15 protein-coding genes and 1 pseudogene (2 of these 16 cut by a window edge) are annotated in these 57,671 nt (G+C 68.3%); 9 read left to right on the top strand and 7 right to left on the bottom strand.

What is annotated here, in order from left to right; translation table 11 throughout:
- A protein-coding gene (gene dszC, locus K883_RS23460) for a dibenzothiophene monooxygenase (protein WP_015388811.1) crosses the window boundary here: on the top strand, positions 1-421 show its final stretch. The gene continues 827 nt to the left of window position 1, outside the view; the window shows 421 of its 1,248 coding nt (coding positions 828-1,248); its start codon lies off the left edge, out of view; the stop codon is at positions 419-421.
- Positions 422-488: 67 nt separating this feature from the next.
- Here dszC and K883_RS23455 read toward each other — a convergent pair whose 3' ends face one another.
- A complete protein-coding gene (locus K883_RS23455; RefSeq protein ID WP_015388812.1) occupies positions 489-1,832 on the bottom strand; it encodes an IS256 family transposase in 1,344 nt (447 codons plus the stop codon).
- A gap of 66 nt (positions 1,833-1,898) precedes the next feature.
- Here K883_RS23455 and K883_RS23450 point away from each other — a divergent pair.
- The 4 genes and pseudogenes from K883_RS23450 to K883_RS23435 form a co-directional block, all read left to right on the top strand.
- A pseudogene (locus K883_RS23450) lies at positions 1,899-2,315 on the top strand (GDP-mannose 4,6-dehydratase); the annotation flags it as partial.
- Positions 2,316-2,322: 7 nt separating this feature from the next.
- On the top strand, positions 2,323-3,285 hold the full coding sequence (locus K883_RS23445; RefSeq protein ID WP_036455990.1) for a GDP-L-fucose synthase family protein: 963 nt from the start codon (positions 2,323-2,325) through the stop codon (positions 3,283-3,285).
- An 86-nt stretch (positions 3,286-3,371) separates the two neighbouring features.
- Positions 3,372-4,103 (top strand): FkbM family methyltransferase, encoded by a 732-nt coding sequence (locus K883_RS23440; RefSeq protein WP_014380400.1) that lies wholly within the window; start codon positions 3,372-3,374, stop codon positions 4,101-4,103.
- A gap of 107 nt (positions 4,104-4,210) precedes the next feature.
- A complete protein-coding gene (locus K883_RS23435) occupies positions 4,211-4,996 on the top strand; it encodes a glycosyltransferase family 2 protein (RefSeq protein ID WP_269153945.1) in 786 nt (261 codons plus the stop codon).
- A 54-nt stretch (positions 4,997-5,050) separates the two neighbouring features.
- On the opposite strand, the gene K883_RS23430 is transcribed toward K883_RS23435, so the two are convergent.
- The 6 genes from K883_RS23430 to K883_RS23405 form a co-directional block, all read right to left on the bottom strand.
- On the bottom strand, positions 5,051-5,842 hold the full coding sequence (locus tag K883_RS23430) for an ABC transporter permease (protein WP_080588026.1): 792 nt from the start codon (positions 5,840-5,842) through the stop codon (positions 5,051-5,053).
- A complete protein-coding gene (locus K883_RS23425; protein WP_014385158.1) occupies positions 5,842-6,582 on the bottom strand; it encodes an ABC transporter permease in 741 nt (246 codons plus the stop codon). Before K883_RS23425 ends, K883_RS23430 begins: the two co-directional genes overlap by 1 nt.
- Entirely contained in the window at positions 6,579-7,526 is a 948-nt protein-coding gene (locus K883_RS23420) for a daunorubicin resistance protein DrrA family ABC transporter ATP-binding protein (RefSeq protein WP_026071342.1), read from the bottom strand. The genes K883_RS23425 and K883_RS23420 overlap by 4 nt, the downstream gene beginning before the upstream one ends.
- Positions 7,527-7,699: 173 nt before the next feature.
- Complete coding sequence (locus K883_RS23415) at positions 7,700-10,615, bottom strand: MMPL/RND family transporter (RefSeq protein ID WP_009953331.1); 2,916 nt, start codon at positions 10,613-10,615, stop codon at positions 7,700-7,702.
- A gap of 89 nt (positions 10,616-10,704) precedes the next feature.
- Positions 10,705-13,599, bottom strand: coding sequence for an MMPL/RND family transporter (locus K883_RS23410; RefSeq protein WP_009953332.1), 2,895 nt, complete (start codon positions 13,597-13,599; stop codon positions 10,705-10,707).
- Entirely contained in the window at positions 13,596-14,015 is a 420-nt protein-coding gene (locus K883_RS23405) for an MmpS family transport accessory protein (protein WP_036390192.1), read from the bottom strand. The genes K883_RS23410 and K883_RS23405 overlap by 4 nt, the downstream gene beginning before the upstream one ends.
- Positions 14,016-14,882: 867 nt before the next feature.
- Between K883_RS23405 and K883_RS23400 the strand changes: the two genes are divergently transcribed.
- The 4 genes from K883_RS23400 to K883_RS23385 all read left to right on the top strand — a co-directional run.
- Positions 14,883-15,113 carry an MbtH family protein gene (locus tag K883_RS23400; protein WP_003877688.1) on the top strand — a complete coding sequence of 77 codons (231 nt, stop codon included), beginning with the start codon at positions 14,883-14,885 and terminating at the stop codon, positions 15,111-15,113.
- Positions 15,114-15,157: 44 nt separating this feature from the next.
- Positions 15,158-25,423, top strand: coding sequence for a non-ribosomal peptide synthetase (locus K883_RS23395; protein WP_036456159.1), 10,266 nt, complete (start codon positions 15,158-15,160; stop codon positions 25,421-25,423).
- The gene (locus tag K883_RS23390) at positions 25,420-33,078 is read left to right on the top strand and encodes a non-ribosomal peptide synthetase (protein WP_036455988.1); all 7,659 of its coding nucleotides are present in this window, start codon (positions 25,420-25,422) and stop codon (positions 33,076-33,078) included. The genes K883_RS23395 and K883_RS23390 overlap by 4 nt, the downstream gene beginning before the upstream one ends.
- A 501-nt stretch (positions 33,079-33,579) precedes the next feature.
- Positions 33,580-57,671: the 5' portion of a non-ribosomal peptide synthase/polyketide synthase gene (locus tag K883_RS23385; protein ID WP_036455987.1), read on the top strand. The gene runs 682 nt beyond the window's last position; the window shows 24,092 of its 24,774 coding nt (coding positions 1-24,092); its start codon is at positions 33,580-33,582; the stop codon falls past the right edge of the window.

Genomic DNA, 57,671 nt, shown 5'->3' with positions numbered 1-57,671 from the left:
AACCCAAGCCCGCCCGTGGACACCAGCCGGTGTCACCCAGGCGGTCGAGGATCCCTACGTCGTGCGCGCCTACGGCGAAATGGGCATTGCCTACCAAGGCGCGGACGCCGCCGCGCGAGACGCCGCGCGACTGTTGCAAACCGTCTGGGACAAAGGCCGACAACTGACCGCCGAGGATCGCGGTGAGCTCATGGTCCGCGTGTCCGGCGTTAAGGCGTTGACCTCACAGGTCGCCCTCGACATCACCAGCCGCATCTTCGAGGTCATCGGAGCCCGCGGCACACACCCCCGGTACGGATTCGACCGATTCTGGAGAAACATCCGCACCCATACCCTGCACGACCCGGTCTCCTACAAGATCGCCGAAGTCGGCAACTACATACTCAACGGCCGCTACCCGGTGCCCGGCTTCACGTCATAGCCACGTTCGGGTGGGGAGAAGGCTCGCTCCCCACCTGAAACGAATAGTCGGCCTGTGACAATCGATTCTATGCGGTGGCAGCTGAATCGGTTGGCGCCACGCCGGTTTCGGCGTGAACTCCCGAATTCCGTTGCGGGAGTTCGGAAAGTGGGTCATGCAGCGACCTGCGCAGGTTGGCCAGCAGCCGCAGCCCGGCCGGTGTCATGGTGAACCCTCGCCACCCGGCCGAGGCGCGATCGAGCACCGCCCACACCAGCTTCAGACAGGAAACCTCGCCGGGCAGCCGACCGATGACCTTGACCCGGCGGCGGGTCTCACCGAACGTCCGCTCGATGAAATTGGAGTGCCGCACCCGGGTCCAGTGCTCACGCGGGAACCGCAGGTAGGCCGTCAGCGAGTCACGGTCGCTGAGCAGACACCGCACCGCTGCCGGATAGGAGTCGCGCCAACGCCTTTCGAACACGTCGAGCCGCTTCTGCACATACCCGACCGCGTCGGGGCCGGGCTCGATCGTGTCGGGCACCTCGAAGATCGACCAGTAGTCGGCCTTGACCTCCGCTTGGGCGTTCTTGGGCACCTTGGCCAACACGTTTCTGGCGCGATGCACCAGACACCGCTGCCGCAGCGCCGCGCCCATGGTGCGCTCGACCGCGCCGATCAACCCGGCCGCACCGTCGCTGACCACCAGCAGCGGACACGCCAACCCACGCTCACCGAGCCCGGTCAAAAACCCCTCCCACGCGTCACCGGACTCGCTTGAAGCGGCCTCCAGCCCGACGAACACCGGGTTGCCGTCGGTGTCGATACCCCACGCGGCCAGCACCGGGTCGGCCGACGCGTTGGCGTGGTATTTGAAGTGGCTGCCGTCGAGGAACAGGTAATCCAGCTCGATGTCGTCGAGCCGGCGAGCGCTCCAGGCCTCGAACTGGTCGCGGATGTCTTCGCAGATGCGCGACACCGTCGATTTCGACACCGCGGCGGTCTCGCCGAGCGCCTCGGTCAAGGTGGCCTGCACATCGCGTGTCGACAGTCCGCGCACGAACCCGGCGATCACCAGCGACTCCAGCGCGTTGGTCTTGGTCACCCCCTTACCGAACAACTGGGAGGCGAAGCGCTCGGCGGTGCCGCGCACCTTCGGCCGCTCCAGCGTCACCGGGCCGGCGGTGGTTTTCACCGTGGTCGGGCAGTACCCGTTGCGCATCCCGGCGCGGGCGCCCGCACTGCCTGCGGCCCGCTCATAGCGGTCCCGGCCCAAAAACGCGGTCACCTCGGCCTCGATCGCGGCCTGCAACAGCAACCGGGCGCCGAGCACCGCGACCTGCTCGATCGCACCCGCCAGGTCCTCGCCGCCGGCGAACACCTCATCAATTTCTGCCTGCAACCGCTGCGCAGGCGATATCCTCTTCGACACGGACGTGGGTTCCTTCCTTCAGACTTGCTGGTCTTCGAGGGAACCTACGTCCGAACCCTTTTACACCGCTGGAGGGACACAACCCAGTCAGATGTCTATCTAGGCAACCTCGATGCCGTTCGTGACTGGGGGTACGCGCCCGAATATGTCGAGGGTATGTGGCGGATGCTGCAGGCTCCTGAGCCCGACGACTTTGTCCTGGCGACAGGTCGTGGTTACAGCGTGCGCGAGTTTGCCCAGACCGCATTCGAACATGCCGGCCTCGACTGGCAAAAGTATGTGAAGTTTGACGACCGCTATCTGCGTCCCACCGAAGTCGATTCACTGATCGGCGATGCCACCAAAGCCGCCCAGTCGCTCGGATGGAAGGCTTCCGTGCACAGTGGCGAATTGGCGCGGATCATGGTCGAGGCGGACATCGCCGCTTTGGAATGCGACGGAAAGCCATGGATCGACAAGCCGGTCCTCGCTGGCTGGAAATGACCCGAGTATGAACTCTGCAGTCGGCGTCCTTGACCGCACTTCGCCGGTATACATCGCAGGGCACCGCGGCCTGGTCGGCTCCGCCTTGGTGCGCAGGTTTCAGTCCGAAGGGTTCACGAATCTTCTTGTGCGGTCGCACAGCGATCTCGACTTGATGGACCGGGCCGCAACATTTGACTTCGTTCTCGAGTCAAGGCCGCAGATCGTCATCGATGCCGCGGCCAGGGTCGGTGGCATCATGGCCAATGACACCTATCCCGCCGATTTCCTGTCCGAAAACCTGCAGATCCAGGTCAACCTGCTCGATGCCGCGGTGGCGGCGAGGGTGCCACGGTTGCTGTTCCTCGGCTCCTCCTGCATCTACCCGAAATTCGCTCCTCAGCCGATCCCGGAGAGCGCGCTGCTCACCGGCCCGCTGGAGCCGACAAACGACGCCTATGCGATTGCAAAGATCGCGGGAATCCTTCAGGTGCAAGCGGTTCGGCGTCAATATGGCTTGTCGTGGATTTCGGCGATGCCAACCAATCTCTACGGACCCGACGACAATTTTTCTCCTTCGGGTTCGCACCTGCTGCCGGCGCTCATCCGCAGATACGAGGAGGCGAAGGCAAGCGGAGCCCCAAGCGTGACGAACTGGGGCACCGGCACCCCACAGCGAGAGTTGTTGCATGTCGATGACTTAGCCAACGCGTGCCTGTACCTTCTCGAACATTTTGACGGCCCAGATCACGTCAACGTGGGTACCGGTGTCGATCACAGCATCAGCGAGATTGCCGAGATGGTTGCCACCGCGGTTGGCTATGTGGGCGAAACGCGCTGGGACCAAACGAAACCGGACGGAACGCCGCGCAAGCTGCTGGACGTCTCAGCGTTACGAGGCCTGGGATGGCAGCCCAAAATCTCCCTGCGCGACGGCATTGAGGCAACGGTGGCGTGGTACCGTGCGAACGCAGCTGCGGCCCGGCAATAGAGCAGAGCGCGTACTAGACGCATATCTGGACGTCGGTTCCCCCGAAGGGGCATTCTCCTCGGCCATTCGCATGTTAGTGTTATGCGATGCAATTGCTGGATCAGGTTCGTTTGATCGCGCGTGCCGCGCCTTCCGAATTGTTGCGCTACTTCTCCGAACGCAATTGGAAACGCAAGTTCGTCAAACAGCTCGAATCGCTTAATGTGAATGTAGTTTTCGACATAGGCTCAAACACGGGGCAATACGCTGCCGGCCTCCGCAAAGCGGGCTACCAGGGTCGCATGATCTCGTTCGAACCCCTCTCGCAGCCTTTTGCGACGTTGGAAAGAAGGGCGTCAAAGGACCCACTTTGGGATTGCCGGAGGCACGCACTGGGGGACGCCGACGGCACGGTGTCGGTGAACATCGCAGGCAATGCTGCTCAGAGTAGTTCCGTGTTGCCGATGCTGAAAAGCCATCAAGATGCCTTTCCGCCAGCGAATTACGTTGGCGTCGAAGACGTCGCCGTGTATCGGCTTGACTCTGTGGCGTCAGAAATTTTGCGGCCAACCGATGTGACTTTCCTGAAGATCGACGTCCAAGGTTTCGAGAAGCAAGTGCTCGCCGGTAGTGAAACGACGCTCGCCAACAGTTGTGTGGGCATGCAACTCGAACTTTCTTTTCTGCCCTTGTATGAAGGGAGCATGCTTATCCCGGAAGCGCTCGAGTGGGCCTATTCCATGGGTTTTACGCTAACCGGATTACTACCCTGTTTTATCGATCCGCGGGACGGCCGGATGCTGCAGGCAGACGGTGTATTCTTGCGTGAGAAGGATTGACTTGACAATGCATTTGTTCTGTCGCCTGAATCGAATCCAGATAAAGTGTCTATGGCTCCGACCGACGGCCAATTCGAAAGCCGTGAAGTAGCGTCATGAGTGCACCAATGTTTTCGATCATCGTCCCCACGTTCAACTCGGCCGCGACTCTACAGGCGTGCATCGAAAGCATTGCCCGCCAGACGTACACCGACTACGAACTGGTACTCGTAGACGGCGCTTCGACAGATGGAACCGTCGACATCGCGAATGGTTTTGGCGCTGACCTTGGTGAACGCCTGGTCATCCACAGCGGCCCAGACCAAGGCCCCTACGACGCCATGAATCGTGGCGTCGGAATGGCCACCGGGGAATGGGTGCTCTTCCTGGGATCCGATGACACCCTGCTGGAGTCGGCCACTCTGGAGCTTGTGGCCGCCTTCATTCGCAGGCATGAGCCCAGCGACCTGGTCTATGGCGATGTCGTCATGCGCTCAACCGGAGCCCGACACGCCGGCGCCTTCGATCTCGATCGTCTGCTGTTTGAGACGAACCTGTGCCACCAGTCAATCTTTTACCGCCGCAAGCTCTTTGACGGCATCGGTCCCTACAACTTGCGCTATCCGGTTTGGGCTGATTGGGATTTCAACATCCGCTGCTTCTCCAACCCGGCGCTGGTGACCCGATACATGGACATCGTCATCGCGGAATACAACGACATGACCGGGCTCAGTATGAGGCAGAGCACCGATAGGGAATTTAGAAAGAGGCTGCCGATGTATTTTTGGGTGGCCGCCTGGGAGACGTGCGGCCGGATGCTGGTCTTCTTCCGGAAAAAAGAGAACCGTCGACTGGCGTTGCGCGCCTTGCTGATCAGGTCCAGAGCCGCATCGAAGGCGCGGGCACAGCAGTAGCGCACGCTTGTTGCCATGCCCGTTCGTCGGGCGGCGATCGTGTGTCCCGGACGTCTAAGCGCTGGCTTCGGCGGCCAGCCGATAGCCGCGCACGGCTACCGGAATGAACACCGCGAGCAGCACGACTGCCCAGGCAACGGTTATCGCGAACGGCAACGCGATCGGCCCCCCGTAAGCCAAGGCTCGCATCGTCTCAATGGGTGGCGAGATTGGTTGCATGCGGATCAAAGGACGGACCCAGCCCGGGAATGTGCTGATTGGAGTCGCGCCCGGGTTGACGAACGCCATGGTGAATGTGAGTCCCAACAACCACGTCATTGCGGTCCGACCGTTGTTGCGGACAGCCAGTGCCATCACCAACGCAGTGAACCCGCTCACCACGACCGACGGGATCAGAATAAAAAGCAGTGCCGCATGCCAGCCCTGATTAAAGCGGAGCCCTAACCCGAGCCCGATCACGGTAATGAGGATCGTGCCGATGAATGCCCGCACGACCTCGGCGGTTAACCACCCGATGAGCGCGCTCGCCCGATGTATCGGCAGAATCCACATCCGGCTGATCAGCCGCGACTGGCGGTCCATGGTGATGCCGACGGAATTGCCAAGCGAGCCGAACAAAGCGGATATCACCGCGCACATGGGGACCACGCCGTAAACGCTGTCGACGCCGGTGACTTTGTGCACCTGCTCGCCTAGCACGATTTGGTAGCAGAACAAGAGGAAGACTGGGAGCAACAGCGACCCCATTAGGACCGCTTGGTCGCGCCGCCACCTGAGAAGGAGCCGAGCGGCCTGCACCCAACTCTCGGTCACCAACGACCCCTGGGTCTCGAGTCGATGCGTCACTAGCCACGCCTCTGCATCCGCAACGTAAGCGTCCCAAAGACCAGCACCATGCCCAAACACCACGCCAGAGTGGCTGCCATATTGCTAAATATCACATGCCCGCTCGCCAGGCCACGCAATGTTTCGGCGAACTGTGACACCGGCTGGTTGCGAACATAGGGGCGCAACCAGCCGGGGAAGGTTTTCTCGGGGGCGATCCCGGTGGACAGCATGAACAACAACAGTTGGGGCACGAAGAGGAGGTGACTGGCGCCTTGGACAGTTTGTGCGCGCGATCCCAGCGCGTCGGCGCCGAGCGTTACGGCTAAGCACAGCAGCAGCGCAATGATCAGGAAAGCTATCGCGTTGCCCAATCCACCGGTTAAGCGGAAACCGAACGCATAGCCGGCCACCATCGCCACTACGAGGCAGAGCGTGCCCCGCATCAGAGTGGCTGCTACGCGGGCGGTCACCGTGGCTGCCGCTGCGACCGGCAGGGTCCGTATTCGCTCACCGAGCCCATACAGACGGTCACGCGCAGCACGATCCGCCGTCATCAACCCTACGAAAATCATCGACTGGGCGACCACCGCGGGCAGAAAGTACTGCGTATAACTGACGGGCCCAGTGTCGATCAGGCCGTGTAGCGCCACACTGAACCCCGCCAAATACGCTGCGGGGGAAAGGACTTCAAAGATCATCTCACCGTCGCGTGCCGCCGACATCAGCGACCGTTCGGTGAGGGCGGCAAGGGCGCTCATGGCCGGATTGCGGTCTGCTCGGTGAGGTGCAGGAATGCTTCGTCGAGCGAGGGCTTACGCAGCGAGATATCCGCGAGTTCGAGCCCGAGCGCGTCGACCCGACGGAATACTTCGACCAGCGTCGCCACGCCGTCGGGCGCGAACACCGACACCGAACTCGAGTCGGTGTCGATATCGACGCCGTCGAGGCCGGTAAGCGCTTCGGCGACGCGGGGCAGATCGGCGGGATTGGCTGGCGTCACCTGGCAGTAGCTGGCACCCACTGCGCGCTTGAGTTCCTCGGCGGTGCCGCTGGCGATCACCTGCCCGTGGTCGATGACGACGATCGAGTCGCTCAACACGTCGGCCTCTTCCAGGTACTGCGTGGTCAGCAGCACCGTGATGCCCTCCACAGTCAGCGAACTCACCAAGGCCCATACATCACGGCGGCTGCGTGGGTCCAGCCCGGTGGTCGGTTCGTCCAGGAAGAGCACCTGCGGCGGCACCACCAACGCACTGGCCAAATCGACGCGCCGAAACATGCCGCCGGAGTAGGTCGACATCCGACGGTCGGCGGCGGCAGTCAGGTCGAACTGCTCAAGCAGTTCGTCGGCGCGCGCCTTCGCCTGTCGCCGATTCAATCCGCGCAGCCGGCCAAACAACACCAGGTTCTCCCGGCCCGTCAGCATGGGATCCATTCCGGTGAACTGTCCAGCCATTCCGATGCTGGCCCGCACCTCGGCGGGCTGGCGCGCGAGGTCATACCCGGCAACGCTGGCGCGACCCGAACTGGGGCGAATCAACGTGGACAGGATGTTGATCGTGGTGGTCTTGCCGGCGCCATTATGGCCCAGCAGCCCGCATACCGTCCCGGCCTGAACCGAGAAGTCCACGCCATTGAGCGCGATCGTGTCTCGCCCGAATGTCTTTGTGAGGCCTACAACCTCAATAGCAAGTGGGCTCACGGTAGGAGTATTTCACGGTGCGTAACGGCGTGCTGACGGTATCGACAGATGACGATGTGGGGGAGGGGATGGGCTTGAAGCAAACTCATTGGCGTCCAATCTTTCTCGCCGCGCTATTGCGCGGAGGACATCGACCGCCTCGCTATCCGGGACAGCGAAACGACTAGGAACACCTAGACGGTCGGCCTGGCAATCGGGATCTCGGCCGTGGGGGCGTCCGCGTCGTCGTCCTCGCGCAGCAGGGTGCGCACGGAGGGGCGCGTGCCCACCGAGCGAAGCAGCAGGCTTGCCGGCCGCGGCCGAACCAACAGCGGCCACCAGAACCACCGCCCGAGCAGCGCCGCGATGGTGGGCGTCATGAACGAGCGCACGATTAAGGTGTCGAACATCAGGCCCAGGCCGATCGTGGTACCCACCTGACCGATGATGCGCAAGTCGCTGACCACCATCGATGCCATGGTGAATGCGAACACCAGGCCCGCGTTCGTCACGACCTTTCCGGTGCCGCCCATCGCCCGAATGATGCCCGTGTTGATGCCGGCGGCTATTTCCTCTTTCATGCGGGACACCAGCAGCAGGTTGTAGTCCGAGCCGACCGCCAGCAAGACGATGACCGACATCGGCAGCACCATCCAATACAGCTCGATGCCGAAGATGTACTGCCAGATCAGCACCGACAACCCGAACGAGGCGCCCAACGAAAGGGTCACCGTGCCCACGATGACAAGGGCGGCGATAAAACTTCGGGTGATGATGAGCATGATGATGAAGATCAGACACAGCGCGCCAACGCCGGCGATCAAGAGGTCGTAGGTCGAACCGTCCCGGAAGTCCTTGAAGGTCGACGCGGTGCCCGCGATATTGATCTTGGCGTTTTCCAGCGGCGTGTTCTTGAGCGCCTCTTCGGCCGCCTGCCTGATCTTGTCGATGCGGGCCACGCTCTCGGACGTTGCCGGGTCGCCGCGGTGGGAAATGATGAAGCGGGCGGCCTTTCCATCGGGCGACAAGAATTGGCTCATCGCTTTCTTGAAGTCCGCATTCTCGAAGATGTCCGGCGGCAGGTAGAACGAGTCATCATTCTTGGAGGCGTCGAACGCCTCGCCCATGGCAACGGCGTCCTTGTTATTGCTGTCCATCTGGCCGATGATCCCGGACATGGTGCTGTGATTGGTCAGCATCATCTGTCGCATGTCCTCCGACATGGCGATCATCGGCGGGTACTGCTCGAGCAGCTGCGGCATCAGCTTGTCCATATTGTCGAGATCTTTGAGAAGATCCGTCAGTTTGTCGCTGAGTGTATCGATGCCGTCGAGCGTGTCGAATATGCTTCTCAATGACCAGCATATCGGGATGTCATAGCAATGCTTTTCCCAATAGAAGTAGTTGCGCAGCGGCCGGAAAAAATCCTCGAAGTCGGACACATGGCCTCGTAGGTCATAAATGACTTCGGCCATTTCCTTGGTCTTCTCGATGGTATCGTGCGTGATGTCGGTCATGCGCGATTGCAATTCGTAGATGCGCTTCATGATCTCGATTTGTTTCGCCATCATGTCCGCCTGGACGAGCATGTCATCCATACGCAGCTGCATGTACTTGATGTCCTGGCTCATCATCGCCTGTTGCATGCTGAGCAAAAACGGAATCGACGTGTGCTGGATCGGCGTTCCCTCCGGCCGCGTGATGCCCTGCACCCGAGAAATACCGTGAACCCCGAAGACTGCCTTGGCAAGCCTGTGCAGCACCAGGAAGTCCGCCGAATTCCGCATGTCGTGATCGGCCTCGATCATCACGATTTCGGGCATCATCCGCGATTGATTGAAATGACGATCGGCGGCCGCGTACCCGACGTTGGCGGGAACGCTGTTGGGCATGTACAACCGGTTGTTGTAGCTCGTCTTGTATCCGGGCAAAGTGGCCAGGCCGACAATGGCGATCGCTATCGTCGCGCACAGGATAGGTGCGGGCCAGCGGACGATTGCCGTGCCGATGCGGCGCCAGCGGCCGAACCCGATCGTGCGCTTCGGGTCGAATAACCCGACACCACCGCCGACGGTCAGAACCGCCGGAACCAGCGTCAAAGCGATCAGGACCGAAATCAGCATGCCCAAAGAGCAAGGCAGACCCATGGTTTGGAAGATGGGCATGCGGGTGAAGCTCAGGCACAACATCGCCCCGGCGATCGTCAGACCCGAACCCAGGACCACGGGGGAGACGCTGCGATAGGTGGTGAAAAACGCGGTTTCCCGGTCCTCGCCGGCCTGGCGCGCCTCTTGATAGCGGCCGAAGAAGAAAATGGCGTAGTCGGTCCCGGCGGCCATCGCCAGCGCGACCAGCAAGTTCACGGCAAACGTCGACAGGGCAATGAAGTTGTGATCGGCGATAAAGGCGATGACACCCCGCGCGGCAAAAACTTCGATGCCCACCGTCAGCAACAAAAGAATGACGGTAATGACCGAGCGGTACACGAAAAGCAGCACGATGAAAATGATCAAGGCGCCGATCATCGTCATTTTCAGAATGGATCGGTCACCGGCGAGCTGCATATCGGAAAAAAGCGCCGCCGGGCCGGTGACATAGGCCTGAATGCCGGGAGGCGGTGGCGTCCGCGCGATGATGTCGCGGATCGCCGCCACGGATTCCTGACCCTGCGTGGTGCCTTGATTACCCGCCAGGTTCAACTGCACATAGACGGCCTTGCCGTCGGGACTCTGGGCACCCGCCGCGGTGAGGCGGTCTCCCCACAAATCCTGCACGTGCTCGATGTGCTTGGTGTCGCTCTTGAGTTCGCGAACCAACTTGTCGTAGTAGGCGTGTGCCGAGTCGCCGAGCTGCTGCTGCCCCTCGATCACCAGCATCGCGAAGCTGTCGGAGTCCGATTCCTTGAAGTCCCGGCCCATGCGCTGCATGGCCTGGACGGCCGGGGCGTCCTGTGGGGCCAGCGGCACCGAATGCTGTTGGCCCACGATCTCGAGCCGCGGGACGCCGAAGGTCACCAGCAGGGTCAGCGCTACCCACCCGATGATGATGAGCGCCGAAAAGCGACGGATGTTCCGCGCGATGCGGGGAGGCCGAGTTCCTTGGGTCGTCATGCGGCCCCCAGCGTGTCTGCGGCGCTATCGCCCTGCGTCACGATGTTCCCCACGGTTGCTGTTCCCATCCTGAAGTGGAAAGCCGCCACTTACTGCGACTGCTTCAGCAGCAACGAACGCACCAACGGACGAGGCCCCGTGGGCCGCAGCATCGTGCTGGCGGGGCGGGGACGCACCAGCTGTGGCCACCAGAACCAACGCCCCAGCAACGCAGCCACAGAGGGCGTCATGAACGCACGCACCACCAACGTGTCGAACAACAGTCCCAAACCGATCGTGGTGCCCAATTGGGCGATGCTGCGCAGGTCGCTGACCACCATTGAGGCCATGGTGAACGCGAACACCAGGCCGGCGTTCGTCACGACCTTGCCGGTGCCGCCCATGGCGCGAATGATGCCGGTGTGGATCCCGGCGGACAATTCCTCCTTCATACGGGAGACCAGTAGCAGGTTGTAGTCGGAGCCGACCGCCAACAGCACGATCACCGAGGTGGACAGCACCGTCCAGTGCAACTGCATGCCCAGGAGGTACTGCCAGACCAATACGGATAGCCCGAAGGACGCGCCGAGGGACAGCAAAACCGTGCCGACGATCACCATGGCGGCGATAAAACTTCGCGTCATGATCAGCATGATGATGAAAATGAGGCAGAGCGCGGAGACGCCGGCGATCAGGAGGTCGAACTTGGACCCGTCCACCAAATCTTTGGTGATCGCCGCCGTGCCGGTGAGGTAGATCTTGGCGTTTTCGAGGGGGGTCCCCTTGAGCGATTCTTCGGCCGCCGTCTTGATCTGTTCCACCCGCGAGAGGCCCTCGGGTGTCGCCGGGTCACCCCGCTGCGAGATGAGCAGACGGAAGTCCTTCCCGTCCGGCGACATGAACACCTTCTCGACCCGTTTGAAGGCGTCGGAGCCGTTGATGATCCCCGGCGGGAGGTAGAAGGAATCGTCGTTTCTGGAGGCATCGAATGCCTGGCCCATGACACTCGGATCCTTGGCGCTCGAATCCATCTGACCCATGACCCCGGACATGGTGCTGTGCATGGTCAGCATCATGCTGCGCATGCCGGACATGGTTTCGATCATCGGCGGGATCTGCATGACCAGCTGCGGCAGGATCGCGTCGAGCTGATCGAGGTTTTTCACCATCTCCTGCAGCTTGTCGCTGATCAAGTCCACGCCGTCGAGCGTGTCGAAAATCGACCTCAGCGAGAAGCAGATCGGAATGTCGTAGCAGTGTTTTTCCCAATAGAAGTAGTTGCGTAGGGGCCGCCAGAAATCCTCGAAATCCGAAATATGATCGCGTAGCTCCGACGTGATGTCCTGCATTTCATGCGTCGTCTGGACCATGTGGTGAGTGGTGGCGACGAGCTCTTTCATCAGACCCAGCATGTGCTGCATGATGCCGATCATTTTTCCCAGCTCGTTGGCCTGGACGAGCATGTCGTTCATGCGGTCTTTTTGAAAGGCCATGTTCTGCATCTGGCTGGCCTGACCCATGCTGATGATCCACGGAATCGTGGTGTGTTGCAGGGGCACACCTTCGGGGCGGGTGACGGTCTGCACTGTGGCAATACCCGGGACAGCAAGCACGGCCTTGGCGAGTTTGTTGATCACCAACATATCGGTCGGATTGCGCAAATCGTGATCGGTCTCGACCAACAGAATCTCGGGCATCTGCATTCGCTGGCCCGGAAAGTGCCGCGCCGCCGCGGCGTACCCCACATTGGCGGGAATGCTTTGCGGAATGAATTTCTGGTCGTCGTAGCTCGGGTGGTAATTCGGCAAGGCCAACAGGCCGATCAGCGCAACGGCCAACGACGCAACCAGAATGGGCGCCGGCCACCGGACGATGGCCGTGCCGATCCGTCGCCACCGGCGGGCCGAGACCGCCCGCCGAGGCTCGAACAGGCCGAACCGGGCTCCGGCGGCCAGCAGCGCCGGCCCCAGCGTCAGCGCAATTAGCACCGCAACCGCTATGCCGACCGCGCACGGTATACCGAGCGGTTGGAAAAAGGGCAGACGGGTGAAGCTGAGGCAGAGCACCGCGCCGGCGATGGTCAAGCCGGAGGCCAACACAACCTTCGCGACCCCGGCGAATGTGGTGTAGAAGGCGTCTTCGCGACTTTCGCCGGCCTGCCGAGCCTCTTGATATCGGCCGACGAAGAAAATGCCGTAGTCGGTTCCCGTCGCGATGACCGCCGCGACCAGCAAGTTGACGGCAAAGGTGGTAAGGCCGACCAGCCCGAGATGGCCGAGAAGCGCGACCATACCGCGCGCGATCTGCAATTCCAGGCCGACGATGAGCAACAGAAGGATGACGGTGACAATCGATCGATAAACGATCAGCAACGTCAGGAAAATCACGCAAAGGCTGGCCAAAGTCACCAGCGCGACCGTCTTCGCGCCGGCGGCGTTCATGTCCGCGACGATGGCCGCGGGACCGGTGACATAGACCTTGAGCCCGGGCGGGGGAGAAGCCTCCTGCACGATCTTTCTGACTGCGGCCACAGATTCGTCGCCCGCGGCCGCGCCCGCGTTGCCGTTCAGGTTCACCTGAACGTATGCGGCCTTGCCGTCCTGGCTTTGCGCGGCGCCGCGGGTAAGCGGGTCGCCCCAGAAATCCTGGACATGCTGCACGTGCGTGTGATCGGCCTCTAACTGGCGAACCAAACGCGTGTAATACGTGTGCGCGTCGTCGCCCAGTTGCTGTTGACCCTCCAACAGGACCATGGCCATGGCGCCGGTATTGGTCTCCTTGAAATCCTCGCCCAGCCGCTCCATCGCCTTGAACGACGGTGCGCCCAAAGGACTTAGCGATACCGCATGCTCAGCCGAAACCTGCTCCAGTGAGGGGACGGCGACGCTGATGAGGACCGCGATGCCAAGCCAACCCAAGATGATGGGCACCGACAACCGGTGGATGATCCGCGCCACCCGTGATCGCGCGGCGGGCTGCTGGGTCTCCAATTGCTCGGTACTCATGTGGCAGTCAACACGCAGTAGGTGAATGCGTTCAATTGGTGCGAGATCCTCTCGGTCTTGACAACGCCGTCCACCACGATGCGGCAGCCAAGAGTGTCGCTATTGCCCTGCGCCACTACGTTTCCCACGATTGACGGCAACGTGGTCGAGATGTCGAACGTCCACGGCAGCACGATGCCGGTGATGTGGTTCGGCTCGCCGTTGGCGTCAAAGTAGCTGATGTCGGCCATCGTCCCCGCCGGGCCGAAGACCTCGTATTTCACGTGCTTGGGGTTGAACGGTTTAGTGTCCTGCTGCCGCGATTCGGCGTACGACGGGCGGTGCTCGGAACCGAATACGCCGTGCAACCGCGAAACGGTCATGCCCCCGGCAATAACCACCGCCACGATCACCAACGGGATCCACAGCCGCTTCAGCAGGCTGAGAACTGCGGCACTCTTTTGGGATCGATTCGTTTGACGGCCAGTTTGCTGTGTGGGTTCAGGCGAAGATCGGCGAGCAAAGCCCAAGAAACCGCGTCTCCGGCCAGACGGTTGGCTAATTTCTCGTCCTTCCGCGATGGTGTTGTCGGGCCGGGCCCGCACGTCGGATTCGACCACTGCACCCCCTTCAGCCGTCTTCATGTCCGCGCGGGCTCCGCCACCCGAACATGCAACTACAGACCGGTAGCAACACGCCAGACTGCGGCGCCTTGATGCGGTGTACGTCGCCGACCAGTCGTGTCTCCGTTACCTCATGCGAGCCCCGCCCCCGGGGAACGCGACCAGGTCTTGATGAGTAAACCACGCCCGTCGCTTCCGTATCAGTGCTTTGGCAACGCGATACGGGATCGTGACCGATTCCACCTGCGTAAACGGCGTTTTGCTGACCCCTCCGCCCCGGGCAGCGGTCGCCAACGCCGCGCAACCACCTAAGCACAGCAGTCGTCACGTGTCACCGGCCGGGAGGGTTCAACATGCCCTGCCGGGAGGCGGCAGCTTCGCCTCCGGGTGATTTTCGCGGCCGTCACGCGTTCGGCTAGGATGTGTGTCGACGAGCACAAAAACTTCATCGGCCTGAAGGACGTGCCTGCCCCAATAGCGATATTTCGCATCAACCGCCATTGATGCAGGTCACTGGAGCGAATTCAGGGGCATCGGGGCCCCTTCGCACACCAATCATTCGGTGGCGCCAAGACCTTCTCGGCCACACCAGGAACTTTCCCCAAACCGCCGACGGGCAGTGTTGCCCTCCACTATGGTTTGGACCTGTTCCACTCATGTCCACTATCTATCTGGAGAATTGTGAGCATCAATCCATTCGACGACGACAACGGCAGCTTTTTCGTCCTGGTGAACGACGAGGAGCAACACAGCTTGTGGCCGGCCTTCGCCGATGTTCCAGCGGGTTGGCGAGTGGTACACGGGGAAGCCGACCGAGCTGCGTGTTTGGAGTACATCGAGCAACATTGGCCCGACATCAGGCCGAAGAGCCTGCGGGACAAGCTCGCAACGGGTCGGGGTTTTGACCAGTAACCAGCCGGGGTACGGGGCGGGTGGGTGGAGACTTGGGGGAGTCGATGGCGAGGGATGATCGAACGCTGCCACTGACACGGGGTCAGCTCGACATCTGGCTATCCCAAGAAGCCGGCTTCGCCGGCACCCAGTGGCAGCTCGGCCTCCTGGTCAAAATCGACGGCCCGGTCCATCGCGATCAGTTTCAGCAGGCACTCACCCAGACGGTCGGCGAGGCCGAATCGGGCCGGGTCTCGTTCTTCGAGGTCGACGGCCAGGTGGTCCAGAAGCCGATCGACTACCCCCACGTCGAGCTCGAGTTCCATGACCTGAGGGGCGCGGCGGATCCGGTGCAGGAAGCCCGCGAGATGTCATCCGCCATTCAGCGCACGCCGATGCCGTTGAACGGCCAGATGTTCAAATTCGTGCTCTTTCAAACGGGGCACGAGGAATTCTATTTGTTTGGTTGCTGCCACCACATTGCGATCGACGGTTTGGGCATGGCCCTGGTCTGCCGCCGGGTCGCAACCATTTATTCCGCGATGGTGGCGGGAAAGCCAATTCCCGACGCCTATTTCGGTTCGGCGCAGGACCTGGTCGACCTCGAGTCCGAGTACGAGGCTTCCGAGGATTACCTCGAAGACAAGGCCTATTGGAGCGAGCACCTTCCGCCGGAGAGCGGACCGGTCGACCGGCTGCCCGATGCGGGCACCGAGCAAGACCATTACTCGCCGTCCGCGTCGGTCCAGTTGGACCCCTCGGTCGTCAACCGGATCAAGGAGTTGTCCAAGAAGCTGGCCATCCGCCGGTTTTCGGTCACCACCGCCGCGTGCGCGCTGTTGGTGCGCGGATGGTCGGGCAGCGGCTCCGAGGTGGCGCTGGACTTCCCGGTCAGCAGGCGGGTGACTCCCGAGTCGAAGACGCTCCCGGCAATGCTGGCCGGTGTCGTGCCGCTGGTCCTGTCGACGGAACCGCAGACGACGGTTGCCGACTTCTGCAAGCACGTCGACAAGCGGATCCGCGAACTGCTGAAGCATCAACGTTTTCCCGCGCACACCCTCGAGGGCGACGGCCTGCGGCAGGCGCCGAACCGGGTGGGCATCAATTTCCTACCGATGAGGCTGACCCTGGACCTGGCCGGCTCGCCGGCGACGGCGTCGTACACCAACCACGGGCCGGTCGGGCACTTCGGGTTGTTCTTCCTCGGCGCCGGTGACCAGCTCTTCCTCAGCACCGCGGGCCCGGGCCAACCGTTCGCCGGCTTCGGCGTCGCCGACCTGGCGGGACGGCTGCAGCAGATCCTGGCGGCCATGACCGCCGACCCCGAGCGGCCGCTGTCGTCGATCGAGCTGCTGACCCCCGACGAGCCCGCACTCATCGACCGGTGGAGCAACCGGCCGGCATTGGCCGAGCCCGCACCGGCCCCGGTGTCGATTCCGGCCGCGTTCGCCGAGCACGTGCAGCGCACCCCGGAGGCGCCGGCCGTGACATTCGGCGACCATTCGCTGACCTACGCCGAGCTCGACGAGGCGTCGAACCGCTTGGGGCACCTGCTCGCCGGCCACGGCGTCGGACCGGGTGACTGCGTGGCGGTGCTGTTCCCCCGCTGCGCGGACGCCATCGTTTCGATGCTGGCGGTGCTCAAGACCGGGGCGGCCTACGTGCCGATCGACCCCGCGCACGCGTCGTCGCGGATGGACTTCGTGCTCTCCGATGCCGCGCCCAGCGCGGTGATCACCACGGCGGAACTGCGCCCGCGGCTGGAGGGGCATGACGTTTTCGTCGTCGATGTGCACGACCCCGCCGTCGACAGCCAGCCCAGCACCGCGCTGCCGAACCCGGCGCCCGAGAACGTCGCCTACATCATCTATACGTCCGGAACGACCGGGACCCCCAAAGGCGTCGCCATCCCTCATCTCAACGTCACGTGGCTGACCGAGTCGCTCGACGCCGCCCTGCCGCCGGGCAATGTCTGGACGCAAAGCCATTCCTCGTCCTTCGACTTCTCGGTGTGGGAAATCTTCGGTGCGCTGCTCCGCGGCAGGCGGCTGCTGGTGGTGCCCGAATCGGTGGCGTCCTCCCCGCAGGATTTCCACGACCTGCTGGTCGCGGAGAAAGTCAGCGTGCTGACCCAGACGCCATCCGCGGTCGCGATGCTGCCTGCCGAGGGCCTGGAGTCCACGGCGCTGGTGGTGGCCGGCGAGGCCTGCCCGACCGACGTCGTCGACCGGTGGGCGGCCCCCGGCCGGGTCATGATTGATGCCTACGGCCCGACCGAGACCACGGTCTGCGCGTCGATCAGCACGCCGCTGACGCCCGGCTCGCCGGTGGTGCCGATCGGCTCCCCCATAGCCGGGGCGGCGATGTTCGTGCTCGACAAGTGGCTGCAGCCGGTGCCCGCCGGTGTGGTCGGCGAGTTGTACCTGGCGGGTCGCGGCGTCGGGCACGGCTACGTGCGCCGGCCAGGGCTGACCGCGTCGCGGTTCGTGGCCAACCCCTTCGGCGGCCCCGGGGCACGCATGTACCGCACCGGGGACCTGGTGTGCTGGGGTCCCGACGGGCAGCTGCAGTACCTGGGCCGCGCCGACGAGCAGGTCAAGATTCGCGGCTACCGCATCGAACTCGGCGAAATCCAGGCGGTCTTGGCCGGGCTCGACGGCGTGGACCAGGCGGCGGTGATCGCCCGCGAGGACCGCCCCGGCGACAAGCGCCTCGTCGGCTACGTCACCGGCACCGCCGACCCCGCGGCGCTGCGCGCCCAACTGGCCGAAAAGCTTCCGCCGTACATGGTGCCGACCGCGGTGATGGTGCTCGACGCGCTGCCGCTGACCGGCAACGGCAAGCTCGACAAGCGCGCCCTGCCCTCGCCGGAATACACCGCGAGCGAATACCGGGCCCCGGCCGACGCGATCGAGGAGATCCTGGCCGACATCTACGCCCAGGTGCTGGGCGTGGAGCGCGTCGGCGTGGACGACTCGTTCTTCGACCTGGGCGGCGACAGCATCCTGTCGATGCAGGTGGTGTCCCGCGCGCGGGCGGCCGGCGTCATCTGCCGCCCCCGGGACGTCTTCGTCGAGCAGACCGTGGCGCGGCTGGCGCGGGTGTCCGAGGTGGCGGTCGACGGCGACCTCGGTGCGGCCGACGAGGGGATCGGCCCCGTGGTGGCCACCCCCATCATGCGGTGGCTGCAGACCATCGACGGTCCGATCGACGAGTTCAACCAGGCCATGGTGCTGGCGGCGCCCGCGGGTGTGAGCGCCGACGACGTGGCGGTGGTGCTGCAGGCCGTGCTGGATCGCCATCCCATGCTGCGGCTGCGCGTGCAGGACGACGGCGCCGGGGGCTGGTCGCTCGAGGCGCCCGAGGCCGGCTCGGTGCAGGCCGGCGACTGCCTGCGCACGGTCGAGGCGCTCTCCGACGCGGACCTGGTCGAGGCCCGTTCCCGGCTCAACGTGGCCGACGGGGTCATGGTGAGCGCGGTATGGGCAAGTGCGACAAGCCAATTGGCGTTGATCATCCACCACCTGGCGGTCGACGGTGTGTCGTGGCGGACCCTGATCGAGGACCTCAACATCGCCTGGGTCCAGCACCACAACGCCCAACCGGTGGCGTTGCAGGCGCCCGGCACCTCGTTCGCCCGGTGGTCGTCGCTGCTGGCCGAGCACGCGAAGGACCCGGCCGTCCTCGAACAGGCCGGCGCGTGGCAGGAGGTGGTCGCCACCCCGCCGGCGCTGCCGGCCGCCGGGCCGGAGGACACCTACGCGAACGCCGGACAGTTGTCGGCGTCGCTGGACGTCGAGACGACCCGCCTGTTGCTGGGGGAGGTGCCTGCGGCGTTTCACGCCGGCGTGCAGGACATCCTGTTGATCGCGTTCGGGTTGGCGTTCACCGAGTTCCTGGGGTCCGTGGGGACCGCGACGCCGATCGGCATCGACATCGAGGGCCACGGACGCAACGAAGAGATCGCCTCCCGCATCGATCTGTCCCGCACGGTCGGCTGGTTCACCACCAAATACCCTGCGGCGCTGTCGATTCGCGGCGGGCTGAACTGGTCCAAGGTGACCGCGGGGGACGCCGCGCTGGGCGCGGTGATCAAGGACGCCAAGGAACAACTGCGCGCCCTGCCCGACGGCCTCACCTATGGGCTGTTGCGCTACCTGAACAGCGAGGTCGGCCTGCAGGGGCCGGACCCCGTGATCGGATTCAACTACCTGGGCCGGCTGGCCGCGGGGGCCGACCTCTCCGAGGACTTGTGGCGCGTCAGCGAGGACAGCCTGTCGTCGGCCGCGGTCGCGACGGCGGTGGCGATGCCGTTGGCGCACACCGTGGAACTCAACGCCGGCACCATGGACACCGAGGACGGCCCGCTGCTGCACGCCAACTGGCGGTGGGCGACCTCGGCGCTGACCGACGAACAAGTAAACCGGTTGAGCCAGTTGTGGTTTGAGGCCCTGGCCGGCATCTGCGCGCACGTGCGCGCCGGCGGCGGGGGGCTGACCCCGTCGGACATCGCGCCGGCCCGCCTGGACCAGCAGCAGATCGACGAGCTGTGCCGGCAGCACCAGATCGCCGACGTGCTGCCGCTGAGCCCCGTGCAGCAGGGTTTGTTGTTCCACACCAGCTTTGCGGCCGAGCTCGAAGACCTCTACGCGGTGCAGCTGGGCATCACCGTGAGCGGCAGCCTCGATCAGCACCGGCTGCGCGAGGCCGTGCAGACCGCCGTCAACCGCCACCCCAACCTGGTGGCGCGCTTCTTCGATGAATTCGGCGAGCCGGTGCAGATCATCCCCGCCGAGCCGGTAATGGCTTGGCGCTACGTCGAATTGGACGGCGGCTCGGACCCAGTGGACCAACAGCTCGAGCAGTTGGCCGCCGACGAACGCACCGCCGTGTGCGACCTGGCGGGCCAACCCGCCTTCCGGACCGCGCTGATCCGCATCGCCGACGACCGGCATCGGCTGCTGTTCACCATCCACCACATCGTGATCGACGGCTGGTCGCTGCCGGTCCTGCTGCGGGAGGTCTTCGCCGGCTACTACGGACAGCGGCTGCCCGCGCCGCCGTCGTACCGCAGCTACCTGATGTGGCTGGCCGCCCAGGACCACGCCGCCGCCCAAGCGGCCTGGCGTGAGGCGCTCGACGGGTTCGAGGCCCCCACCCTGGTGGCCCCGCCCGGCAAGATCGGGCGGCGCGCCGTTGCCACCTATGCGGTTTCGGCCGACACGACGCGGGCGCTCGGCGAGCTGGCCCGCTCCAGCCGCACCACCATCAGCACCGTGCTGCAGGGCGCCTGGGCGCAGCTGCTGACGTGGCTGACCGGCCAGCACGACGTCGCCTTCGGCACCGCGGTCTCGGGCCGGCCCACCGAGCTGGCCGGCGCCGACGCCATGGTCGGGCTGCTGATCAACACCGTGCCGGTTCGGGCCAACATCGCCGCCGCGACCACCGTCGTCGACCTGCTCGAGCAGCTGCAACGCGCCCACGCCGAGACCCTCGAGCATGAACACTTGGCGCTGGGCGAGATTCACCGCGTCACCGGGCACGACCAGCTGTTCGACACCCTGTTCCTCTACGAGAACTACCCGATCGACGCCGGCGCGATGATGGGCGCCCAAGAGCTGGCCGTCACCGAATTCAGCAGCCGCGAATTCAACCACTACCCGCTGTCGGTCGTGGCCACGCCGGGCCACGAACTGAGCCTGCGCGTCGAGTACGACACCGAGGTCTTCGACGCGGCCGCCATCGAAACGCTGATCGAGCGGCTGCGCCAGGTGATGGCGGCCATGACCGCCGATCCCGCGCAACGGCTTTCATCGATCGATCTGCTCGACCCCGCCGAACACGAACGGCTGGACGAGTGGGGCAACCGCGCCGTGCTGGCCCAGCGGCCCACCGGGCAGGAGTCGATCCCGGCGTTGTTCGCTGCGCAGGTCGCCCGCGCCGCCGACGCCGTCGCGATCACCTGCGGCGAGCGGTCGTTCACCTACCGCGAGGTCGAGGAGTCGGCAAACCGGTTGGCGCACTTGCTGGTTGGGCAGGGCGCGGGCCCGGGGCAGCGGGTGGCCGTGGTGATCCCGCGGTCGGCCGAAGCGGTGATCGCGATCTTCGCCGTCCTCAAGACCGGGGCCGCCTACGTGCCGATCGACCCGAGCGTGCCCGCGGCGCGCCTCGAGTTCGTGCTCGGCGATTCCGCCCCGATCGCGGCGGTGACCACCGCCGAGGTGCGGCCGCAGCTGGGCGGGTACGCCGGACAGATCATCGACATCGACGACGCCGCGGTGGCCGACCAGCCCACGACCGGCCTGCCCGCGCCGGCGCCGGACAACATCGCCTACATCATCTACACCTCGGGCACGACGGGAACGCCCAAGGGCGTGGCGATCCCGCACCGCAACGTCACGTTGCTGCTGGAGACACTGGATGCTCAGCTGGGGTTGGGCCAGGTGTGGACGCAATGTCATTCGCTGGCGTTTGACTTCTCGGTGTGGGAGGTCTTCGGGTCACTGCTGTACGGCGGGCGCCTGGTGATGGTGCCCGACGCGGTGGTGCGCTCGGCAGAAGACTTGCACGCCTTGCTGGTTCGCGAGCAGGTCAGCGTGCTGAGTCAGACCCCGTCGGCGTTCTATGCGTTGCAGAGTGCCGACGCGTTGGCCCCGGAGCTGGGTGAGCAGCTGAAGTTGCAGACGGTCGTGTTCGGCGGGGAGGCGTTGGAGCCACACCGGCTGTCGACGTGGCTGCATCACCACCCCGGCCTGCCGCGCATGATCAACATGTACGGCATCACCGAGACCACGGTGCATGCGTCGTTCCGCGAGATCCTCCGCGGCGACGTCGACAACAACGTCAGCCCGATCGGGGTGCCGCTGGGCAACCTCGCCTTCTTCGTGCTCGACGGGTGGCTGCGCCCGGTGCCCGTCGGGGTGGTCGGCGAGTTGTACGTCGCCGGTGGGGGATTGGCCACCGGCTACGTGGGCCGCCCGGGGCTGTCGGCCACCCGATTCGTGGCCTGCCCGTACGGGGCCCCCGGTGCGCGGATGTATCGCACCGGCGACCTCGTCCGCTGGAGTGCCGACGGGCAGCTGCAGTACATGGGCCGCGCCGACGAGCAGGTCAAGATCCGCGGCTACCGCATCGAACTCGGCGAGATCCAGGCCGCCCTCGCCTCGCTGGACGGCGTCGAGCACGCCGCCGTCATCGCCCGCGAGGACCGCCCCGGCGACAAGCGTCTGGTCGGCTACGTGACGGGCACCGCCGACCCGGCCGAGGCCCGCGCGCAACTCACCGAGCGGCTCCCGTCCTACATGGTGCCCTCGGCGGTGGTGGTGCTCGACGCGCTGCCGCTGACGGTCAACGGCAAGCTCGACACCCGCGCCCTGCCGGCGCCGGAATATCAAGCCGTCGACCGCTACCGGGCGCCGGCGAGCGCCATCGAGGAGATCCTGGCCGGCATCTACGCCCAGGTGCTGGGCGTCGAACGGGTCGGCGTGGACGATTCGTTCTTCGACCTGGGCGGCGACAGCATCCTGTCCATGCAGGTGGTGGCCCGCGCCCGCGCCGCCGGCGTGGTGTGCCGCCCGCGGGACGTCTTCACCGAACAGACGGTCGCGCGCCTGGCGCGGGTCGCCACGATCGCCGACCCCGACGACGACGTCGTCGACGAGGGCATCGGGCCGGTGGTGGCCACCCCGATCATGCGCTGGCTGCAGAACATGGACGGCCCCGTCGAGCAGTTCAACCAGACGATGGTGCTGGCGGTCCCCGCCGACGTCACCGCCGACGACGTGCCGGTGGTGCTGCAGGCGCTGCTGGACCGGCACGCGATGCTGCGGGTCCGCGTCGAGGACGACGGCGTGGGCGGCTGGTCGTTCGACGTGCCCGAGCCGGGCTCGGTGCAGGCCGGCGACGTGCTGGAGACCGTCGACGAGTTGTCCGAGGCGGCCCTGGTCGACGCCCGGTCGCGGCTGAACCTGGCCGACGGCCTGATGCTGAACGCCGTATGGGCAAGCGCGACAAGCCAATTGGCGTTGGTCATCCATCACCTGGCGGTCGACGGTGTGTCGTGGCGGACCCTGATCGAGGACCTCAACATCGCCTGGGCGCAGCACCACAGCGGCCAGCCGGTGGCCCTGCCGGCCGGCGGGACCTCGTTCGCCCGGTGGTCGTCGCTGCTGGACGAGCACGCGCGCCGCCCCGAGGTCGTCGAGCGGGCCGAGGAGTGGCGGCAGGTGGCCGCGATCCCGGCGGTGTTGCCGGCCGCGCGGCCCGAGGACACCTACGCGACGGCCGGGCAGCTGTCGGCGTCGCTGGACGTCGAGACGACCCGCCTGTTGCTGGGGGAGGTGCCCGCGGCGTTTCACGCTGGGGTGCAAGACATTTTGCTGATCGCGTTCGGGTTGGCGTGGACGCAGTTCATGGGCACCGGAGCGCCGATCGCCATCGACGTGGAGGGCCACGGGCGCAGCGAGGAGCTGGGCCCGCAGGTGGACCTGTCGCGCACGGTCGGGTGGTTCACCGCCAAGTACCCGGTGTCGCTGCGCGTCGGTGGCCTGTCGTGGGGTCAGGTGGTCGGCGGCGACGCGGCGCTGGGCCCGGTGATCAAGGACGCCAAGGAGCAGCTGCGGGGCCTGCCCGACGGCCTCACCTATGGGTTGCTGCGGTACCTGAATCCCGATGTGGACCTTGGTGATTCGGATCCCGCCATCAGCTTCAACTACCTGGGCCGGCTGGGCGGCGGGGCCGCCGACCTGTCGCCCGACCTGTGGCAGCTCAGCGAGGACAGCTTCGCGTTGGCCGGTGCGGCCGGGGCGGTGGCCCTGCCGCTGCCGCACACGGTGGAGCTCAACGCCGGCACCATGGACACCGCCGACGGCCCCCACCTGCAGGCCAACTGGACGTGGGCGCGCTCGGCGCTGGACGAAAAGCAGATCGGCAAGCTCAGCGAGTTGTGGTTCGACGCGCTGGCCGGGATCTGCGCGCACGTCCGCGACGGCGGCGGCGGGTTGACCCCGTCCGACATCGCGCCCGCCCGGCTGACCCAGCGGGACCTCGACGAACTGCAGGGGCAGTACCGCGTCGCCGACGTGCTGCCGCTGACCCCGCTGCAGCAGGGGCTGCTGTTCCACACCGGCACCGCGCAGGGCGCCCAAGGCTCCGAGGACCTCTACGCCGTGCAGCTCGACATCTCGGTCAGCGGCGCCATCGACCCGGAGCGGCTGCGCGACGCCGTGCAGACCGTCGTCACCCGCCACCCCAACGTGGTGGCCCACTTCAGCGAGGACTTCGGCGAGCCGGTGCAGGTCTTGTCCGCCGATCCGGAACTGGCCTGGCAGTACGTCGAGCTGCACGCCGGCGGCGACCAAGACCACCAGATCGAGGAGCTGTCGGCCGCCGAACGCGTCGCCGTCTGCGACCTGGCGGGCAAGCCGCCGTTCCGGGGCACGCTGATCCGCACCGGGGACGACACCTACCGGTTCGTGCTCACCAACCACCACATCGTGCTCGACGGCTGGTCCAAGCCCGTCCTGCTGCAGGAGATCTTCGCCAGCTACTTCGGGGTGCGGCTGCCCGCGCCGGTGCCCTACCGCAGCTTCATCACCTGGCTCTCCGAGCAGGACCGCGCCGCCGCGCAGGCGGCGTGGCGCGAGGTGCTCGCCGGATTCGACACCCCCACGCTGGTGGGGCCGTCGGGCCGGATGGGGCTGGGCCCGCGCGGCGTCGCCGAATTCCACGTGTCCGCGGAGACCAGCCGCCTGCTCGGCGAATTGGCCCGCTCGTGCCGCACCACCGTCAGCACCGTGCTGCAGGCGGCCTGGGCGCAGCTGCTGATGTGGCTGACCGGCCAGCACGATGTGGTGTTCGGCACAGCGGTTTCGGGCCGGCCGACCGATTTGGCCGGTTCGGAGTCCATGGTGGGCCTGCTGATCAACACCGTGCCGGTGCGGGCGACCATTGGCGCCGAAACCACCATCGCCGACCTGCTTGACCAGCTACAACAGGCCTACACCAGGACCTTGGACCACCAGCACCTGGCGCTGAACGAAATTCATCGTGTAACGGGGCACGACCAAATTTTCGACACAATGTTCGTGTATGAGAACTATCCCCTCGATACCGCCGCGCTATCGGCCGTGGACGAGTTAACTATTAGGGGATTCACGAATCGGGAATACAACCATTACCCGCTTTCGGTGCAAGCCGTGCCGGGCCAGGAAATTGGCCTTCGCGTCGAGTTCGATACCGACGTGTTCGGCGAGGCGAGGATCGAGAAGCTGGTCGAGCGTTTCAAGCGGGTGCTGGAAGCCATGACCGTGGACTTGGAGGAGCAGTCATGACCGTCGGTGCGGGACGGCGATTGTTATCGATCGATCTACTGGATGGCGGCGAGCACGACCGACTCGACGAGTGGGGCAACCGGGCGATATTGACCAAGCCGGTCAAAGTCCCGACGTCCATTCCCGAAATGTTCGCGACCCAGGTGGCGCGCGCGCCGCAGGCGACCGCGCTCAGTTTCGAGGGCCGCTCGCTGACCTATTTGGAGCTCGACGAGGCCGCCAACCGGCTGGCGCACCTACTGGCCGAGCAGGGCGCCGCCCCGGGCGAATGCGTCGCGCTGCTGTTCTCCCGCTCGGCCGAAGCCATCATCTCGATCCTCGCGGTCTTGAAGACCGGCGCGGCCTACCTGCCGATCGACCCCGCGCTGCCCGCCGCCCGCATGGAGTTCATGCTCGGCGACGCCACTCCGATCGCCGCGGTCACCACCGCCAGCCTGCGCACCCGGCTGGACGGCTTCGACCTGCCCGTCATCGACGTCGACGAGGCCGCCGCCGACAGCCAGCCCAGCAGCGCGCTGCCCGGACCGGCGCCCGACGACATCGCCTACATGATCTACACCTCGGGGACCACCGGCGTCCCCAAGGGTGTCGCGGTCACGCACCGCAACGTGACCGAATTCCTGAAGACCCTGCACGCCAAGCTGCCGTCCGGTGCGGGCCAGGTGTGGTCGCAGTGGCACTCCCTGGTGTTCGACGTCTCGGTGTGGGAGATCTGGGGTGCGCTGCTGCACGGCGGGCGCCTGGTCGTGGTCCCCGAATCGGTCGCGGGCTCGCCCGACGATCTGCACGACCTGCTGGTCGCCGAGAAGGTCAACGTGCTCAGCCAGACCCCGTCCGCGGTGGGGATGCTCTCGCCCGAGGGCCTGGAGTCCACGGCGCTGGTGGTGGCCGGCGAGGCCTGCCCCGCCGAGGTCGTCGACCGGTGGGCGCCCGGACGCGTGATGATCAACGCCTACGGCCCGACCGAGGCCACCGTCTACGCCGCGATGAGCGCGCCGCTGACGGGGGACTCGGGCGCGCCGCCGATCGGCTCGCCGGTGCCCGGCGCGGCGCTGTTCGTCTTGGACAAGTGGTTGCGGCCCGCGCCCGAGGGCGTGGTCGGTGAGCTGTACGTGGCCGGCCGCGGCGTGGCCACCGGGTACGCGCGGCGGTCCGGCCTGACGGCGTCGCGGTTCGTGGCCTGCCCCTTCGGCGGCCCGGGCGCGAGGATGTACCGCACCGGCGACCTGGTGCGCTGGGGCACCGACGGGCAGCTGCAATACCTGGGCCGCGCCGACGAGCAGGTCAAGATTCGCGGCTACCGCATCGAACTCGGCGAGATCCAGTCGGCCCTCGCCGCGCTCGACGGCGTGGACCAGGCCGCGGTCATCGCCCGCGAGGACCGCCCCGGCGACAAGCGCCTCGTCGGCTACATCACCGGCACCGCCGACCCGGCGGAGCTGCGCACCCAGCTCGGCAAGCGGTTGCCCGCCTACATGGTCCCCGCCGCCGTGGTGGTGCTCGAGGCGCTGCCGCTGACGGTCAACGGCAAGCTCGACAAGCGCGCCCTGCCCGCGCCGGAGTACCACAAGCGCGCCGGTGAGTACCGCGCGCCGTCCAACCACACCGAGGAGATCCTGGCCGGCATCTACGCCCAGGTGCTGGGTGTGGAGCGCGTCGGCGTCGACGACTCGTTCTTCGACCTGGGCGGCGACAGCATCCTGTCCATGCAGGTCGTGGCCCGCGCCCGCGCCGCCGGCGTGGTGTGCCGCCCCCGCGACGTGTTCGTCGAGCAGACCGTGGCCCGGCTGGCCCGCGTGGCCACCGACCGCGACGACGAGGAGGACGTGGTCGACGAGGGGATCGGCCCGGTGGTGGCCACCCCGATCATGCGCTGGCTGCAAACCGTCGACGGCCCGATCGACGACTTCAACCAGACCATGGTGCTGGCGGCCCCCGCGGGCGTCACCGCCGACGAGGTCGTCGTCGTGCTGCAGGCCCTGCTGGACCGCCACCCGATGCTGCGGCTGCGCGTCGAAGACGACGGCGAGGGCGGCTGGAAGTTGCACGCGCCCGACCCGGGCACGGTGCAGGCCGGCGACTGCCTGCAGACCGTCGACACCCTGACCGACGCCACGCTCGTCGAGGCGCGGTCGCGGCTGAACCCGGGCGCCGGCGCGATGGTGAGCGCCGTATGGGCAAGCGAGACAAGCCAATTGGCGTTGATCATCCACCACGTGGCCGTCGACGGTGTGTCGTGGCGGACCCTGATCGAGGACCTCAACATCGCCTGGGCGCAGCACCACAGCGGCCAGCCGGTGGCCCTGCCGGTCGGCGGGACCTCGTTCGCCCGGTGGTCGTCGCTGCTGGCCGAGCACGCGCAGAGCCCGGCGGTCGTCGAGCAGGCCGACGCCTGGCGCGAGGTGGTGTCCACCCCGGCCCTGCTGCCGGCGGTGCGACCCGAGGAGGACACCTACCAGACGGCCGAGCAGCTGTCGGTGTCGCTGGACGTCGAGACCACCCGGCTGCTGCTGGGCGAGGTGCCCGCGGCGTTCCACGCCGGGGTGCAAGACATCCTGTTGATCGCGTTCGGGATGGCCTGGACGGAATTTTTGGGTTCCAAGGCCGCTGGCGCGCCGATCGGCATCGACGTCGAGGGTCACGGACGCCAGGAAGAGCTGGGACCGCACGTCGACCTGTCGCGCACCGTGGGGTGGTTCACCACCAAGTACCCGGTGGCCCTGACCATCGACGGGCTGGACTGGGCCAGCGTGGTGGGCGGTGACGACGCGCTCGGCGCGGCCGTCAAGGCCACCAAGGAGCAGCTGCGCGCCCTGCCCGACGGACTGACCTACGGCCTGCTGCGCTACCTGAACCCCGACGTCGATCTGGGTGGATCCGACCCGGTGATCGGCTTCAACTACCTGGGCCGGCTCGGCGCGGCCGCCGACCTGCCCGGCGAGTTGTGGCGGTTGAGCCCCGACAGCCTGTCGCTGAGCGGCGCGGCCGCCGCGGTGGCGATGCCGCTCATGCACACCGTCGACCTCAACGCCGGCACCATGGACACCGAAGAGGGCCCGCACCTGCACGCCAACTGGACGTGGGCGGCCTCGGCGATGGACCGCGAGCAGATCAGCCGGCTCAGCCGGCTGTGGTTCGAGGCCCTGGCCGGCATCTGCGCCCACGTGCAAGCCGGCGGCGGCGGGCTGACCCCGTCCGACATCGCGCCGGCCCGCCTGAACCAGCGGCAGATCGACGAGCTGAGCAAGCAGCACCAGGTCGCCGACATCCTGCCGCTGACCCCGCTGCAGCAGGGTCTGCTCTTCCACGCCAGCTTCGCCCAAGACCCGGGCGACGACGTCTACGCGGTGCAGCTGGGCATCACCGTGACCGGCGCCCTGGACTCGCACCGGCTGCACGAGGCGGTGCACACCGTGGTGAACCGCCACCCCAACCTGGCGGCCCGGTTCTGCCCGCAGTTCGGCGAACCCGTCCAGGTGATCCCGGCCGACCCGGTCATGGCGTGGCGCTACATCCAGCTCGGCCCCGAAGACCTCGACCCCGAACAGCGGGTCGAGGAGCTGTGCGCCGCCGAGCGCGCCGCGGTGAGCGACCTGGCCAACCGGCCGGCGTTCCGGGCCGCGCTGATCCGCACCGCGGACAACCGGTACCGGTTCGTGCTCACCAACCACCACATCGTGATGGACGGCTGGTCGCTGCCCATCCTGCTGCGCGAGATCCTGGCCAACTACTACGGCGACCAGCTGCCCGCGCCCGCGACCTACCGCAGCTACCTGACCTGGCTGGCCGGCCAGGACCGCGCCGCCGCGCAGGCGGCGTGGCGCGAGGTGCTCGACGGATTCGAGGCCCCCACCCTGGTGGGCCCTGCGGGCCGGATGCGGCTCGGCCGGCGGGCCGTGGAGTCCTACCGGCTCTCCGCGGAAACCACGCGCGCCCTGGGCGAGCTGGCCCGCTCGTGCCACACCACCGTCAACACCGTGCTGCAGGCCGGGTGGGCGCAGCTGCTGATGCGGCTCACCGGCCACCACGACGTGGCGTTCGGCACCGCCGTCTCGGGTCGGCCCGCCGACCTAGCCGGCGCCGAATCGATGGTGGGCCTGCTGATCAACACCGTCCCGGTGCGCGCCAACATCGACGCGGAGACCACCGTCGCCGACGTGCTGGACCAGCTGCAGCAGCACCACAACGACACCCTCGAGCACGAGCACCTGGCGCTGAGCGAGATCCACCGCGTGACCGGCCACGACGCCCTGTTCGACACCCTGTTCCTGTACGAGAACTACCCGATCGACACCAGCGTCCCGTTGGGCTTCCACGAGTTGGCCATCACCGATGTCACCAACCGCGAGTACAACCACTACCCGCTGTCGGTGATGGCGCTCCCGGGCCGCGAACTGGGCCTGCGCGTCGAATACGACACCGACGTGTTCGACGCCGCCGGCATCGAGAAGATGACCGAGCGGTTCCAGCGCGTGCTCTCCGAGATGACCGTCGACCCCACCCGACGGCTGATGGCGCTCGACGTCGTCGACGAGGCCGAGCACGAGCTGCTCGACTCCTGGGGCAACCGGTCGGTGCTGAGCCAGCCGGCGACCGGCACGTCGATCCCGGGGTTGTTCGCCGCGCAGGTGGCCCGCACCCCGGACGCGGCGGCGCTCAGTTTCGACGGACGCTCGATGACCTATCGGGAACTCGACGAGGCCGCAAACCGGTTGGCGCACTTGCTGATCGAGGAGGGCGCGGGCCCGGGCGAGCGGGTCGCGCTGCTGTTCTCCCGCTCGGCCGACGCGATCGTCTCGATCCTCGCCGTCCTCAAGACGGGCGCGGCGTATCTGCCGATCGACCCGGCGCTGCCGACCGCCCGGATCGAGTTCCTGCTCGGCGACGCCGAGCCGGTCGCCGTGGTCACCACGACGGGCCTGCGGTCGCGGCTGGAGGGCTGCCGCCCGACGGTCATCGACGTCGACGACCCGGCGCTGGACGCCCAGCCCAGCGACCCGCTGCCGATCCCGTCGTCGGACAACATCGCCTACCTCATCTACACGTCGGGCACCACCGGCGTCCCCAAGGGCGTGGCCGTCACCCACGACAACGTCACCCAGCTGGTGGAGTCCCTGCACGCCGACCTGCCGGAGGCGGGGGTGTGGGCGCAGTGGCACTCCCTGGTCTTCGACGTGTCGGTGCACGAGATCTGGGGCGCGCTGCTGCACGGTGGCCGCCTGGTCGTGGTGCCCGAATCGGTCGCGGCCTCCCCGGATGAGTTGCACGCGCTGCTGGTCTCCGAAGGCGTCACCGTGCTGAGCCAGACCCCGTCGGCGGTGGGCATGCTCTCGCCGGAGGGCCTGGACTCGACGGCGCTGGTGGTGGCCGGCGAGGCCTGCCCGGTCGAGGTCGTCGACCGGTGGGCGCCGGGGCGCGTGATGATCAACGCCTACGGCCCGACCGAGGCCACCGTCTACGCGGCGATGAGCGCGCCGCTGCAGGCCGGGGCAGCGTCGGCGCCGATCGGTTCACCGGTGCCGCGGGCCGCGTTGTTCGTGCTCGACCGGTGGCTGCGCCCGGCACCCGAGGGTGTCGTGGGCGAGCTGTACATCGCCGGCCACGGTGTGGCGACGGGATATTCGCGACGGTCCGGTCTGACGGCGTCGCGGTTCGTTGCCTGCCCGTTCGGCGGCCCGGGCGCGCGGATGTACCGCACCGGCGACCTGGTCCGGTGGGGCCACGACGGTCAGCTCGAGTACCTCGGCCGCGCCGACGAGCAGGTCAAGATCCGCGGGTATCGCATCGAACTCGGCGAAGTGCAGGCGGCGCTGGCCGGGCTGGACGGGGTCGAGCAGGCGGCGGTGATCGCCCGCGAGGACCGTCCCGGCGACAAGCGGCTGGTCGGTTACATCACCGGCACCGCCGACCCGGTCGGCATCCGCATCCAGCTGGCCGACCGGCTGCCGGCCTACATGGTGCCGGCCGCGGTGGTGGTGCTCGACGCGCTGCCGCTGACGGTCAACGGCAAGCTCGACAAGCGCGCCCTGCCCGCGCCGGAGTACCAGAAGCGCGGCGGCGAATACGTCGCCCCGGCCAACCCGACCGAGGAGACCATCGCCGGCATCTTCGCCCGGGTCCTCGGGATGGAACGGGTCTCGGTCGAGGACTCCTTCTTCGAGCTCGGCGGGGACTCGCTGTCGGCGATGCGGGTGATCGCCGAGATCAACACCGCGCTGGACGGCGCCCTGTCGGTGCGCACCCTGTTCGACTCGCAGTCCATCCGGGCCCTGAGTCAGCGGATCACCAGCGGCGCCGACACCGAGAACGCCGCGGGACCCGGGTTCGCGGCGGTGCACGGCGCCGACGCCACCGAGGTGTACGCCCGCGACCTCACGCTGGACAAGTTCATCGACGCGACGACGCTGTCGACCGTGCCGTCGTTGCGCGCTCCCAGCTCCGAGGTCCGGACGGTCCTGCTGACCGGCGCGACCGGGTTCCTGGGTCGCTACCTGGTGCTGGAATGGCTCGAGCAGCTGGAACAGGTCGAGGGCAAGCTGATCTGCCTGGTGCGGGCCCGCACGGATGAAGAGGCGAGGACTCGTCTCGAGAAGACCTTCGACAGCGGCGACCCGGAACTGCTGCGGCACTTCCGGGAATTGGCCGAAGACCACCTGCAGGTGGTCGCCGGCGACAAGGGCCAGGCCAACCTGGGCCTGGACGAGGCGACCTGGCGGCAGCTGGCCGACACCGTCGACCTCATCGTGGACTCCGCGGCCGTCGTCAACGGGGTGCTGCCCTACAACGAGCTGTTCACGCCCAACGTCGGGGGCACGGCCGAGCTGATCCGCTTGGCGCTCACCACGAAGATGAAGCCGTACGCCTACGTGTCGACGTCGGACGTGGGGCGCCAGATCGAGCCGTCGGCGTTCACCGAGGACGCCGACATCCGGGTCATCAGCGCCACCCGCGTCATCGACGGCAGCTACGCCAACGGCTACGGCAACAGCAAGTGGGCGGGCGAGGTCCTGCTGCGCGAGGCCCACGACCTGTGCGGCCTGCCGGTCTCGGTGTTCCGCTCCGACATGATCCTGGCCGACATCAGCTACGCCGGCCAGCTCAACGTGGCGGACATCTTCACCCGGATGATCCTGAGCGTGGTGGCCACCGGCTGCGCGCCCAAGTCGTTCTATCAGCTCGACGCCGAGGGCAACCGGCAGAGCGCGCACTTCGACGGCCTGCCCGTCGAGTTCGTCGCCGAGGCGATCGCCAAGCTGGGCGCGCAGGTGATGGAGGGGTTCGAGACCTATCACGTGATGAACCCGCACGACGACGGCATCGGGCTCGACGAATACGTCGACTGGCTGATCGAGGCCGGCTACCCGATCGAGCGCGTCGGCGACTTCGGGGAGTGGCTGCAGCGCTTCGAGACCGGCCTGCGCGGCCTGCCGGAACGCCAGCGCCAGAACTCGGTCCTGCAGATGCTGCTGTTGCTGCTGCGCGATCCGAAGAACCTGCAGCCCGCCGAGCCGGCCCGCGGCGCGTTCGCGCCGACCGACCGGTTCCGCGCCGCCGTGCAGGAAGCGAAGGTCGGTCCGGACAACGACATCCCGCACGTCAGCGCGCCGGTGATCGTCAAGTACGTCACCGACCTGCAACTGCTCGGCCTGCTCTAACCGATCGCGGAACGTCAGCGCGGCGTGGTCCCTAGGGACCGCGCCGCGCTGCTGCATGCGCAATTCCTGTTTGTGATTGAGTGACGCCTGACCGGGGCCAGCCGCCTATCACGCGGCAATAACGGTCACCGCCGCGAAAAGGCGTCGGCGAATCCGTCAAACCCCCTGATCCAATCAATACTGTATGTAGCTACACTATCTACGATCAGTACCTCAGGTATCTGAAGTACGGGATTAGCAGGTGCGGTCTACGGTTTTGGGTAATTCACAGGACATTAAGTTTGGATAACCCTGGACTACCAGGGTTCGCGTCTACTAGCCTTCCCAACTGTTGCACTCGTGTTGAAGACGAGATTTCCGGAGTCGGTGAGCGTCGGCCGTCTCGGTCAACGACGAACTGCGACGCCGGGGCTACATCGAGCGGAAGCGGACCGGGCTTCCGCGCGAGCGGTATCAGACAACCGGGGGGTTGAAAGGAAGACCCTGTGGTTGGGGCGTGGGATGCAGCTTGATCATCAAGCACTTCCGCTGACGCGCGGACAGCTGGACATCTGGCTGGCGCGCGAGACCGGTCACTCCAATACCGAGTGGCAGCTCGGTCTGTTCGTGCGGATCGACGGCGTGGTCCAGCGCGATGCCCTGCAGTGGGCGATCCGGCAGGCGGTGCGGGAGGCCGAGCCGGCCAGGGCGGCCTTCTTCGAGGTGGACGGCCAGGTCTTCCAGCGGGCGGTCGATTACCCCGACGTCGAGCTGGCCTTTGACGACCTGACCGATGCGCCCGATCCCGTGCGGGAAGCGCGCCGACGGGCGCTGGCGATCCAGCGCACGCCCATGCCGCTCACCGGGCCGCTGTTCCGGTTCGTCCTGTTTGCGACCCGGCGCGACGAGTTCTTCTTGTTCGCCTGCTGCCACCACATCGTCATCGACGGGACCGGCGTCGCGCTGGTCGGTCACCGCATCGCCTCGATCTACTCCGCGATCGTGTCCGCCGGACCCATTCCCACGGCCGTCTTCGGCTCCTTGCAGGAGCTCATCGACTGCGAATCGCGGTACGAGCGCTCCGGTGATTACCGCGACGACGAGGCGTATTGGACGGCGAACCTGCCCCCCGCCGGCCAGGGTCACCATCGGCCGCCCGACGGCGCCACGGAGCGCGACCCGTGGCCGTCCGCCCCGACGGCCCTGGACCCCGGGGTGCTGCGCCGCGTCAATCGGTTCTGTGAGGTGTGGGCGGTGTCGCAGACGTCGGTCATCACCGCGGCCTGCGCGCTGCTGGTGCGCGGGTGGTCCGCCGAGGGCTCGGACGTGGTGCTCGATTTCCCGGTCAGCCGGCGCGTACGACCGGAGCAGAAGACGCTGCCCGGGATGGTCGCCGGCGTGGTGCCGCTGGTGTTGAGCGTCTCGCCGCAGTCCACCGTCGCCGCCTTCTGCAAACACGTCGAGACGCGGATCGACGAAGCGATCCAGCACCAGCGCTTTCCGGTGCACGCGCTGGAGCGCAAGGTCCGCGGCCTGACGCAACCGCCCGAACGGGTCAGCGTCAACTTCATCCCGTCGGCGTTCACGCTGCCCTTCGGCGGCGTCATGGCCGCGGCGTCGTACACGAACTCCGGTCAGGCGGACGGCTTCGGGCTCATCTTCTCCGGCGACGGCGACGACCTCTTCCTCAGCACGGCGGGCGCGTGGGAACCGTGGGCCCACCTCGACGCCGCCGGCCTGGCGGACCGACTCGAACAGCTCTTGGTCGCGATGACGGCCGATCCGACGCGGCGGCTGCTGTCCCTCGACGCCGTCGACGCCGACGAGCGCGCCCGGCTCGACGAATGGGGCAACGCGTCCGCGTTGCGCCGGCCGGCGGCGCCCGTGACCGTGGTCGAGCTGTTCACCGCGCAGGCGGCGCGCACCCCGGATGCGGTGGCGCTGACGTTCGGGGACCGATCGATGACGTATCGCGAGCTCGACGAGGCCGCCAACCGGCTCGCGAACGTGCTGGCTGGCCGGGGTGTGGGTCCGGGTTCGCTTGTGGCGCTGCTGTTTTCGCGGTCGGCCGAGGCGATCGTGGCGATCCTGGCGGTGCTCAAGTCTGGGGCGGCGTATCTGCCGATCGATCCCGCGCTGCCGGCGGCCCGGGTGGAGTTCATGGTCACCGACGCCGCGCCGGTGGCCGCGGTCACGACGGCGGAGCTGGCCGGCCGGCTCGACGGTTTCGCCCTGGCGGTCATCGACATCGCCGACCCGGCCGTGGCGAGCGCGCCGTGCACAGCATTGCGGGCGCCGGATCCGACGGATGTGGCCCATTTGATCTACACCTCGGGCACCACGGGTGTGCCCAAAGGTGTTGCGGTGACTCAACATAACGTTGCGCAGTTGTTCGATGACCTGCGGCTCGGTTTCGCCTTGTCGGCCGAGCAGGTGTGGACGCAGTTCCATTCGTATGCGTTCGACTTCTCGGTCTGGGAGATCTGGGGTGCGCTCCTGCACGGCGGGCGCCTGGTCGTCGTGCCGGATGCGGTGGCCCGCTCCCCGGAGGAGTTCCACGCCCTGCTGGTGCGCGAGGGCGTCACGGTGCTGACCCAGACCCCCTCGGCGGCCGGGATGCTTTCGCCGCAGGGGCTGGACGGCACGGCGTTGGTGATCGGCGCCGAGCCCTGCCCGCCCGAGCTGGTGGACCGGTGGGCGCCGGGGCGGGTGATGGTCAACGTGTACGGCCCGACCGAGACCACGATGTGGGCGTGCAAGAGCGCGCCCTTGACGGCGGGGTCGGGATTCCCGCCGATCGGCGCACCGGTGACGCGCGCGGCGTTCTTCGTGCTCGACGAGTGGTTGCGCCCGGTGCCCGCCGGGGTGGTCGGGGAGCTGTATCTGGCCGGCGAAGGTGTCGGCGTGGGCTATTGGCGGCGCCCCGGGCTGACCGCGTCGCGGTTCATGGCCTGCCCGTTCGGCGAACCCGGCACCCGCATGTACCGCACCGGCGACCTGGTGCGCTGGGGCCGCTCCGGATCCGGGGCGGGCCAACTGCAGTATCTGGGGCGCGCCGACGAACAGGTTAAGGTGCGTGGGTATCGCATCGAACTCGGCGAGATCCGCGCCGCGCTGCTCGAGGTGGAGGGCGTTGAACGCGCGGCGGTGCTCGTCCGTGAAGATCGTGCCGGCGACAAGCGTCTCGTCGGCTATGTGACAGGAGCCGCTGACCCGACCGATATTCGGGCCCGGTTGGGTCGGCGGCTCCCCACCTACATGGTCCCGTCGACGGTGGTGGTGCTCGACGCGCTGCCGATGACGGTCAACGGCAAGCTCGACGCCCGCGCCCTGCCCGCCCCGGACTACCAGGGCGGCAACGGATATCGCGCCCCGGAAAACGCCATCGAGGAAATCCTGGCCGGCATCTTCGCCCGGGTCCTCGGCGTCGAACGCGTCGGGATCGACGACTCCTTCTTCCTCCTCGGCGGCGACTCGCTGTCGGCGATGCGGCTGGTCTCCGCGGTCAACACCGGCCTCGACGTCCACCTCGGGGTGCGGGCCCTGTTCGAGTCGCCCACGGTCGCCGAGCTGGCGCCGCAGGTGTGCGGCGGCGGAAGCACGCTCGCGCGGGTGGTCGCGGCCGAGCGGCCGGCCGTGGTGCCGCTGTCGTTCGCGCAATCCCGGCTCTGGTTCCTCGACCAGCTGCACGGCCCGTCGCCGGTGCACAACATGGCGGTCGCCCTGCGGCTGCGCGGGCCGCTGAACCCCGACGCCATGGGCACCGCGCTGGGCGACGTGGTGGCCCGCCACGAAAGCCTGCGCACCGTGTTCGTCGCACCCGAGGGGACGCCCCAGCAGGTGGTGGTTCCGGTCGACGGTGCCCGGGTCGGCTGGCAGGTCCTCGACGCCGCCGGCTGGCCCATCAGCCGGCTGACCCAGGCCATCGAGGCGGAGGCATGCCACCGTTTCGATCTTTCTCACGAAATACCTTTGCGGGCAAAGCTTTTCCGGCTTGCCGCGGACGACCACGTGTTGGTGGCGGTGGCCCACCATATCGCCGCGGACGGATGGTCGCTGACCCCGCTGGTGCGCGACCTCGGCGCGGCCTACGTGCACAGGTCCCGCGGGCAGGCCCCGGATTGGGCGCCGCTGCCGGTGCAATACGTCGACTACACGCTGTGGCAACGCGCCCAATTCGGTGACCTCGACGATTCGGGCAGTCCCATCGCCGCGCAGCTGAGGTACTGGCAGGACGCGCTGGCCGGGATGCCCGAACGCCTCGAGCTGCCGACCGATCGCCCCTACCCGCCGGTCGCCGACCACCGCGGCGCGCGCATCGACGTCGCGTGGCCGGCCGAACTGCAGCAGCGGGTCGCGCAGGTGGCGCGGGCCCACAATGCGACCAGCTTCATGGTCGTGCAGGCGGCCCTGGCTGTGCTGCTGTCCAAGGTCAGCGCGAGTTCCGATGTGGCGGTGGGCTTCCCGATCGCAGGCCGTAGCGATCCCGCGCTCGACGATGTCGTCGGCTTTTTCGTCAACACCCTGATTTTGCGCGTCGACCTGAGCGGCGACCCCAGCGTCGCCGAGCTGGTGGCCCGGGTGCGCCAGCGCAGCCTGGCCGCCTACGAACACCAGGATGTGCCTTTCGAAGTCCTGGTGGACCGGCTCCATCCCACCCGCGACCTTGCGCATCATCCGCTCGTCCAGGTGGTGTTGGCCTGGCAGAACCTGCCCTGGCAGCACGACGGCCCCGCCGCCGGGCTGGAGTTGGGCGACGTTCGGGTCACCCCGCTGCCGGTCGACACCCAGGTCGCCCGCATGGACCTGGTGTTCTCTCTGGCCGAACGGTGGGACGAGGACGGCGGGCCCGCCGGCATCGGCGGCATGGTGGAGTTCCGCACCGACGTGTTCGACGCGGACAGCATCGAGACGCTGATCGGCCGGCTGCGCCGGGTGCTCGCGGCCATGACCGCCGACCCCGACCGCCGGCTGTCGTCGATCGACCTGCTCGACGCCCCCGAGCACGCACGGCTCGACGACATCGGCAACCGCGCGGTGTTGACGATGCCGTCCATGGCCGCCCTGGTGTCGATCCCGGCGTTGTTCGCCGCGCAGGTCGCCCGCGCCCCGGGGGCGGTGGCGATCACCTGCGGCGGGCGATCAATCACCTACCGTCACCTGTATGAGGCCACAAATCGGTTGGCGCACTTGCTCGTTGAGCGGGGCGCGGGCCCGGGTCAGCGGGTCGCGGTCGCGGTGCCGCGGTCGGCCGAGGCGATCGTGGCGATCCTGGCGGTGCTCAAGACGGGCGCCGCCTATGTGCCGATCGACCCGAGCGTGCCCGCGGCGCGCCTCGAGTTCGTGCTCGGTGACTCCGCGCCGATCGCGGCGGTGACCACCGCCGAGGTGCGCCCCCAGCTGGGCGGGTTCGCCGGGCAGATCATCGACATCGACGACCCCGCCGTCGCCCGCCAGCCCGCCACGGGCCTGCCGGTGCCGTCGGCGGACAGCATCGCCTACATCATCTACACCTCGGGCTCCACCGGCGTTCCCAAAGGGGTGGCGGTCACCCACAGCAACGTCACCCAGCTGCTGGAGTCCATCGACGCTCAACTCGACGTCGGACAGGTCTGGACCCAGTGCCATTCGCTGGCTTTCGACTTCTCGGTGTGGGAGGTCTTCGGCGCTCTCCTGCACGGAGGTCGCCTGGTCGTGGTGCCCGACGACGTCGTGCGATCACCCGATGACTTGCGCGCCTTGCTGGTTCGCGAGCAGGTCAGCGTGCTGAGTCAGACCCCGTCGGCGTTCTATGCGCTGCAGAGTGCCGACGCGTTGGCCCCGGAGCTGGGTGAGCAGCTGAAGTTGCAGACGGTCGTGTTCGGTGGGGAGGCGTTGGAGCCGCACCGGTTGTCGACGTGGCTGCATCACCACCCCGGCCTGCCGCGCATGATCAATATGTACGGCATCACCGAGACCACGGTGCACGCGTCGTTCCGCGAGATCCTCGGCGGCGACGTCGACAGCAACGTCAGCCCGATCGGGGTGCCGCTGGGCAACCTCGCCTTCTTTGTGCTCGACGGGTGGCTGCGCCCGGTGCCGGTTGGGGTGGTGGGCGAGTTGTATGTCGCCGGTGGGGGATTGGCCACGGGCTATGTGGGCCGTCCGGGGCTGTCGGCCGCTCGGTTCGTGGCCTGCCCCTATGGGGCCCCCGGCGCGCGGATGTATCGCACCGGTGACCTCGTTCGGTGGAGCGCCGACGGGCAGCTGCAGTACATGGGCCGCGCCGACGAGCAGGTCAAGATCCGCGGCTACCGCATCGAGTTGGGCGAGGTCCGTGCCGCGCTGGGCGACGTCGAGGGCGTCGAGCAGGCGGCGGTGCTCGTTCGTGAGGATCGTGCCGGCGAGAAGCGTCTCGTCGGCTATGTGACCGGAGCCGCCGACCCTTCCGAGATTCGGGCCCGGTTGGGTCGGCGGCTCCCCACCTACATGGTGCCGTCGGCGGTGGTGGTACTGGACGCGCTGCCGTTGACGGTCAACGGCAAGCTCGACACCCGCGCCCTGCCGGCGCCGGAATATCAAGACGTCGACCGCTACCGGGCGCCGGCGAGCGCCATCGAGGAGATCCTGGCCGGCATCTACGCCCAGGTGCTGGGCGTCGAACGGGTCGGCGTGGACGACTCCTTCTTCGACCTCGGCGGGGACTCACTGTCGGCGATGCGCCTGATCGCGGCCGTGAATGCCGCTCTTAATGCCGGGGTTTCGGTGCGCGCGTTGTTCGAGGCGCCCACGGTGGCCCAATTGGCTGCGCGCCTCGACCAGGGTGCGGAGCGGCTCTCGCGGGTGGCGGCGGCCGAGCGGCCGGCGGTGGTGCCGTTGTCGTTCGCGCAGTCCCGGCTGTGGTTCATCGATCAGCTGCAGGGGCCCTCGCCGATGTACAACATGGCGGCAGCGTTGCGGCTGCGCGGGCCGCTGCAGGTGGAGGCGCTGCGGGCCGCGCTCGTCGACGTGGTGGGCCGCCACGAGAGTTTGCGCACGGTGTTCGCCGTGTCCGACGGGACGCCACAACAGGTGGTGATACCCGCCGAGGGGGTCGATATCGGGTGGGAAGTAATAGATGCCGCCGGCTGGTCGCCGGCACGGATAAAGGAGGGCATTGATGCCGCAGCCGGTTATGCATTTGATCTGTCAGCCGAAATACCCTTGCAGGCCAAGCTTTTCCGAACCTCCGGCGACGAGCATGTGCTGGTGGCGGTGGTCCATCATATTGCTGCGGATGGTTGGTCGCTGAATCCTCTGGTGCATGACCTTGGGGTCGCCTATGCCGACCGCTGCGCCGGACGGGCCCCACAATGGTCTCCGCTGGCGGTGCAGTACGTGGATTACACCCTGTGGCAGCGAGCCCAATTCGGGGACCTCGACGACCCGGAGAGCCCGATCGTCGAGCAGCTCGCGTATTGGGAGCGGACGCTGGCGGGCCTCCCCGAACGGGTCGAGCTGCCGACGGATCGACCGTACCCGGCGGTGGCCGACTACCGCGGCGCCGACGTGGACATCGACTGGCCGGCCGAGTTGCAGCAACACATCCGCGCGGTAGCGCGGGCGCACAACGCCACCGGTTTCATGGTGGTGCAGGCCGCCCTGGCGGTGCTGCTCGGCAAGATCGCCGCGACTTCCGATGTGGCCGTGGGCTTTCCGATCGCCGGCCGGCGCGATCCCGCCCTGGACGAACTGGTGGGCTTCTTCGTCAACACGTTGGTGCTGCGGATCGATCTGGCCGGCGACCCCAGCGTTACCGACGTGTTGGCCCGGGTCCGCCGGAGCAGCCTGGAGGCCTACGAAAACCAGGACGTGCCGTTCGAGTTCCTGGTGGAGCGACTCAACCCCAACCGTTCGCTGGCGCATCATCCGCTGACGCAGGTGATGTTGGCCTGGCAGGGCAACGATCCGGCCGAGCTGAGCCTGGGTGAACTGCAGATCACCGCGGTTCCGGTGCAGACCCGCACCGCGCGTACCGATTTGACGTTCTCCTTGTTCGAACGCCGCAGCGGCGACGGCCGGCCCGCGGGAATCGGCGGCACCGTCGAGTTCCGCACCGACCTGTTCGACGCGGACACCATCCGCGTGCTGACCGAACGGTTGCGGCGGGTTTTGGTCGCCATGGCCGCAGACCCCGGTCGCAGGCTCTCGTCGATCGACGTACTCGACGACGACGAGCACGCCCGCCTTGACGCGTGGGCCAATCGTTCGGCGTTAAGCCGGCCGAGCGCGTGGGCGTCGGTCCCGGCCCTGTTCGGTGCGTGCGTGCAGCGCGCGCCACACGCGGTGGCGATCAGCTGCGGGGGACGATCGTGGACCTACGAGCAAGTGGAGTCGGACGCGAATCGGCTGGCGCACCTGCTTGTTGGCCGCGGTGTGGGCCGCGGCCAGCGCGTGGGCCTGCTGCTCGAGCGCTCGGCCGAGGCCGTGATCGCGATTCTGGGGGTCCTGAAAACGGGGGCGGCCTACGTGCCGATGGACCCGGCGGTGCCGGCGGCGCGGATCGGCTTCATGGTCGCCGACGCCGGCATGCGGGCCGTGGTGACCAGCGCCGAGTTGCGTTCGCGGTTAGGAGAATTCGGCGGGGCGGTCGTCGAGGTCGACGCCCCGGACCTCGCGGCACATCCGGCGACGCCGGTGGCGGCGGGGCCGGCGGCCGACGACGTCGCGCACGTCATCTACACGTCGGGCACCACGGGTACGCCCAAAGGGGTGGCGGTCACCCACGCCAACGTGACGCAGCTGTTCGGTGCGCTGGACGCCGGGGTGGAACTGGGGCCCGATCAGGTGTGGAGCCAGTGCCATTCGCTGGCGTTCGATTTCTCGGTGTGGGAGATCTGGGGTGCGCTGCTGCACGGCGGGCGGCTGGTGGTGGTGCCCGATTCGGCGGCCCGGTCGCCGAAAGAGTTGCGCGCCACACTCATTGGCGAGCGCGTCACCGTGTTGACCCAGACGCCGTCGGCGCTGGGGATGCTGTCGCCGCAGGGCTTGGAGACGGTCACGGTGGTGGTGGGCGCCGAACCGTGTCCGGGTGAGCTGGTGGATCGGTGGGCGCCCGGCCGGGTGATGGTCAACGTGTACGGCCCGACGGAGACCACCATGTGGGTGTCGCACAGCCCACCTCTGACAGCGGGGCGCGCGCGGTCCGGGCCACCGGCAATCGGGTCGCCGGTGGCCGGAGCCGCGCTCTTCGTGCTGGACGGGTGCCTGCGCCCGGTGCCCGCCGGGGTGGTGGGGGAGTTGTACGTGGCCGGCACCGGGGTGGGCGCCGGCTATCTGGGGCGGGCGGGGCTGACGGCGTCGCGTTTTGTAGCGTGCCCGTTCGGCGGCGCCGGCGCACGGATGTATCGCACCGGCGACCTCGCCCGATGGGACGGCGACGGACAGCTGCACTATGTCGGCCGCGCCGACGAGCAGGTCAAGATTCGCGGCTATCGCATCGAGTTGGGCGAAATCCGCTCCGCCCTGGCCGAATTGGAGGGTATCGAGCAAGCCGCGGTGCTCGCCCGCGAAGATCGTGCCGACGAGAGGCGTCTCGTCGGCTATGTGACCGGAGCCGCTGACTCCGCCGACATTCGGGCCCGGTTGGGTCAGCGGCTCCCCACCTACATGGTGCCGGCGGCGGTGGTGGTGCTCGACGCGATGCCGTTGACGGTCAACGGCAAGCTCGACACCGCCGCCCTGCCGGCCCCGGACTACCGGGACGCCGGCCGGTATCGGGCCCCGGACAACGCGGTCGAGGAGACTCTGGTGGGCGTCTACGCCCGGGTGCTCGGCGTCGAACGGGTCGGCGTCGACGATTCCTTCTTCGACCTCGGCGGCGACTCCCTCTCGGCGATGCGTTTGATCACCGCGATCAACGCCGACCTGGACGCCGGGCTGACCGTCCGATCCGTGTTCGAGGCCCCCACGGTCGCGCAGCTGGCGCTCCGGGTCGAGGCCGGCGCCGGCCGCGCCGGACGATTGGTGGCCGGCGAGCGCCCGGCGCTGCTTCCGTTGTCGTTCGCCCAGACCCGCCTGTGGTTCATCGATCAGCTGCAGGGGCCCTCGCCGATGTACAACATGGCGGTCGCCCTGCGCCTTTCCGGCCGCCTGGATGCCGACGCGATGGGGGCCGCCCTGGACGACGTGGTGGCCCGACACGAAAGCCTGCGGACGATCTTCCTCGCCCCCGAGGGCGCCCCCCAACAGGTCGTGCTGCCCGCCGAACGGGCCGACGTCAACTGGCAGGTCGTCGACGCGACGCGGTGGCCGCCGTCCTGGCTGGCGGAGGCCACCCAGGACGCGGCGCGCTACACCTTCGACCTCGCCGCCGAAATCCCGTTGCGGGCATGGCTTTTCCACACCGGCGAGGACGAACACGTGTTGGTGGCGGTCGTCCACCACATCGCCGCCGACGGATGGTCGGTGACCCCGCTGGTGCGCGATCTCGGGGAGGCCTACGCCGCCCGCCGCCTTGGGCGCGCGCCGGATTGGGCGCCGCTGCCGGTGCAATATGTCGACTACACCCTGTGGCAACGGGGCCGATTCGGTGACCTCGACGACCCCGACAGCCCCATCGCGGCGCAACTGGACTATTGGGAGCGGGCCCTGGCCGGGCTGCCGGAACACGTTGAGCTGCCCACGGATCGGCCCTACCCGCTGGTCGCCGACCATCGCGGGTCCAGCGTGGACGTGCAGTGGCCGGCCACCCTGCAGCACCGGATCGCCGAGCTGGCGCGGGCACACAACGCAACGAGCTTCATGGTCGTCCAGACGGCCCTGGCGGTGCTGCTGTCCGCGTTGAGCGCGAGTCCCGATGTGGCCGTCGGGTTCCCGATCGCCGGGCGGAGCGACCCCGCCCTGGATGAGGTGGTCGGCTTCTTCGTCAACACCCTGGTGTTGCGGGTCGACCTGAGTGGCGACCCCACCGTCGCTGAACTGCTGGGCCGGGTGCGCCGGCGCAGCCTGGCGGCCTACGAACACCAGGATGTGCCGTTCGAGGTGCTGGTGGAACGGCTCAACCCGACCCGCGACATGGCGCATCATCCGCTGGTCCAGGTCATGCTGGCCTGGCAGAACAACGACCCCGTCGACATGAGCCTCGGCGACGTGCGGGTGACGCCGCTGCCGCTCGAAACCCAGGTCGCCCGCATGGATCTGGTGTGGTCGCTGGCCGAACGGTGGGACGAGGACGGGGAGCCCGCCGGCATCGCCGGGACGGTGGAGTTCCGCACCGACGTCTTCGATGCGGCCAGCATCGAGACACTCGTCACGCGGTTGCAACACGTGCTGGCCGCCATGACCGCCGACCCCACCCGGCCGCTGTCCGCGATCGACGTCCTCGATGAATCCGAGCGCGCCCACCTCGACGCCATCGGCAACCGTGCCGTGCTGACCCGGCCCGCGACCGCACGCGCGTCCATCCCGGCCTCGTTCGCCGCGCAGGTGGCACGGAACCCCGAGGCGGTCGCGATCACCTGCGGCGAGCGGGCGTGGACCTACCGAGCACTGTACGAGATCACAAACCGGTTGGCGCACAATCTGATTGGTTGCGGAGCCGCGCCGGGCCAGCGGGTCGCGGTGGCGATGCCACGGTCGGCCGAAGCGATCGTGGCGATCCTGGCGGTCCTCAAGACCGGGGCCGCGTACGTGCCGATCGACCCGGCGCTGCCGACCGCCCGCATCGAGTTCATGCTCACCGACGCCGAACCGATCGCGGCGGTGACCACCGCCGAGGTGCGGCCACAGCTCGGCGGGTTCGCCGGGCGCATCATCGACGTCGACGACCCCGCCCTGGCCACCCAGCCCGCCACCGGGCTGCCGGACCCCTCGCCCGACGACATTGCGTACGTCATCTACACCTCCGGGACCACGGGCGTGCCCAAGGGTGTGGCGGTCACGCACCACAACGTCACCCAGCTGTTGCGGTCGGTGGATGACAAACTGAACCTCGGGCGGGTGTGGAGCCATTGCCACTCACCCGCCTTCGACTTCTCGGTGTGGGAGATCTTCGGCGCGCTGCTGCGCGGGGGACGCCTCGTCGTGGTCCCCGACGACATCGTCCGCTCGCCGGAAGACCTGCACGCCTTGCTGATTGCCGAACGCGTCACCGTGCTGAGCCAGACCCCGTCGGCGGTGGCGGCGCTCTCGCCGCACGGCCTGGACTCGGTGGCGCTGATCGTCGGTGGCGAACCGTGTCCGGTCGAGGTCATGGACCGCTGGGCGCCGGGCCGGGTGATGGTCAATCAATACGGCCCCACCGAGACCACGATGTACGCGGCCATGACGGCGCCGCTGACGGCGGGGTCCACCCAGGTGCCCATCGGTTCGCCGGTGCCCGGGGCCGCCCTGTTCGTGCTGGACCGATGGTTGCGCGCGGTGCCACCCGGCGTGGCCGGCGAGCTGTACATCGCCGGACGCGGCGTCGCCGCGGGGTATCTGGGCCGGGCCGCGCTGACGGCATCACGGTTCGTGGCGTGCCCGTTCGGCGGCAGCGGCACGCGGATGTATCGCACCGGGGACGTGGTGCGCTGGGGCATTTCCAGTTCCGGTTACGGTCAACTGGAGTACCTCGGTCGCGCCGACGAGCAGGTCAAGATCCGCGGCCACCGCATCGAACTGGGCGAAATCCGCTCCGCCCTCGCCGAATTGGACGGCGTCGAGCAGGCCGCGGTGATCGCCCGGAACGACCCTGCCGCCGCGCGGCTGGTGGGCTACGTGACCGGGACCGCCGACCCGTCCGAGACCCGGGCGCGGCTCGCCGAGCGGCTGCCGTCCTACATGGTGCCGTCGGCGGTGGTGGTGCTGGACGCGTTGCCGTTGACGGCCAACGGCAAGCTCGACACCCGCGCCCTGCCGGCACCGGACTACCAGGGCGGCAACGGATATCGCGCTCCGGAAAACGCCATCGAGCAGATCTTGGCCGGCATCTACGCCCAGGTGCTGGGCGTCCAACGGGTCGGGGTGGACGACTCGTTCTTCGACTTGGGCGGCGACAGCATCCTGTCGATGCAGGTGGTGGCCCGGGCTCGCGCGGCCGGCGTAATGTGCCGGCCCCGCGATGTTTTCGTCGAGCAGTCGGTGGCCCGGCTGGCGCGGGTCGTCACGCTGGCCACCGGCGAGGACGACGTGGTCGACGAGGGGATCGGGCCGGTGGTGGCCACCCCGATCATGCGTTGGCTGCGCGACATGGACGGCCCCATCGAGCAGTTCAACCAGACCATGGTGCTGGCGGCGCCCGCCGGGGTGGGCCAGGCTGACGTGGCGGTCGTGCTGCAGGCGCTGCTGGACCGCCATCCCACGCTGCGGCTCTGCGTCGACGACGACGGGGCCGGCGGCTGGGACATACACGTTCCCGAAGCGGGCTCGGTGGACGCCCGGGCCTGCCTGCGCACCGTCGACGCGCTCTCGGAGGAGGCGCTGATGCGGGCCCGCGCGCGGCTGAACCCCGGCGCCGGCGTGCTGGTGTGCGCGGTATGGGCAAGCGCGACAAACCAATTGGCATTGATCGTCCACCACCTGGCCGTCGACGGTGTGTCCTGGCGGACCCTGATCGAGGACCTCAACATCGCCTGGGCCCAACATCACCGCGGCCAACCGATCGAGCTGCCCGCCCCCGGCACCTCGTTCGCCCGCTGGTCGTCGCTACTGGCCCAGCACGCGAAGGATCCGGCGGTGACCGAGCTGGCGGAGGTGTGGCGGCGAATCACCGAGACGCCGCCGGCGTTGCCGCCCGCCCAGCCGTGGGACACCTATGAGACGGCCGGGCAGTTGTCGGCGGCGCTGGACGCCGAGACGACCCGCCAGCTGCTGGGCGAGGTGCCCGCCGCGTTTCACGCCGGGGTGCAAGACATCCTGCTGATCGCCTTCGGGCTGGCATTCACCGAATTCCTGGGAACGGCGAGGCCGATCGGCATCGACGTCGAGGGCCACGGGCGCAACGAGGAACTGGCCCCCCACGTGCACCTGTCCCGCACCGTCGGGTGGTTCACCGCCAAGTACCCGGTGGCCCTCGACGTCGGCGGGCTGGACTGGGCTCGCGTGGTCGCGGGTGAGGCCGCGCTGGGGGCGGTGATCAAGGACGCCAAGGAGCAGTTGCGCGGGCTGCCCGACGGCCTGACCTACGGGCTGTTGCGCTACCTGAATCCCGAAGCGGACCTGGGCGGTCCGGACCCGGCCATCGGCTTCAACTACCTGGGCCGCCTCGGGGGAGCGCCCGCCGAATCGTCCGACGGGCTATGGCAACTCAGCCCGAACAGCCACGCGCTGGGCGCCGCGGCGGCGGCGGCGGCCCTGCCGTTGCCGCACACGGTGGAACTCAACGCCGGCACCATGGACACCGAGGACGGCCCGCACCTGCACGCCAGCTGGACGTGGGCGTCCTCGGCGCTCACCCACGATCAGGTAAACCGGTTGAGCCGGTTGTGGTTTGACGCCCTGGCCGGCATCTGCGCACACGTGCGCCGCGACGGCGGCGGGCTGACGCCGTCGGACATCGCACCGGCCCGCCTGGACCAGCAGCAGATCGACGAACTCGAGCGGCGATACGACGTCGCCGATATCCTGCCGTTGACCCCGCTGCAGCAGGGGCTGCTCTTTCATTCGACGACGCAACCCGACGGCGACGTGTACGCGGTGCAGCTGACCATCACGCTGCGCGGCGGCCTCGACCCCCAGCGGCTCCACCACGCCGTGCAGAACGCCGTCGCCCGCCACCCCAACCTCGCCGCCCGATTCTGCTCCGGCTTCGGCGACCCGGTGCAGATCATCCCGGTCACCCCCGAAATCGCCTACCGCCACGTCGAACTCGACGGCGACGCCGACGACATCGACGACCAGGTCCGGCGGATGTCCGCCGCAGAACGCGCCGCGGTGCGAGACCTCGACGACCAGCCACCCCTGCGGGCCACGCTGATTCGCACCGCGGACCAGGAATTCCGGTTCGTGCTCACCGTCCACCACATCGTGATGGACGGCTGGTCACTACCGATCCTGCTGCAGGAGATCTTCGCCTGCTACTACGGGTCGCGGCTACCGGCTGCGCCGCCCTACCGCCGCTTCGTCACCTGGCTGGCGGCCCGCGACGCTCCGGCCGCCCGCGCCGCGTGGCGCGACGCGCTCGACGGTTTCGACACCCCCGCCCTGGTGGGCCCGGCGGGTCGGGCGGAGCTCGGGCCGCGGGGAGCCGCCACGGTCCAGCTCTCCGCCGAAACCACCGGTGCGCTCGGCGAACTCGCCCGCTCCTGCCGCACCACCCTCAACACCGTGCTGCAGGCCGCCTGGGCGCAACTGCTGATGTCGCTGACCGGCCGGCACGACGTCGCCTTCGGCACCGCGGTGTCCGGCCGGCCGGCGGAATTGCCCGGCGCCGAATCCATGGTGGGCCTGCTGATCAACACCGTGCCGGTGCGCGCCCAGGCCACCGCGACGACGACCGTCGCCGAATTTCTGGACCGGCTGCAACGCGCCCACAACGACACCGTCGAGCACCAGCACCTGGCGCTGAACGAAATCCACCGCGTCACCGGACACGACCAACTGTTCGACACGTTGCTGGTGTACGAGAACTATCCGATCGACGCCGCCGCGCTATCGGCGGCCGACGACCTGACCGCCACCGAATTCACCAGCCACGACTACAACCACTACCCGCTGTCGCTGCAAGCCGTGCCGGGCGACGAACTGCGCCTGCGCATCGAATTCGACACCGACGTCTTCGAACCCGCCGCCGTCGACGCCCTGGCCGACCGCCTGCGCCGGCTCCTGACGGCCATGCCCGCCGATCCGGATCGGCCGTTGCGATCACTGGATGCGCTCGACGCGCCGGAGCGCGCCCAGCTGCAACTGTGGGGAAACCAAGCAGTGCTGGCCGCCGAGTCGAGCGCCGCCCTATCGCTCCCGGCGCTGTTCGCCGCGCAGGTCTCCCGCGTCCCCGACGCGGGAGCGGTCACTTTCGAGGGCCGTTCGATGACCTACCGCGAACTCGACGAGGCATCGAACCGATTGGCGCACAGGCTGATCGAGCGCGGCGCGGGGCCCGGGGAGTGCGTGGCGCTGCTGTTCCCGCGTTCGGCCGAGGCGATCGTGGCGATCCTCGCGACGCTCAAGGCGGGGGCCGCCTACCTGCCGATCGACCCCGCGCTGCCCGCGGCGCGCCTCGAGTTCATGCTCGGCGACGCCACCCCGGTCGCCGCGGTCGCCGCCGCCGGCCTGCGGGCCCGGCTGGACGGATTCGAGCTGCCGGTCCTCGACGCCGGCGAGGCCGACGCCGGGCCCACCGGGCCGTTGCCGGCGCCCGCGCCCGAGAACATCGCCTACGTCATCTACACCTCGGGGACGACCGGCGTCCCCAAAGGTGTTGCGGTGACCCACCGCAACGTCACCCAGCTGCTGGAATCGCTGCACGCGACGCTGCCCGAGGCGGGGGTATGGTCACAATGCCACTCGTACGGCTTCGACGTCTCGGTGCAGGAGATCTGGGGCGCGCTGGCCTGCGGCGGTCGGCTGGTGGTGGTGCCCGAGTCGGTGACACGCTCACCGGACGAGCTGCACGCCCTGCTGGCCGCCGAGCGGGTGAGCGTGCTGAGCCACACCCCGTCGGCGCTGACCGCTCTGTCACCGCGAAAGCTGCGCTCGGCGTTGATCATCGGCGGCGAGCCCTGCCCGGCCGCGCTCGCGGACCAATGGGCGCCGGGCCGCGTGATGATCAACGCCTACGGCCCGACGGAAACCACCGTGGACGCGACGCTCAGTGCGCCGCTGACCGCGGGCGCCGGAGCGCCGCCCCTGGGGTCGCCGGTGCCCGGGGCGGCGCTGTTCGTGCTGGACGACTGGCTGCGGCCGGTGCCCGCCGGTGCGGTCGGTGAGCTGTACGTGGCGGGGCACGGGGTCGCCGTCGGGTATCCGCGCCGTCCCGGTTTGACGGCGTCGCGGTTCGTCGCCTGTCCGTTCGGCGCGGCCGGTGCGCGCATGTACCGCACCGGGGACCTGGTGCGGTGGGCGCCGGACGGGCGGCTGCACTACGTCGGCCGCGCCGACCACCAGGTCAAGATCCGCGGCCACCGCATCGAGCTGGGCGAAATCCAGTCCGCGCTCGCTGAATTGGACGGCGTCGGGCGGGTCGCGGTGATCGCCCGCGAGGACACGCCCGGCGACAAGCGGCTCGTCGGCTACATCACCGGCACCGCCGACCCGGTCGAGCTGCGCGCCCGGCTGGCCGACCGGCTGCCGGCCTACCTGGTGCCGGCCGCGGTGGTGGCGATCGAGGCATTGCCCCTGACACCGAACGGCAAACTCGACACCGGGGCCCTGCCGGCGCCCGAATACACCGGCGGCCGGTATCGGGCGCCGGCCACGCCCACCGAGGAGATCTTGGCCGGCATCTACGCCCAGGTGCTCGGGCTCGAGCGCGTCGGCGCGGACGACTCCTTCTTCGACCTGGGCGGGGATTCGCTGTCGGCCATGCGGGTGATCGCCGCGATCAACTCCGGTCTCGACGCGCACCTCGGCGTGCGAACGCTGTTCGAAGCGCCCACAATCGGCGAGCTGGCGGCGCGCGTCAGCGCGAACGGCGGGCTCCTGGCCGGCGTGGAGCGTCGCGAGCGGCCGGCGGTGGTGCCGTTGTCGTTCGCCCAATCGCGGCTGTGGTTCATCGATCAGCTGCACGGCCCGTCGCCGGTGTACAACATGGCGGCGGCACTGCGCCTCGCCGGGCGCCTGGACGCCGGTGCGCTGGGTGCCGCGTTCGCCGACGTGGTGGCGCGGCACGAGAGTTTGCGGACGGTGTTCGCCGCCACCGAGGGCATACCGCAGCAGGTGGTGCTGTCGCCCGATCGGGCCGACGTCACATGGCAGACCATCGACGCCACCGGCTGGTCACCGGCCCGGCTGGAGGGCGCCATCCGCGACGCGGCCCGGCACACCTTCGACCTGGCGACCGAAATCCCGCTGCGGGCAATGCTTTTCCGGGTGAGCGACGAGGAACACGTGCTGGTGGCCGTGGTGCACCACATCGCGGCCGACGGGTGGTCGCTGACTCCGCTGGTGCGCGACCTGGCGCTCGCCTATGCCAGCCGGTCGGTCGGGGATGCGCCGGGCTGGGCGCCGCTGCCGGTGCAGTACGTCGACTACACGCTCTGGCAGCGCGCCCAGTTCGGTGACCTGGAAGACCCGGGCAGCCCGATCGCCGCGCAGCTCGCGTACTGGGAGGAGGCGCTGGCCGGCCTGCCGGAACGGCTGGAACTGCCCACCGATCGTCCGTATCCGTTGGTGGCCGATTTCCGCGGGGCCAGCGTGGCCGTCGACTGGCCCGCGGAGTTGCAGCAGCGGGTGCGCGCGGTGGCGGGCGCGCATAACGCGACGAGCTTCATGGTGGTGCAGGCCGCGCTGGCGGTGCTGTTGGCCAAGATCAGCGCGAGTTCGGATGTGGCGGTGGGCTTCCCGATCGCCGGGCGGCGCGATCCGGCCCTCGACGATGTGGTGGGCTTCTTCGTCAACACCTTGGTGCTGCGCGTCGATCTCGGCGGCGACCCCACGATTGCCGAACTACTGGCGCGGGTGCGCCAACGCAGCCTGGCCGCCTACGAGCATCAGGACGTGCCGTTCGAGGTCCTCGTCGAACGGCTCAACCCGGCCCGCAGCCTCGCGCACCATCCGCTGGTGCAGGTCATGCTGGCCTGGCAGAACGACGAACCCACCGACGTGAGCCTGGGCGACGTGCGCGTCACCGCGCTGCCGGTCGACACCCGCACCGCCCGCACGGATCTCGCGTGGTCGCTGGCCGAACGCTGGAGCGTCGACGGCCGGCCCGCCGGCATCGGCGGTGCCGTGGAGTTCCGCACCGACGTGTTCGACACCGCCACCATCGAGGCGCTGATCACCCGGCTGCATCGCGTACTGGAAGCCATGACCGCCGACCCCGCCCGGCGGCTGTCGTCGATCGACGTGCTCGGCCCCGACGAGCACGCCCGCCTCGACGCGATCGGCAACCGCGCGGCGCTGACCCGGCCACCGCACGCATCGGCCTCGACCCGGGCCTCGATCCCGGCGCTGTTCGCCGCCCACGTCGCGCGCACCCCCGAAGCGGTGGCGCTGAGCGACCGGGACCGTTCGATGACCTACCGCGAATTCGATGAGTCCACAAACCGGTTGGCGCACTTGCTCGTTGAGCGGGGAGCGCGGCCGGGGCGGTGCGTCGCCGTCCTGATGGAGCGCTCGGCGCCCGCGATCGTCGCGATCGTGGCGGTGCTGAAGACGGGGGCCGCCTACCTGCCGATCGACCCGGCGATCCCGGACACGCGGGTCGCATTCATGCTGACCGACGCCGCACCGATCGTCGCCCTCACCACCGCGGAACTGCGAGACCGGCTCGACGGTTTCGACGGAGCTGTCATCGACGCCGACGACCCCGCCGTGCACACCCGGCCCGCCACCGCCCTGCCGCCGCCGGCCGACGACAACATCGCCTACGTCATCTACACCTCCGGCACCACCGGCACCCCCAAGGGCGTGGCGGTCACCCACCACAACGTCACCCACCTGCTCGCCTCGCTGCACGACCGGCCGGCGCCGGCGGGGGTGTGGAGCCAGTGCCATTCGCTGGCCTTCGACTTCTCGGTGTGGGAGATCTTCGGCGCCCTGCTGGGCGGCGGACGCCTGCTGGTCGTGCCCGACGAGGTGGTGCGCTCGCCGGAAGACCTGCACGCCTTGCTGATCGCCGAGAACGTCAGCGTGCTGAGCCAAACCCCGTCGGCGTTCTCGGCGCTGCAGAGCCTGGACGGCGCGCGGTCGGGCCCGCGGCTCAACGTCCGGGCCCTCGTGTTCGGGGGCGAAGCGCTGAGCCCGCAACGGCTGGCGAAGTGGCTCGACCGCCATCCCCACCGGCCGCGCGTGATCAACATGTACGGCATCACCGAGACGACGGTGCACGCCTCCTACCGGGAGATCGTCGACAGCGACATCGACACCAACGCCAGCCCCATCGGAATGCCATTGGCGCATCTGGGATTTTTCGTGCTCGACGCGTGGCTGCGGCCGGTGCCCGAGGGTGTGACGGGCGAGCTGTACATCGCCGGTTCCGGCGTCGCGGCCGGTTACGTCGGCCGGGCCGGCCTGACGGCGTCCCGGTTCGTCGCCTGCCCGTTCGGCGCGGCCGGCGCGCGCATGTACCGCACCGGGGACCTGGTGCGGTGGGGCCCGGGCGGGCAGCTGCACTATCTCGGCCGCGCCGACGAGCAGGTCAAGATCCGCGGCTACCGCATCGAGCTCGGCGAGATCCAGTCCGCGCTCACCGAATTGGACGGCATCGAACAGGCCGCGGTCGTCGCCCGCGAGGACCGGCCCGGCGACAAACGGCTCGTCGGCTACATCACCGGGACCGCCGATCCGGTCGAGGTCCGCGCCCGGCTGGCCGAGCATCTACCGGCCTACATGATCCCGGCCACGGTGCTCGCCGTCGACGCAATGCCGCTGACGGCCAACGGAAAACTCGACACCCGCGCGCTGCCCGCACCCGACCACTCGCACCGGTCGCAGGGCTCCGATCACTACCGCGCCCCGACCACCCCCGTCGAGCGGGCCCTGGCCGACATCTACACCCACGTCCTGGGCGTCGAGAACGTCGGGATCGACGACTCCTTCTTCGACCTCGGCGGGGACTCGCTGTCGGCCATGCGGCTGGTCGCGGAGGTCAACACCGGCCTCGACGTCCACCTCGGCGTGCGGGCCCTGTTCGAGGCGCCCACCATTCGCCGGCTGGCGGCGCGCCTGGGCACCGACGGCGGAGCGCGCGCGCCGCTGGTGGCCGGCGAGCGGCCGGAGATGGTGCCGTTGTCGTTCGCCCAGTCGCGGCTGTGGTTCATGGGCCAATTGCACGGGCCCTCACCGGTGCACAACATGGCGATCGCGTTGCAGCTGCACGGGCGCCTGGACGCCGAGGCGTTCGGCGCGGCGCTGGCCGACGTGATGGCCCGCCACGAGAGCCTGCGGACGATGTTCCCGGCGCGCGAGGGAATACCGCGGCAGCTGGTCGTCGATGTGGACGACGCTGACTGCGGCTGGCAGATCAGCGACGCGCGCGGGTGGTCGACCACCCGGCTGTGCAACGCGGTCGAGACCCTGGTGGGTCACCGGTTCGACCTGGCCACCGAAATCCCGCTGCGGGCAATGCTTTTCCGGGTGAGCGACGACGAACACCTGCTGGTGGCCGTGGTGCACCACATCGCCGCCGACGGGTGGTCGCTCACCCCGCTGGTGCGCGACCTGGGGGAGGCCTACGCCAGCCGCTCGGCCGGCTGCGCCCCGGACTGGGCGCCGCTGCCGGTGCAGTACGTCGACTACACGCTCTGGCAGCGCGCCCAATTCGGCGAACTGCAGGATCCGCACAGCCTGATCGCCGGACAGCTGCGGTATTGGGAACACACCCTGGCCGGAATGCCCGAGCGGCTCGAATTGCCCACGGACCGTCCGTATCCGTTGGTGGCCGATTTCCGCGGCGCGAGCGTGGCCGTCGACTGGCCGGCGGAGTTGCAGCAGCGGGTGCGCGCGGTGGCGGGCGCGCACAACGCGACGAGCTTCATGGTGGTGCAGGCCGCGCTGGCGGTGCTGTTGGCCAAGATCAGCGCGAGTTCTGATGTGGCGGTGGGCTTTCCGATCGCCGGGCGGCGCGACCCCGCCCTCGACGACGTCGTGGGCTTCTTCGTCAACACTTTGGTGCTGCGCGTCGACCTGACCGGTGACCCCACCATCGCCGACGTGCTCGCCCACGTCCGCGCGCGCAGCCTGGCCGCCTACGAGCATCAGGACGTGCCGTTCGAGGTCCTCGTCGAACGGCTCAACCCGGCCCGCAGCCTCGCGCACCATCCGCTGGTGCAGGTCATGCTGGCCTGGCAGAACACCGACTCCGCGGAGCTGAGCCTCGGCGACGTGCGCGTCACCCCGCTGCCGGTCGACACCCGCACCGCCCGCATGGATCTCGCGTGGTCGCTGGCCGAACGCTGGAGCGCCGACGGCCGGCCCGAGGGCATCGGCGGGGCCGTGGAGTTCCGCACCGACGTGTTCGACACCGCCACCATCCAACGTCTGATCGAACGATTGCAGCGGGTGCTGGAGGCCATGACCGCTGACCCCGCCCGGCGGCTGTCGTCGATCGACGTGCTCGGCCCCGACGAGCACGCCCGCCTCGACGCGATCGGCAACCGCGCGGTGCTGGACGGCCCGTCGCGCCCGCCGATGTCGATCCCCGAGGTGTTCGCCGACCACGTCGCGCGCACCCCGCAAGCGGTGGCCGTCACCCATGGGGCGGACTCGTGGACATACCGCGAACTCGACCAGTCATCAAACCGACTGGCGCACTTGCTCGTTGACCACGGTTGCGGGCCGGGGCAGTGCGTGGCGCTGCTCACCGAGCGCTCGGCGCGGGCCGTCGTCGCCATCCTGGCGGTGCTCAAAACCGGGGGCGCATACGTCCCGATCGACCCAGGCCTGCCCGCCGCCCGAATCGACTTCATGCTCGCCGACGCCGCACCGGCGGCGGTGCTCACCACCGCCGAACACCGCTCGCGCCTCGACGATTTCGACGTGCTCGTCATCGATATCGATGACCCGGCGATCCAGCACCGGCCCACCACGGCGTTGCCGGCGCCGGCGCCGCACCACATCGCGTACACGATCTACACCTCGGGCACCACCGGAGTTCCCAAGGGCGTGGCGGTCACCCACCACAACGCCACCCAATTGTTCGCCTCCCTGGGGGCCGCCGGTCTGCCCGCGGCACCGGCACGGGTGTGGAGCCACTGCCATTCCCTGGCGTTCGACTTCTCGGTGTGGGAGATCTTCGGCGCGCTGCTGCACGGCGGGCGGGTGCTCGTCGTACCGGACGAGGTCGTGCGTTCCCCGAAAGACCTGCACGCCTTGCTCGTTGCCGAACGCGTCGACATGCTGACCCAGACACCGTCCGAGGTGACGATGCTCTCGACCGAGGGCCTGGAGTCCGCGGTGCTGGCGGTCGCGGGCGAAGCGTGCCCGGCCGAAATCGTGCAGCGGTGGGCGTCCGGGCGGGTGATGGTCAACGTCTACGGCCCCACCGAGATCACGATCGTCGCGGCCGTCAGCGCGCCGCTGACACCGGGACCCGAAGCGCCGCCGATCGGTTCGCCGGTATCCGGGGCCGCGCTGTTCGTGCTCGACGGATGCCTGCAGCCGGTGCCCGCGGGCGTGGTCGGCGAGCTGTACGTGGCCGGCGGCGGCGTGTCGACCGGTTACCTGGGCCGGCCCGGTCTGACCGCGTCCCGGTTCGTGGCGTGCCCCTTCGGCGGGGAGGGCGCGCGCATGTATCGCACCGGCGACCTGGCGTCGTGGGGTTCCGACGGGCAGCTGCGCTACGTCGGGCGCGCCGACGAACAGGTCAAGATCCGCGGGTATCGCATCGAACTCGGCGAAATCCAATCCGCGCTGGCCGCGCTGGACGGTGTGGAGCAGGCGCTGGTGATCGCCCGCGAGGACCGCCCGGGCGACAAGCGTCTGGTCGGCTACGTCACCGGGACGGCGAACCCGGCCGAACTCCGCACCCTGCTGGCCGACCGGCTGCCCGCCTACATGGTGCCGGCCGCGGTGGTGGTGCTCGACGCGCTGCCGCTGACACCCGCCGGCAAACTCGACGTCCGCGCCCTGCCCGCCCCCGATTACCAGGGCGGCGACGACTACCTCGCCCCGGCCACCGCGGTCGAGGAGATCCTGGCCTGGCTCTACGGCCAGGTGCTGGGCCTCGAGCGGGTCGGGGTGCAGGAGTCGTTCTTCGACCTGGGCGGGGATTCCCTGTCGGCCATGCGCCTGGTCGCCGCGATCTACAACGCCCTCGACATCCACCTGCCCGTGCGCGCCGTCTTCGAGGCGCCGTCGGTGCGCAGCCTGAGCCAGCAGCTCAACCGCGATCACGATGCCGGGGAAGGCCACCAGGGGGACTTCGCGTCGGTGCACGGCCGCGACGCCACCGAGGTGTACGCCTGCGACCTCACGCTGGACAAGTTCATCGACGCCCCGACGCTGGCCGCCGCGCCGTCGCTGCCGGGGCCGAGCGCCGAGGTGCGCACGGTGCTACTGACCGGGGCCACCGGCTTTTTGGGCCGCTACCTGGTGCTGCAATGGCTGGAACGATTGGAACTGGCCGACGGCAAGCTGATCTGCCTGGTGCGGGCCACCTCCGACGAGGACGCGCGGCGCCGGCTGCAGAGGACCTTCGATAGCGGCGACCCCGCCCTGCGGCGGTATTTCGACGAACTCGCCGCCGACCACCTCGAGGTCATCGCCGGCGACAAGGGCCGCGCCAATCTCGGCCTGGACGAACAGACCTGGCGGCGGCTGGCCGACACCGTCGATCTCATCGTCGACTCCGCGGCCGTGGTCAACGGCGTGCTGCCCTACAGCGAGCTGTTCGCCCCCAACGTCGCCGGCACCGCCGAGCTGATCCGGCTCGCGCTGACCACCAAACTCAAGCCGTACACGTATGTCTCGACCGCCAACGTCGGCGACCAGATCGAGCCGGCCGCGTTCACCGAGGACGCCGACGTCCGCGTCGCCGGCCCGATCCGCACGATCGACGGCAGCTACGGCAACGGCTA

The sequence above is a fragment of the Mycobacterium sp. TKK-01-0059 genome (genome assembly GCF_000709305.1).
Lineage (GTDB): Bacteria > Actinomycetota > Actinomycetes > Mycobacteriales > Mycobacteriaceae > Mycobacterium > Mycobacterium intracellulare.
The sequence above is the reverse complement of the archived record's forward strand: the minus strand, read 5'-3'. Positions and strand labels throughout refer to the sequence as shown.

Coding starts and splice junctions, on each gene's coding strand:
- K883_RS23445 (WP_036455990.1), top strand. CDS start 2,323: ATGAACTCTGCAGTCGGCGTCCTTGACCGCACTTCGCCGGTATACATC.
- K883_RS23440 (WP_014380400.1), top strand. CDS start 3,372: ATGCAATTGCTGGATCAGGTTCGTTTGATCGCGCGTGCCGCGCCTTCC.
- K883_RS23435 (WP_269153945.1), top strand. CDS start 4,211: ATGTTTTCGATCATCGTCCCCACGTTCAACTCGGCCGCGACTCTACAG.
- K883_RS23425 (WP_014385158.1), bottom strand. CDS start 6,582: ATGAGCGCCCTTGCCGCCCTCACCGAACGGTCGCTGATGTCGGCGGCA.
- K883_RS23415 (WP_009953331.1), bottom strand. CDS start 10,615: ATGACGACCCAAGGAACTCGGCCTCCCCGCATCGCGCGGAACATCCGT.
- K883_RS23410 (WP_009953332.1), bottom strand. CDS start 13,599: ATGAGTACCGAGCAATTGGAGACCCAGCAGCCCGCCGCGCGATCACGG.
- K883_RS23395 (WP_036456159.1), top strand. CDS start 15,158: ATGGCGAGGGATGATCGAACGCTGCCACTGACACGGGGTCAGCTCGAC.
- K883_RS23390 (WP_036455988.1), top strand. CDS start 25,420: ATGACCGTCGGTGCGGGACGGCGATTGTTATCGATCGATCTACTGGAT.